Source organism: Aneurinibacillus uraniidurans (genome assembly GCF_028471905.1).
In the GTDB taxonomy this organism is placed as follows: Bacteria; Bacillota; Bacilli; order Aneurinibacillales; family Aneurinibacillaceae; genus Aneurinibacillus; species Aneurinibacillus uraniidurans.
Map to the genome: position 1 here is coordinate 3,467,501 of NZ_CP116902.1, position 50,000 is coordinate 3,517,500.

The 50,000-nt window shown below is 45.5% G+C and carries 44 protein-coding genes, 3 tRNA genes and 1 rRNA gene (2 of these 48 running past the window's edge); 13 read left to right on the plus strand and 35 right to left on the minus strand.

Annotated features, from left to right (window positions below; translation table 11 throughout):
* The 19 genes from PO771_RS17345 to PO771_RS17435 form a co-directional block, all read right to left on the minus strand.
* A protein-coding gene (locus PO771_RS17345) for an NAD(P)H-hydrate dehydratase (protein ID WP_272560884.1) crosses the window boundary here: on the minus strand, positions 1-1,440 show its 5' portion. It extends 129 nt beyond the left edge of the window; 1,440 of the gene's 1,569 nt are visible here — the first part of the coding sequence; its start codon is at positions 1,438-1,440; its stop codon lies beyond the left edge, outside the window.
* A gap of 68 nt (positions 1,441-1,508) precedes the next feature.
* The gene (gene acpS / locus PO771_RS17350) at positions 1,509-1,889 is read right to left on the minus strand and encodes a holo-ACP synthase (RefSeq protein ID WP_272560885.1); all 381 of its coding nucleotides are present in this window, start codon (positions 1,887-1,889) and stop codon (positions 1,509-1,511) included.
* Positions 1,890-1,993: 104 nt separating this feature from the next.
* Positions 1,994-3,454 (minus strand): N-acetylmuramoyl-L-alanine amidase family protein, encoded by a 1,461-nt coding sequence (locus PO771_RS17355; protein ID WP_272560886.1) that lies wholly within the window; start codon positions 3,452-3,454, stop codon positions 1,994-1,996.
* 221 nt (positions 3,455-3,675) lie between these two features.
* Positions 3,676-4,452 carry a flagellar motor protein MotB gene (locus PO771_RS17360; protein WP_272560887.1) on the minus strand — a complete coding sequence of 259 codons (777 nt, stop codon included), beginning with the start codon at positions 4,450-4,452 and terminating at the stop codon, positions 3,676-3,678.
* Positions 4,427-5,227 (minus strand): motility protein A, encoded by an 801-nt coding sequence (locus PO771_RS17365; protein ID WP_272560888.1) that lies wholly within the window; start codon positions 5,225-5,227, stop codon positions 4,427-4,429. Before PO771_RS17365 ends, PO771_RS17360 begins: the two co-directional genes overlap by 26 nt.
* 161 nt (positions 5,228-5,388) lie before the next feature.
* Complete coding sequence (gene tenA / locus PO771_RS17370; RefSeq protein WP_272560889.1) at positions 5,389-6,063, minus strand: thiaminase II; 675 nt, start codon at positions 6,061-6,063, stop codon at positions 5,389-5,391.
* Between the two features lie 13 nt (positions 6,064-6,076).
* Positions 6,077-7,018: an LCP family protein gene (locus PO771_RS17375; protein ID WP_272560890.1), complete on the minus strand. Its 942-nt coding sequence runs from the start codon at positions 7,016-7,018 to the stop codon at positions 6,077-6,079.
* 85 nt (positions 7,019-7,103) lie between these two features.
* Positions 7,104-8,699: a hypothetical protein gene (locus PO771_RS17380; RefSeq protein WP_272560891.1), complete on the minus strand. Its 1,596-nt coding sequence runs from the start codon at positions 8,697-8,699 to the stop codon at positions 7,104-7,106.
* 36 nt (positions 8,700-8,735) lie between these two features.
* Positions 8,736-9,722 (minus strand): lysylphosphatidylglycerol synthase transmembrane domain-containing protein, encoded by a 987-nt coding sequence (locus PO771_RS17385; RefSeq protein ID WP_272560892.1) that lies wholly within the window; start codon positions 9,720-9,722, stop codon positions 8,736-8,738.
* A complete protein-coding gene (locus tag PO771_RS17390; RefSeq protein WP_272560893.1) occupies positions 9,712-10,455 on the minus strand; it encodes a dolichyl-phosphate beta-glucosyltransferase in 744 nt (247 codons plus the stop codon). Before PO771_RS17390 ends, PO771_RS17385 begins: the two co-directional genes overlap by 11 nt.
* A 170-nt stretch (positions 10,456-10,625) precedes the next feature.
* Positions 10,626-11,942, minus strand: a complete 1,317-nt coding sequence (locus tag PO771_RS17395) for an efflux RND transporter periplasmic adaptor subunit (protein WP_272560895.1) — start codon at positions 11,940-11,942, stop codon at positions 10,626-10,628.
* Between the two features lie 19 nt (positions 11,943-11,961).
* Positions 11,962-15,033 (minus strand): efflux RND transporter permease subunit, encoded by a 3,072-nt coding sequence (locus tag PO771_RS17400; protein ID WP_272560897.1) that lies wholly within the window; start codon positions 15,031-15,033, stop codon positions 11,962-11,964.
* A 194-nt stretch (positions 15,034-15,227) separates the two neighbouring features.
* Positions 15,228-15,950 (minus strand): cytochrome c biogenesis CcdA family protein, encoded by a 723-nt coding sequence (locus PO771_RS17405; RefSeq protein ID WP_272560898.1) that lies wholly within the window; start codon positions 15,948-15,950, stop codon positions 15,228-15,230.
* A gap of 16 nt (positions 15,951-15,966) precedes the next feature.
* On the minus strand, positions 15,967-17,100 hold the full coding sequence (locus tag PO771_RS17410) for a PP2C family protein-serine/threonine phosphatase (protein ID WP_272560899.1): 1,134 nt from the start codon (positions 17,098-17,100) through the stop codon (positions 15,967-15,969).
* Positions 17,081-17,428, minus strand: coding sequence for an STAS domain-containing protein (locus PO771_RS17415; RefSeq protein WP_272560900.1), 348 nt, complete (start codon positions 17,426-17,428; stop codon positions 17,081-17,083). The genes PO771_RS17410 and PO771_RS17415 overlap by 20 nt, the downstream gene beginning before the upstream one ends.
* Before the next feature lie 24 nt (positions 17,429-17,452).
* The gene (locus PO771_RS17420) at positions 17,453-17,845 is read right to left on the minus strand and encodes an ATP-binding protein (protein WP_272563203.1); all 393 of its coding nucleotides are present in this window, start codon (positions 17,843-17,845) and stop codon (positions 17,453-17,455) included.
* A gap of 19 nt (positions 17,846-17,864) precedes the next feature.
* A complete protein-coding gene (locus PO771_RS17425; protein WP_272560901.1) occupies positions 17,865-19,451 on the minus strand; it encodes a methyl-accepting chemotaxis protein in 1,587 nt (528 codons plus the stop codon).
* Between the two features lie 12 nt (positions 19,452-19,463).
* On the minus strand, positions 19,464-22,025 hold the full coding sequence (locus tag PO771_RS17430; RefSeq protein WP_272560902.1) for a chemotaxis protein CheW: 2,562 nt from the start codon (positions 22,023-22,025) through the stop codon (positions 19,464-19,466).
* On the minus strand, positions 22,022-22,486 hold the full coding sequence (locus tag PO771_RS17435) for a chemotaxis protein CheW (protein ID WP_272560903.1): 465 nt from the start codon (positions 22,484-22,486) through the stop codon (positions 22,022-22,024). Before PO771_RS17435 ends, PO771_RS17430 begins: the two co-directional genes overlap by 4 nt.
* Positions 22,487-22,710: 224 nt before the next feature.
* Between PO771_RS17435 and PO771_RS17440 the strand changes: the two genes are divergently transcribed.
* Together PO771_RS17440 and PO771_RS17445 are read left to right on the plus strand one after the other, a co-directional pair.
* Entirely contained in the window at positions 22,711-23,121 is a 411-nt protein-coding gene (locus PO771_RS17440; protein WP_272560904.1) for an Rrf2 family transcriptional regulator, read from the plus strand.
* An 89-nt stretch (positions 23,122-23,210) separates the two neighbouring features.
* Positions 23,211-23,843 carry an NAD(P)-dependent oxidoreductase gene (locus tag PO771_RS17445; RefSeq protein WP_272560906.1) on the plus strand — a complete coding sequence of 211 codons (633 nt, stop codon included), beginning with the start codon at positions 23,211-23,213 and terminating at the stop codon, positions 23,841-23,843.
* Between the two features lie 92 nt (positions 23,844-23,935).
* On the opposite strand, the gene PO771_RS17450 is transcribed toward PO771_RS17445, so the two are convergent.
* From PO771_RS17450 to ablB, 3 genes are read right to left on the minus strand one after another with little or no spacing between them, the layout of a single operon-like run.
* A complete protein-coding gene (locus PO771_RS17450; RefSeq protein WP_272560907.1) occupies positions 23,936-25,189 on the minus strand; it encodes a peptidase in 1,254 nt (417 codons plus the stop codon).
* Positions 25,190-25,206: 17 nt separating this feature from the next.
* Positions 25,207-26,547, minus strand: a complete 1,341-nt coding sequence (locus tag PO771_RS17455) for an aspartate aminotransferase family protein (protein ID WP_272560909.1) — start codon at positions 26,545-26,547, stop codon at positions 25,207-25,209.
* On the minus strand, positions 26,540-27,373 hold the full coding sequence (gene ablB / locus PO771_RS17460) for a putative beta-lysine N-acetyltransferase (RefSeq protein ID WP_272563204.1): 834 nt from the start codon (positions 27,371-27,373) through the stop codon (positions 26,540-26,542). The genes PO771_RS17455 and ablB overlap by 8 nt, the downstream gene beginning before the upstream one ends.
* A 135-nt stretch (positions 27,374-27,508) precedes the next feature.
* On the opposite strand from ablB, the gene PO771_RS17465 reads away from it, so the two are divergent.
* From PO771_RS17465 to PO771_RS17495, 7 genes are all read left to right on the plus strand, one after another.
* A complete protein-coding gene (locus PO771_RS17465) occupies positions 27,509-28,939 on the plus strand; it encodes a sigma-54 interaction domain-containing protein (protein WP_272560910.1) in 1,431 nt (476 codons plus the stop codon).
* A 160-nt stretch (positions 28,940-29,099) separates the two neighbouring features.
* A complete protein-coding gene (gene kamA, locus PO771_RS17470) occupies positions 29,100-30,527 on the plus strand; it encodes a lysine 2,3-aminomutase (RefSeq protein ID WP_272560912.1) in 1,428 nt (475 codons plus the stop codon).
* 119 nt (positions 30,528-30,646) lie between these two features.
* Entirely contained in the window at positions 30,647-31,129 is a 483-nt protein-coding gene (gene spoVAC / locus PO771_RS17475) for a stage V sporulation protein AC (protein ID WP_272560914.1), read from the plus strand.
* On the plus strand, positions 31,130-32,137 hold the full coding sequence (gene spoVAD, locus PO771_RS17480; protein ID WP_272560915.1) for a stage V sporulation protein AD: 1,008 nt from the start codon (positions 31,130-31,132) through the stop codon (positions 32,135-32,137).
* A gap of 15 nt (positions 32,138-32,152) precedes the next feature.
* Positions 32,153-32,503 (plus strand): stage V sporulation protein AE, encoded by a 351-nt coding sequence (gene spoVAE, locus PO771_RS17485; protein ID WP_272560916.1) that lies wholly within the window; start codon positions 32,153-32,155, stop codon positions 32,501-32,503.
* A gap of 31 nt (positions 32,504-32,534) precedes the next feature.
* Positions 32,535-32,741: a DUF1657 domain-containing protein gene (locus PO771_RS17490; protein WP_272560917.1), complete on the plus strand. Its 207-nt coding sequence runs from the start codon at positions 32,535-32,537 to the stop codon at positions 32,739-32,741.
* Positions 32,742-32,800: 59 nt separating this feature from the next.
* Complete coding sequence (locus PO771_RS17495; protein ID WP_272560919.1) at positions 32,801-33,658, plus strand: DUF421 domain-containing protein; 858 nt, start codon at positions 32,801-32,803, stop codon at positions 33,656-33,658.
* 79 nt (positions 33,659-33,737) lie between these two features.
* Here PO771_RS17495 and clpB read toward each other — a convergent pair whose 3' ends face one another.
* Positions 33,738-36,350, minus strand: a complete 2,613-nt coding sequence (clpB, locus tag PO771_RS17500; protein ID WP_272560920.1) for an ATP-dependent chaperone ClpB — start codon at positions 36,348-36,350, stop codon at positions 33,738-33,740.
* Between the two features lie 124 nt (positions 36,351-36,474).
* On the opposite strand from clpB, the gene PO771_RS17505 reads away from it, so the two are divergent.
* The 4 genes from PO771_RS17505 to PO771_RS17520 all read left to right on the plus strand — a co-directional run bounded on the left by PO771_RS17505 (position 36,475) and on the right by PO771_RS17520 (position 38,656).
* Positions 36,475-36,633 (plus strand): hypothetical protein, encoded by a 159-nt coding sequence (locus PO771_RS17505; RefSeq protein WP_272560921.1) that lies wholly within the window; start codon positions 36,475-36,477, stop codon positions 36,631-36,633.
* 146 nt (positions 36,634-36,779) lie between these two features.
* Complete coding sequence (locus PO771_RS17510; RefSeq protein WP_272560922.1) at positions 36,780-36,941, plus strand: hypothetical protein; 162 nt, start codon at positions 36,780-36,782, stop codon at positions 36,939-36,941.
* Positions 36,942-37,115: 174 nt separating this feature from the next.
* A complete protein-coding gene (locus PO771_RS17515) occupies positions 37,116-38,309 on the plus strand; it encodes an MFS transporter (RefSeq protein WP_336297945.1) in 1,194 nt (397 codons plus the stop codon).
* A 2-nt stretch (positions 38,310-38,311) separates the two neighbouring features.
* A complete protein-coding gene (locus PO771_RS17520) occupies positions 38,312-38,656 on the plus strand; it encodes a DUF1904 family protein (RefSeq protein WP_272560923.1) in 345 nt (114 codons plus the stop codon).
* 61 nt (positions 38,657-38,717) lie between these two features.
* On the opposite strand, the gene helD is transcribed toward PO771_RS17520, so the two are convergent.
* The 12 genes from helD to PO771_RS17580 form a co-directional block, all read right to left on the minus strand.
* Complete coding sequence (gene helD, locus PO771_RS17525; RefSeq protein ID WP_272560924.1) at positions 38,718-41,072, minus strand: RNA polymerase recycling motor HelD; 2,355 nt, start codon at positions 41,070-41,072, stop codon at positions 38,718-38,720.
* A 228-nt stretch (positions 41,073-41,300) separates the two neighbouring features.
* The gene (locus tag PO771_RS17530) at positions 41,301-41,657 is read right to left on the minus strand and encodes a hypothetical protein (protein ID WP_272560926.1); all 357 of its coding nucleotides are present in this window, start codon (positions 41,655-41,657) and stop codon (positions 41,301-41,303) included.
* Positions 41,658-41,776: 119 nt separating this feature from the next.
* Entirely contained in the window at positions 41,777-42,340 is a 564-nt protein-coding gene (locus PO771_RS17535) for a YhcN/YlaJ family sporulation lipoprotein (RefSeq protein WP_272560928.1), read from the minus strand.
* A 68-nt stretch (positions 42,341-42,408) separates the two neighbouring features.
* A complete protein-coding gene (locus tag PO771_RS17540) occupies positions 42,409-43,137 on the minus strand; it encodes a polysaccharide deacetylase family protein (protein ID WP_422665018.1) in 729 nt (242 codons plus the stop codon).
* Between the two features lie 20 nt (positions 43,138-43,157).
* On the minus strand, positions 43,158-43,847 hold the full coding sequence (locus PO771_RS17545) for an N-acetylmuramoyl-L-alanine amidase family protein (RefSeq protein WP_272560930.1): 690 nt from the start codon (positions 43,845-43,847) through the stop codon (positions 43,158-43,160).
* A 186-nt stretch (positions 43,848-44,033) separates the two neighbouring features.
* Entirely contained in the window at positions 44,034-45,218 is a 1,185-nt protein-coding gene (locus tag PO771_RS17550) for a Ger(x)C family spore germination protein (protein ID WP_272560931.1), read from the minus strand.
* Positions 45,218-46,717 carry a spore germination protein gene (locus tag PO771_RS17555; protein ID WP_272560933.1) on the minus strand — a complete coding sequence of 500 codons (1,500 nt, stop codon included), beginning with the start codon at positions 46,715-46,717 and terminating at the stop codon, positions 45,218-45,220. Before PO771_RS17555 ends, PO771_RS17550 begins: the two co-directional genes overlap by 1 nt.
* 3 nt (positions 46,718-46,720) lie before the next feature.
* Entirely contained in the window at positions 46,721-47,803 is a 1,083-nt protein-coding gene (locus PO771_RS17560; protein WP_272560934.1) for a GerAB/ArcD/ProY family transporter, read from the minus strand.
* Between the two features lie 140 nt (positions 47,804-47,943).
* Positions 47,944-48,026 (minus strand) — tRNA-Leu (locus PO771_RS17565).
* A 22-nt stretch (positions 48,027-48,048) separates the two neighbouring features.
* Positions 48,049-48,125, minus strand: a tRNA-Pro gene (locus PO771_RS17570).
* An 8-nt stretch (positions 48,126-48,133) separates the two neighbouring features.
* Positions 48,134-48,210: transfer RNA gene (locus PO771_RS17575), tRNA-Arg, on the minus strand.
* A 159-nt stretch (positions 48,211-48,369) separates the two neighbouring features.
* Positions 48,370-50,000: ribosomal RNA gene (locus PO771_RS17580) — 23S ribosomal RNA — on the minus strand; it runs 1,306 nt beyond the window's last position.

Consider the following 50,000-nt stretch of genomic DNA (forward strand, 5'->3'; position numbering starts at 1 on the left):
GGCTCGGCCATGCAAGTACACAGCCAATCTTATTCCAGCTTCAGTATTACGCGTCTGTGCAATGAATCCAGCAATCATCCCCGTCAAAACATCCCCACTACCGCCTTTTGAAAGCGCGGCACTACCGGTCGGATTAACCACTAATTGACCAGACGGCGATGCAAGCAGCGTATAAGCCCCTTTGAGGACGACATACACACCGTATCGCTGCGCCAGCATACGGGCATAATACGGACGATTCTTTTCGACCTCCGCTGTCGAACAGCCGCACAACCGCCCCATCTCTCCTGGATGTGGGGTAAGGACAATGTCGCTTCGCTTCTGAGCAAGAATCGACAAATCATCGGCTAACAGATTCAAAGCATCAGCATCCAGAATAAGCGGCACATTGATCGCAGCAATCACATCCGCAAGCCAGCGAACTCCTCCCGACCAAGTCCCAATTCCCGGTCCAACTGCGACCACATCAAAGGACTGCAGTCGTTCGCGTATGCTCTCTACACTGTCAGAGGCAAAGTGACCACTTTCTTCCGGTATCGCCCAAAAAACTGTTTCACTAATCTGGGCCGTTACCGCCGCGAGCGCAGATTCTGGAACCGCTAGCGTCAATAATCCACAACCAGTATGCAAGCCAGCAGATGCGGTCAGCACAGGAGCCCCTGTCATCTCTCGTGACCCGGCAAGAATAAGCGCATGACCGTATGTTCCTTTGTGCGAGAAACGAGGACGTGGCGGAAGTAGCCGTCTTATCTCTGAATCTGCCAACCAGACATCACGCGCCTGCACAGCCGATGCCGCTCGTTCTGGAATGGAGATATCAGCCAGTACACTTTCACCGCAGTAATCAGCACCTGGATAGAGAACATGCCCCCATTTCAGACAAGCAAACGCAACCGTTACATCTGCACGAATAGCTCCATTCGCAGCCTCCCCTGTATCGCTATTAATACCAGTTGGGATATCAACTGCTATCACAGGAGACTTTGACGCATTCACAGCATGCCCAATGCTAACATACGGCTCTCGCAACTCGCTGCCTTTTGTCCCGATCCCAAGCAGCGCATCTACAATAACAGCTGCCTGTCCTAACTCTGCTGCGCACGCTTCTTTATGCTCCCGCCAGTGCCCATACCGATATCCACAGTTGTCCAGTATACGTAGCTGCTGGCCAAACTCCTGACTCCGCTTAGCCTTATCTCCTACCAGCCAGAGACGTACATCACGTCCCGCATTAGCTAAATGCCGGGCAATCACAAGCCCGTCACCGCCATTATTGCCCGGTCCTGCCAGAATGACGACCATTCCTTCTGACCAGCGCCTGCTGATTTCCCGCGCAACGGCTGCCCCTGCATTTTCCATCAACACAAAGCCCGGAATGCCGATATGCTCGATGGTGAAGCGATCCATGTCACGCATTTGCTGCGTGCTCACCACGTACATGCTTTGTTCCCTCCTAACCCGCAATTTATATGTATGTCCTGCTTATACTTGATATGCAGACAAGTCATCTATATCTCCAAAATTGCCTGTGCAGCTGCGTATTCCCGACTATGCGTAAGCGAGATATGACACCGACATTCACTTGTGCCCGTAACCTCTCGCAGCACTCGTTCCGTAATATGCGCAATCGGGCGTCCACTTGCGTCCGGTATGATCTCCATATCATGAAAGGACACAACCCCACCAATTCCTGTGCCAAGCGCTTTAGAAATCGCTTCTTTTACTGCGAATCGTCCGGCAATGTATTCAGTACGGCGTCCTGGTGCTTCTGGCATCGCTTCTTGTTCTCGCACCGTTAGCACCCGCTGCACAAATGCGTGCTCCTGCCGCTCAATGATCTTCTGAATGCGCGGAAGTTCTACAATATCAATTCCTGTCCCGATAATCATGTACATCCCTCTTTTCTATATTCCCATTATACGTCATACACCTGTATAGATGAAAAAACGATAAGAAAGCCAGCTCTGCACTACACAGGGCTGGCTTTCTTAATTTAATGCGTATTCACATATTCCTTAATACCTGTATACAAACTGTCAGCAACCCCTTGCTGGAAATCCTCATCCTTCATTTTCGCCGCTTCTGAAGCATTGGTGATAAATCCGATTTCCACCAGGATGGAAGGCATTTTTGTATACTTAATCACGTAAAAATTGGCGGTGCGTACTTTACGATCAAGAGCCCCGGTGGCTTTAAGCAGATGTTTATGCACGATAGTGGCATAATCTTTGCCACTTCCTCCTGCATAATAATACGTTTCCGTTCCCGTTGCTGTAGCTGGACCGGAGTTAATATGAATCGACATGAATAGATCAGCCTGTTCCTTATTAGCTAGATTCGCCCGGTCTTGCAGGGTTGGATATGTATCTCCTTCACGCGTCATCACAAGCTCAAACTTGCTATCATTCCGAAGAAGATCAGCTAGTTTCTGCGCCATGCCAAGCGTCAAATCTTTTTCTTGCAATCCATTCCCTACTGCTCCCGAATCTTTTCCCCCGTGTCCGGCATCAAGCACAATTTTCACTTTATCTTTCGTTGCTAAAGGTACAATTGGAACCGGAGCAGGAGTAGGTTCAACCGTTCCTTGATCCGGCTCATCCTTCGGCGGTGTAACCACAGGTGGCGGTGTAGGTGTAGGTGACGGCTTAGGATTTCGCGAAATCTCTGTAATCGCAAGCTGCAGATTGTTACCACTCGGCGTCACCTTGTAGCTTGCTTTCCCATCTAGTTCCACCACCACTCGAACCTGTTCGGGTGCGAACTGACTATAGCGAACCGTTTTGACAATGGTATCAAACTGCTGCCCATTCGACACTGATCCACCTTGCAGATTAAGCTTCGCCTTCTCCAAGTCCATCACAATCCGATTCGGTGTACTCATAGTGAATGTTTTAGCCTCTACTTTTGCATCCGTCGCAATCATAAAACCTTGCGTCGTCTGCTTAATTCCCGTAATAGACGCTACTTTTGCAACTGGCTTCGGCGGTGTTACAACCGAAGTCGGCTTGTCCACTTTTTCGGATGTTGCATTTGTTAGATGCACGCTTTTTGTTTTGCTATCCCAGTCCACATTCATGCCGAGAAGTTCCCCAACTGAACGAAACGGCAAAAATGTACGATCTGAAATAATCACAGGAGCTACATCAAGCGTACGTGTTGAACCATTAACCTTTGCTTTCTTAGAATTAATGACCAGTTCAATTTTTTTGTCGTTTCCTGCAATGGTCACACGCTGGCTTTTACTGTCCCACCCTACATTCATTCCCATCGCATCTTTTACCACGTATACAGGTACAAGCGTCCGGTCATTTACCATTTGCGGGGGTACAGCGGAGCTTATTTTTTTTCCATTAATCCAAAGTTGAATATCCGGCGCTGATGCAGCCTGTACAACCGACGCCAATCCAAACAAGAGAAAAAGGAACATCCCCATCCAGCAACTCATTCGTTTCATTGTCCTACCCTCTCTCCCCTTCAAAATACAAGAAATCCGTACAACAGGCACAAAATTCGACATTATTCTTTCTACTACTACGTATATCGGAAATATTTTCTTCTATTGTACAACGGATAGACAAGGAGAATGAACCATTTTTTTCATTTCAAAAAAATAATAAGCTGCCCCCCTTAAAGGAACAGCTTATTACGAATAATTGTTATAGAATGCTGTAATTCTTATTTCAGTTCATCGCTACCCGGCTTCTGAGCATCTGCTTTAGCCGCTGCTGTACTTAAAACCATAATTTCTACCCGACGATTTTTCGCACGATTCTCCGCCGAATCATTAGGAGCAACCGGATGGAATTCACCATATCCAGCTGCAGACAAGCGCTGCGGCGAAACCTTAAACTGCTCAATACTATAACGAACAAGATTACTCGCTCGCATCGTAGATAGCTCCCAGTTAGATGGAAACTGTGGTGTATGAATCGGAACGTTATCTGTATGTCCTTCAACCCGAATCGGATTATCAACCGTACCAAGAATTGTAAATATATCCTTGATAATTCCTACTGCTTCCGGCTGTAGATCGGCTTTTCCGTTCTCAAACAAAACCGTGCCTGTAAACGTCATTTTAATTCCATTCTGGTCAACTTTAACCTTGACGTCTTTATCAATGCCTTTTGCCTTCGCATACTGCTGAACTTTTTCTTTCACGTCCTCAAACTTCTCCTGCTCAGCTGCAACCTCGTTTTTTTGCTTCGTCTTACCCGTGTTTATATTAACTGTCGGAGTCTGGGTAGAACCTGGAGCCGGCATGACTACCGATGCACCCGAACCCGTAATGGTAGAGAAAGATTCCTTTAGCGCCTGAAATTTTGAAGCATCGACTGCGCTCATAGAAAACAAAACCAAAAACACAATGAATAATAGCGTCATAAAGTCAGCATAGGAAACGAGCCAGCGCTCTAGATTAACGTGCCCCTCATGCTTCTGCTTCTTTCTGGACATTGATCTGATCACCGCCTGTAATATTACGTGCACCTTCAGACAGGAATACAAGCAGTTTCTCCCGGAGTGCTACCGGATTCATCCCTTGCTGTACGCCGATGATGCCTTCCAACGCAATCGTAAGATAAAGCACTTCATCTTTAGACTTACCTTTCAGCTTCTCGGCAAAAGGGAAGAAGAGCAAGTTAGCAAATCCTACCCCGTACAATGTGGCAAGAAATGCCGCACTGATCATCGGACCAAGTGCTTCTGGTTGGTTTAGATGCGTCATGATTACTACCATGTGCATAACGGTACCCATGATCCCAATTGTCGGACAATAGCCTCCGGCATTCTCAAAGATTTTTGCCCCACGTGCATGACGAGCTTCCATCGCTGAGATGTCGTATTCAAGCATTTCTCCAATAACAGACTGATCTACCCCATCAATGGCACTGCGGAGTCCTCGTGAAATGAACGGGTTATCAATCTGTTCAATCTCCTGCTCCAATGAAAGCAGCCCTTCACGACGTGCCTTTCCTGCTAGATCTTCCATTTGATTGACCAGACCTACGTAATCCATTTTTTGATCGTTAAAAATTTTTTTTAGTAATTTTGGAATACTTTTTGCTTCTGCCAGTGAAACCGATACTGATACCGCACCAAGAGTTGCACCGATAACGAGCACAAATGAGGACACACTCCATAGAAGGTTTAACGTTCCTCCATCATGAGTAAATCCGAAGACGACCGCAACCAGAGCTATGAGAATCCCTACAATCGAGGCTAAATCCATTTGACATCCCCTATTTCTCTACGTAATTATTGGTTAACTTTTAACCTGTCTCTTATTTATATCGGCATTTAGCACTCAAGTTCAAGAACAAATTCAAATAATTTGGTAGATATTCACCAAAAAAGCGCCAAATCGGCGCTTTTCCCTCTACTTTCTATCACTTAAATCGGCCATGCTTGCCGATGATAAGCCATTTCCCAAAACATGTACTCAAATTTAGTTGTAGTAATAAAATGTTTTTCCAGCACCTGGCGTTCTGTCGCCGATATTCCTGATGCAAGCTCATCCATAAGCGCCGCCATCTGACCCGCCATCTCATCCATTTCTTCAGACGCATACATCCGAATCCAGTCGTGGTACAGTGGCTGTGACTCTGGTAGGCCCGCTTCTGCCAGGCGCTTTCCAATATGAGCATATCCCCATATGCATGGCAGAAGGCAGGCAACAAGCTCTGCCAGCGAGCCTGTCTGCGCTACAGAAAGCATGTATTTCGTATAAGCCAGATTCATCGGAGCAGACTCTGTCTGCTCTAATTCTTCCCGGGTAATGCCGAACCGGGCCGCATATTGGCGGTGCAGTTCCATCTCAGTATGGAGGAGCCCCTCTGTCACCGTAGAGAATAGCTCCATCGTATGCAAATCACGTGCCTTAATAACGCCATAGGCATACAGCTTTGCATAATCAATTAAATACACGTAATCCTGGCACATATAGTAGCGAAATGCTGCTGTATCAAGCGTGCCATCACCAATTCCCTGCACAAACGGATGATGCAAGTAACGTTCCCAATATTCCTGTCCAGAACGCAATAAGTAATCCGTAAATTTCTCCTGCATAAAATCTCCCCTATTACTGATTTTTCGTTTGCTCTTCATTCCCCGTTTCTCCGTTTAGAAGCTCACGTAAGTACTTTTGCGTCCGCTCTTTACGTGGATCAATTACTTGTGCTCCGTTCACGCGCTTTTCACGCAAAATATTAGCTGGCGGAATCTGATCTGACTCGACCGTACTCCAGTCAATTTTATATCCAAGGTTAGCAAGACGCAGCATATCACTTGATGTCATGTTAGTTGTCACATACGGTGAGACTGCCTCTAACACGCTCGGAATACGCAGTAGACTGGTACTACTTTTCGCTTTTTCTGCCATTGCCTTCATAAAATTACGCTGGCGCTCCGTACGTGTGAAGTCTCCCATTTTATCGTGGCGAAAACGCACATACTGCAATGCCTTCCGACCATCAAGATGCTGCTGCCCTTTTTTTAGCACAATATCGTAATATCCATGGTCTTCGTACAAATAATACTCCATGTCTTTTTCTACATACATATCGATGCCACCAAGTGCATCAACGACTTTCTCAAATCCCTGAAAATCTGTCACTACATAATACTGAATAGGCATGCCTGTCAGCTCTTCTACCGTTTCAGCTGTCAGTTCAGGTCCCCCCAGCTCATATGCGCTGTTGATTCGATTTTTACGGTGCCCAGGAATGTCTACCCATGAGTCACGCAGCACAGAGAAAAGATGTGCCTTCTTCGTTGTCGGATCAATGCTAGCAATCATCATCGAGTCAGAACGTGTTGTCTCTTCCTTCTCTCGCTTATCTACGCCAAGCAGCAAGACATTGACACGCTCTGTTCCCGTCCACTCTGGTAGTGAAGTTGCAGCAGCTGGATTATGAATTTTCGAAGTAAAAGAGTAGAAGGAATACGCATAATATGCCCCTCCTCCCACTACGACAAGCACAAGCGTAAGAAATAAGATTTTTATTATTCGTATGATCTTCATTGAAACACCGCAACATCCTTTCTTTAAATAGCGAGCAAGCCATCCTATCTTATTATATCGTATTTACAAACTTTCCTATAATTGATTATTGACGTGTAAATACTTGATGAGATGTATCATACATACCGAAGTATGTACCATCTGGACGAATGAGTTCGTAGTTTCCCGTTATTTTTCTCTTAGAGTGCAAAACCGCAACACTCCCATCCTGCTCTAAGCCAAGCAGAAGTCCTGTTTCCATATTCGCAGTTGATAAAGGTACCGCTCTATTCTCTAGCACTTGCGTTACCGATGGATACTGGCGGTTGGCTCCGATCGCACGGATGGCACCATAGAGTGACCAGTCGTACGCGGTTGAACTACGTACATGATTAAGAAACGATACACTGACCGGAACAAGCTGTTCTTTAGCTCCAAATAAATACACCGAGCTTCCATACCTGAATTCCCCAGTTGGTTCAGCTGCCGCTACTATCTGCTGTACCATATGTCGGTCTGCCTCACTCACCTTCTGATAATCCGTCACTTCTCCTACATGAATCACTAGAAACACAAACACAAGCAGGCCTGTTACCGCTCCATATACAGCTCGCTTTCTCAGCAGAAGCCGGAATGCCATTTCCAATAGAAGTACAATCCCGATAAAAGAAGGAAAAACATTCCGCAGAGCAAGTCCAGTGTCATTTAGGATAAAAAACGGAGCAAGTGGAATCACAGTTAAGATTATCCCAAGTCCTGCCTGCATTGCTCGTCTTCTTCCAGATGGCTCCGTATCCCAAAGCAGGCGATACGCCAGCCAGCCGATTCCTACTGAAACAAACAAAATCGCAAGAATATAAAAATACGAATGATGCTCTCTAAGTACATGCAAACTGTTCACAAATCCCCTGGAATAAAACTCACCATGCACATCAATCATAATCGTATAAAATTGATGAAACACACCACCCACATGATTCAAGAGGCGATCAGCTGCTACCGTCTGCCCCCGCTCTTCAACGTTTCCTCCAGCTTTACATATCACATAGTATCCAGCAATTATACATACATTACTAATCGGCAGCAAAAGCCACATCCATCTCTTTTTCCAGAGTAAAATCAAACAGGATGAAGCCGCTCCTAATGCAATGATTTGCTCGTACATCCCGAACGATAGCAATTGAAACAAAAAGAACCCAATCAAATAACCTGCTTTTCTGTTTTTTTCAAGAGCTTCTATTAGAAAGACTAGCGATATAAGCATCAAAAACATGCCGACAACAAGCCTGGTCGAAGCCGATAACCAGTATGTTGCTTCACTCCCTACCGGCAGAAGACCAAATAACACTGCCGACAAAATCCCGAACGGAAGGCCAACTTTCCTAAAAATCCGATACAGCAAATAACAGCTAGCTGTATGCATAGCTGTCATAACAAACAGCGGAAACGCCAAATTTGGCCAAAATGTCCCCCATACATACAGGTCTGCAAGCGAGGCTAGCGGCCGAGTATGGTACGTTAAGTGTAAAAAAATCTCATGGTATTTATCATCATACATGCGGTATAGCCCATACTGTATCCAATCATCAATCGTAGGGTAATAATTCCAACCTGTATACCCGTACTTTAGCAGCATGGCTGTACTAAATGTAAGCCAGAAGAATGTCCAAACTGGTGATTGCTTACGGTTTCCATCTGCCATACGAAGTTCTCCCTTCATACAAAAAAGACAGGGCAATCATGCACCTGTCTTCTCCTGCTGTCTCATCGCATTTCGATACATCTCCTTGACAGAGAAGCCATCACGTACAAAATAGTACCCGCTTAGTGGAACAATAGCTACATACTGTACGAGATGCAGCAAAACAGCCAGAATTGCCACCTTAAATGTCGGAATCGCAAACAGCGACAGCGAATAGACACACGCATACTGAAATACGCCGATTCCTCCCGGTGCAGATGGGATCAGCATAATTAGATTTGTCATCACAATGACAACCAGACTGGCGGTCCATGCAGTATGTCCTTGTACGCCAACCGCCATTACTCCTGCCACTGCTGACAAATACACACAACCCCAACTGCAACCCAGATAGAATAACGTACGAATGCCGGCCAGTGGTGACTGCAACAACTTCACCTGCTCAAGTATCAAGACAAGCCTACGTAAAACACCTGGCAGGCGCATGGATGTAGTCCACACCTGGCGAAAACGCACAGCGAGTATAAGTACAATGCTCCCCACTATCATACCGACGAGCAATATATTCCGAATGAGCCGAAGCTTCTCTTGCACTTCCGCTTCAAACGGAATAAAAAACGCTGCGCTGACAGCAAGCAGTACAAGAATGCACACATCAAGCAGACGTTCCAAAACAAGATTCACACTGATGATTCCGTATTGTTTGACCGCACGGCCAGTGGTGACAACACGAACAATTTCTCCAATCCGAAAAGGCAGCAACATATTCGCACCTGTTCCCATACAGACAGATGCGAACATATGTCGAAGCGGAATAGTTGTTGCCATACCTCGACTCCACGACAGCGCTCGGAACCACTGACTTACGCCGAAAGCAAACACGGCAAGAAGGACATAGAAATAATGAACGGGATAGTGAATGATACGCGCAAAATGAAGCTGTCCAAGATTTTGATAAGCTAAAAACAAGAATACACACGTGATCCCAATCCCTGCAGCCAACTTCAGTACGTTACCCTTCATGACTGACTTCTTTCAATGCAGTGTACACACCATTCCAGTCATTCATACGCACTTGAAGTGCATCCCGAAACATTTTCCAAGAATCTTTGACGATATGAACCTTAGAATCATCCGAGTGACATAAGTTCACAGGAATCCTTTCAATCTTGTAGTCATATTTGCGAGCCAAAAACAACATCTCAAAATCAAATCCGAAGCCCTGTATGGTAAGCTGCGGGAAAATTTTCTGGACTGCAGCACGCGTAAATCCTTTGAATCCGCACTGCGTATCTGGAATCTGAAGACATAAAACAGTGTTAATAAACAGAGAAAAAACGGCAGATGCAATTTTTCGCGACAGCGGATACGGTACATCGAACTGTTCTGCATACAAATCACGCCCGCCGATCACGAGGTCTGCTTTCTCTCTATCAAACACACGCAACGCTTCCCGAATACTTTCTAATGAATACGGCAGATCAGCATCCATAAAGAATATATATTTCCCCTGAGCAAGTAACATGCCGTGTTTAAGCGCCATACCCTTGCCTCTATTCGTTATCAGTGAAACAACTTGCAAATGCGGATGACCGAATGCCTGAACAACTGTGACCGTTTGATCGGAGCTACCATCATCAACCACAATGACTTCATATTCAGTAAAATGGCGATCCATGAACGGCATGACCATCTCAAGTGTATGCGTAATCCGCTTCTCCTCATTATATGCGGGAATAATAAGTGATACTTCCACTTCGGAACACGCTCTTTTCTATAATAGAATGTCAAGAGAACTGTCTCGTCTCATGAGACATAATTATATCGAAAAAAGAGACGGCTGTACATGCCGCACATCATCATCCCTGTCAAAACAAAAGCGGGGCCAGTAACGTTTTCTGCCCCGCTTATTTCGGCTTCTTCCTGTTATTGAACAACTTTGACCGCAGCCTGATCCCGCAGCTGCGCCTGTCCTTTTATCGCAACTTTTTCCCCGGCTTTTAAGCCGTTTACAACAATAACATGATTAGAATCGCCTTCTGCCGTACTAATATCGCGTTTAACTGCACGGTTTCCTTCGATAACATACACGTACTTCTTCCCATCCTTCTCTATAATCGCTTCGGTTGGGACAAGCAAGCCAGATTTACTATCCATATTTTGAGTCAATACGTTCACTTTCATACCTGGAAGCAATCTGCCGTCCGAATTTGGAATCTGAAGCTCGACCGGAAACATTTTAGACTGCTTATCTGCCTGCTGACCTGTGTATGTAACAGATGCTTTTACGTTTGTTTTCAGAGCCGGAATCTCTACATCAAGCGGCATCCCCAGTTTGAACTTTGGAATCGCTGATTCGGATACATTAATTTTAACGATCACAGGGTTTACACTAATAATGCTTGCCATCTCCTGCTGTATCCCCACCACTTCCCCTTCTTCAAACGCTAGCGTCGCCAGCACTCCGCTAGCCGGGGCGGTAATAACGGTATCACGAAGCGCTGTTCTGGCTTTTTCCAATCCTACCTGCGCCTGCTGAACAGCTGCCTTCGATGTTTTATTCAGGCTAACCTGCGCTTGATTTAGTGCAGCGGATGCCGTTGTAATGGCTCCTTTGCTCTGCACATCTCCCTGAGCAGACTGATTCAGGGTGCTTTTCGCCTGTAGAAGCTGTGCTTCTGCTGTATCAAGCTGCGAAGGAGAGGCTGCCCCTGCCGCCACCAGACTGCGCAGACGATCATAGTTCTGCTGAGCAATCTCTACATTTTGTTTGGCGATCTCAGATGAGGTCTGTCCGGCTTCTTTAATCTTATAAGCTGTTTTCGCTTGGTCCAGCGATGCCTTTGCACTATCTACTGACACCTGTGCCTGGGCAAGACCTGCCTGAGCCGTACGTACCGCCGCCTCTGCTTGCTTTACGCCGAGAAGATAATCCGTTTGATCAAGTTTCGCAATGATCTGTCCCTTCTCTACATACTGCCCTTTTTTTACCGGTACAGATACAACCGTACCTGATAGCTTCGATGTAATGCTTACGGTTGTTTTCGGAGAAATCTCACCAAGTAATTTATCCCCCGGCATAACACTTCCTTGTTTAACGTCAGCGACACTTACTGTTACAACCTTTGCATTTTGCGCAGCACCGCCTGTTGTTACACTTGCTTCTTTAGATTGCCCACACCCAGTTATGGCTGACATCGCCAGCACACAGGCGATTCCTATATAAATCGCTTTTCGTTTCATGCCTGCGCTCCCCTCTTTTCTATACACTCTGCTCCACATCCTGATCCGGTATATGTCCTTCTCCACTCTTATTCTTTCGTAGGAATTTTGCTCGGAGACGATCCAGAGCTTCATAGCCGACAGGCACGACAACCAGTGTAAGTAAGGTCGACGTGGTAAGACCTCCGATTACAACGATTGCCAGTCCAGGAGACATCAATGAGCCTTTGACTTCACCCAAGCCAAGCGGGAGTAGTGCTACAATTGTAGCCAGCGCTGTCATCAAAATCGGACGCAAACGCGTAACCCCTGCTTCCAGCAGTGCCTCGCGAATCGGCATTCCCGCTTCCCGCTGCTGCTGTACACGGTCTACGTATACAATGGCGTTCGTAACCACAACTCCAATCAGCATCAAAAATCCGATCAAGGCGGTTAAGTCAAGAGTTGAGCGTGTTACAAACAACCCCACAAGTCCCCCAATTGCCGCCAGCGGAAGAGATAGTAGAATGGAAAGCGGAGCCATCGCATTGCCAAATGCGATCACCATTACGATATAGACCATGACAACAGCCGCACCAAGCGCATAAAACATCTCGGTGAAGCTCTTCTGCATATCTTCACTTACGCCTCCAGATGAAATCGAAACACCTGCTGGAAGCGAAAGCTTTCTAAGTGCCTCATTCTCTGCGGAACTAACGCCTTCTTTATTCGCCGATGCAATATCAGCTGTAATTGAGATGTATTCTTTTTTGTCACGACGCATAATCTCAGCCGGTGCATCCTCCTTTTTTACATCTGCAATATCCGAGAGGAACACTTGCTGCCCAGCTGGTGTGCGTAACTGAATACCCTTAATTTTTTCTACGGAGTTGCTATCTTCTTCTTTTAGGCCCAGCATAAAGTCGTACTCTTCTTCATCAATTTTAATTTTGCCAATTTTATTGCCGCCGACCAGACTATTGATATCTCCGCTAATCTGAGATGGAGATAACCCCCACTCAGCCGCTTTGTCTCGATCTACCCGGACAATAACTTCTGATTTTTTATCCGAAAGATTGTCATTTATATTGAACAACTCCGGGTTTTGTTTCATATGTTCTTTAACCTGTTCAGCTGCTTCCTGCAACGCTTCTTTGCTCGGTCCATTCAGCACAACTTCATAAGCTTCATTGGCTCCATTGCTAATCTTATTGATCGCAAATTTTGTTTCGGCTGGAATTAGCGGATCTGTTTCTTGACGAAAAGCTTTTACCACAGCATTTGCATCCGCACTGTCTTTAAGCATAATGAACATGGCCGACTTATTGGCTTGATCGTTACTTCCGATTACCGTTTCGATGTAATCGACCCCCGGATGCTTCTGCATCACCGCCTGTAACTTATCTGTCATAGAGGCGGTTGCTTCAAGTGTTGTCCCCTTCGGCATCGTCAACTGTGTCTGAATAATACCAAGCTTAGAGTCGCCAAACATGCTAACATTCAGTAATGAAACCAATCCAAAGCTGCCTACAAATAACACAAGAGCAATCGCCACCGTCAGCAACTTATGGCCAAGTGACCAGGTAAGTAAATTCACGTATAGATTCGTAAGACGTCCCGGTTTATGTTCTTTCACTTTTGTAGAACGAAGCAGCAACAGCTTGGTCATAAGCGGAACGACCGTTACCGCTACAAGCAAGGAAGCAAGTAAAGAACAAACAACCGTGATAGCAAACGGTCGAAAAACCTCGCCTACAATCCCACTTACGAATGCGATCGGGGCAAAAACGGCAATCGTCGTAATCGTAGAAGATGTGATGGCATTCGTCACTTCTTTGGCAGCTAGACGAATAAGCGTTATATTTCGCACCTGGTTCATTTGCAGATGACGGAAAATGTTTTCGATTACAACAATACTGTCATCCACAACCCGTCCGACCGCAATGGCCATACCGAACAGTGTCATCATATTAAGTGTCAAGCCCAGCCAATTCATAAAAATCAAGCTGACTAGAATAGACAACGGTATGGAAACAAGTACAATAACGGTTGATTTTATATTACGAAGGAAAATCAGAATCATGATCGACGCCATTACAGCACCCATGATCCCTTCATTCATCATGCCCGAGATAGAGTTTTTGATGTTAACGGAGGAGTCATATACGGTTTTGATCTGAAGGTCTGGATAGCGCTTTCGCATCTCTTCAAGTTTTTGTGTTACGAGTTTGCCCGTTTCTACGGTATTACCTTCCCGTGATTTATACACACGTAGACTAATCCCCGGCTTGCCATCCAAATAACTGATGTGCTCTTGCTTCACTTCAAATTCAACATCAGCAATGTCCCCGATTTTGACATAGGAAAAACCGCCATTCATACCCGCAGGCAGAAACAACTTGGTATTGCGAATCTGTTCTATGTTGGTAAACTTCGTCAATACGCGGACGGCATTGTCTTCGCCATTAATTTTAACCGTTCCCGCCGGAATCCCGACATGGTTGGATAAGACAAGTTGTTTGAATTGAGAAGCAGAAAAACCATATTGGTTGAGCGCAGCAAGTTTTGGATAGATGCGAACCTTGCGAATTCGATCGCCCACTACTGATACGCTATCTACCCCGGTAATTCCCTCAAGCTCCGGCTTAATTGTATCAGTAATAAGTGAATCGAGTGATTCAGGTGAAGCGCTCTCATTTTTAGGAGCAATTGAGATGTAATAGATCGGTTCTGAGCTAAACCCTTCTGTGCTAATCTGCGGACGCTCTGCATCGACTGGAAGCTTGACTCCAGATACTTTGCGTTCTACCTCATCGCGTGCTTTATCGACATCGACACCGGAATTCAGCATGATGACAAGTACAGAAGCATTGTCGCGTGATATCGTATTGAGGTACTTGATGCCTTCAATTTTATCTACCGCTTTTTCAAGCGGCTTCGTCACATCGTCTAGCACATCTTCTGGAGATGCATTCGGGTAAATAGTCTCCACTACAACAACCGGAAACGAAATATCCGGCATATTCTCAACCTTGAGAGATAAAGCAGATACAATTCCACCCAGCGTAATTAAAGCAACAATGATAATGACGGCTGCTGAGTTCTTTAATGAAAATCGTGTAAGAAATTCCAATCGTTTGCCCCCCTCCTTTTTGGACTATCTAAGTAGACCTTTTTTTCATTTTTATCATATACGAGAATAATTTTCCATTAAATTATTACGAATGAAACTGTTAAATAGTTGCAGTGATTTGTAAAAAAATGCACAAAAAAGAGCGGGTTAACCGCTCTTCTCTCTTTTACTATCACATGATACAGTACATACTCTCAACTGCCTATAAACAATCCTAGAGACGTGAGCCATGCACTAATCTGCTGCAATTGTCCAGTATAGATCAGAATACCCATTCCAATCAAAATCAAGCCACTTACATTTTTAACAACAGGCATCCAGCGATTCAGGCGACGAATCGCATTTACCGAATAAAGCATGCCAAATGAAATCAACAGAAACGGAATACCAAGTCCGAGCGAATATACGGTCAGCAAAAAAATTCCGGTGTTAACGGTAGCTGTATTCCCAGCCAACAGAAGAATCGAGGATAATGCCCAACCAACACATGGCGTCCATCCAGCTGCAAATGCCATGCCGAGGAGCAAAGAAGAAAACCAGTATCCGTTCTGAATACGCGACATGTCAAACCGCTTCTCGCGCACCAGCCAGTTCATCTGCAACCAACCAATCGTCTGAAAGCCAAAAATCACAATCATAATTCCACTCAATTGCATAAACAATGTACGATGTATCTGTAGGAACTGCCCCACATAGCTTGCGGCTGCACCAAGCATAACAAACACGATCGAGAATCCGACAATAAACGCCAGCGAGCGAAATAACAGCACACGCCGTTCAATAACGAGCCGATCATGCTCAATCATCCCGCCTGTTAAATGCGTCACATATGCTGGAATTAGCGGAAACACACACGGAGAAAAAAACGAAATTAATCCAGCCAACCAGGCAAACGAAACCGATACAGGCTGTTCCATTCCCTCACCTCATGCTTTACGCGGAAAATACTTGTATGGAAACCAGCGAAATATCATCTTCTAATTCTATCTGCGCTACCTGCTCATGCAGCAAGCTCTCAACAAACAACTGGTTATCCAAGAAATAATGCCGCTTTATTCGTTCATCCAAATCGGCCAGCGACTCCGACAAAAAGGTACCAGGCTTCTCAACAAGTCCATCCGTGAATAGAACGATTTTCATCGATGACGTGTAAGAGAACACCCCTTCTTCTACTTGCAAGTCCGGCACCATGCCAATCGGTACACATCCTTGATCGAGGATATACACGTCTCCCTCATCATTGATGACACGTCCAGGCGTGTGCCCTGCGTTCGCATACCAGACCATTTGCTGCTTCGTATCAATCAGCAAATAAATCGCCGTGAAATAAAATCCACTATACAAACCCTCTGGCTCTTTTTCCTTAAACAAACGAAACATTTGATCGTTCAGTTCCTGCATTACGAGCGTAGGCGTTTGCAGCCGAACAATCATCCCGCGAAGCAGTGATCGAATAGACGAACTTACGAGCGAAGCGGAAACCCCATGTCCAGCTACATCAATAATAATAACACCATAGCGATGCTGATCAATTCGATACCAGCAGTACATATCTCCACCAAGGTCTTCAGATGGACGATAGATCCCATTTATCCGAATCTGCTCATTCTCGATCGGTTCACTCAACATGACACGCTGTACCTGGCGTGCCAACCAGATTTCTTTTTTTAGTTTTTCTTCCGCCCGACGAGACTCTGTAATATCAAGTAATACTGCTACATAGTTCAACACGTTTCCATCTGCATCTGACATGGCTGTAACCGTAATATACTGTAAATATGTTCTGCCATGTTTATCACGATTCCAGATCTCTCCTCGCCAGCATCCCTTGTGAGTGATCGACTCCCACATATTTCGATAAAACAATGAATCATGACGTCCCGAACTTAGCATGCGTGGATTCTTGCCAATCACTTCATGTGATTCATATCCTGTGATCCGCGTAAAGGCGGGATTCACCATGATAATATTCATATCTCGATCTGTAATAATTAACCCTTCAATTAAGTCATTTACTACACGAACCGCTATTCTCTCTAGTACTGAATCAAGATTGGAGTTGTCCATGTGAAAAATAGGTGAACGCCTCCTCACGCTGTTTAAACAAACGAATAAACTTATGGAACTTTACGATCTTGAAGATCTCTGCCACGGTTTCACCAATTCCTGCGACCACTATTTCTTTTCCCTGACGGCGTGCGCCAACAACCGCCTCCGAAATAATGCCGAGCGATAAACTATTCAAATACTGAACACCGTGTAAATCCAAAATGAGTTGTTTTTGCTCCTGCTCTTTCAACTCCCAAACCGCCTGCTTGAATGCGTCTACTGTATCAACCCGTACATCTTGTTGCCAGTGTAAAATTGCCACGTCACCAGCTTGTATCACCATCATCTAACACTCCTTCCCCCAATTATGTCAGTGTTCTCCTTTGCGTTTCTCCATCACAACGGACAAGCTGCTCTGCGTAAAGTTCAACCGCACTTCATCCATAATACTCAAAATTAACTGTATACCTCGTCCACGTGGCTGGTCGTTCGTTTCTTGGCGTAACGTAATGGAGAAACAATCGCCCGGCTCTGTTACTTCCATCACCAGACGGTCAGGGAAAACCCGCCAATATATATGGAAGTTTCCCTGACCATTCTCGGTCATGTATTCATACGCATTCGTGCATGCCTCTTCTGCTGCAAGGCAAAGCAGAAGACTTTCTTTGTCGGTAAAACCAGTAGAACGCGCTACTTCGCCTGTAATATCAAGCACTTGGCAAATATCTAGCTTATCTCTAATTGTGTACTGCCTAACATCCATCTGGTTCACAAAAACACCCTTATACCTTAAACTTGGCCACTAACTGGCTCAATGTTTCCGACATACGCGCAAGCTCGTTAGCTGTAGCTGCCGTTTGCTGCGTACCAGCCGATGTCTCTTCTGTGACGGCCGCCATGTTTTCAACCGATTTGAGCACCTCAGCTGCCTGAGCTGCCTGTTGTTCACTCGCTGCGGCAATTTCCGTTACACGATTCGCAGACTGACGAATGACGTTTACAATCTCTTCAAATGATTCACCTGCTTGCGCAGCTTTTTCATTCCCACTCTTTACAGAATCTACTGAATCAGCGGTGTTCTTTTGAATCGATTCAATCAGATCAGCAATCTCTTTCGTTGCCTTTCCACTGCGCTCGGCAAGCTTACGTACTTCATCCGCTACAACCGCAAATCCTTTGCCTGCTTCGCCAGCACGTGCCGCTTCAATCGCCGCATTAAGTGCTAATAAGTTTGTTTGTTCTGCAATCTCGTCAATGACTTCAATAATTTCACCAATCGCATCTGATTTACCAGATAAATCTTCAATTTTTTGCGCAATGACACGCATCGCTTCAATTGTACCATGGATAATTTGTCCACCCGTATTTGCGACCGTAACAGCTGACTCCGAATTAAGCGCAGCTTGTTCAGCGTTTTGCGCAACCTGTTGGACAGCCTCTGTAAATTGATTCATCATCTCATGCATCGTTTCCGTCGACTGTACTTGTTGCTGGGTACCACTCGCAATCTCCTGAGTGCTAGCTGAGATTTGTTCCGAACTTGCTGCCAAATTCATCGCGCTCGTATTAATTTCTTTAACGACCTGATTCACACCTTCTACCATTTTGTTGAACGAATCCGATAAAAGTCCCGTTTCATCTTTCGCTTGATTCGTGCTCCGTACGGTCAAATCACCTTGTTCAGCTCGGGACATCAAGCCAAGCATTTCTCTGATCGGTGCCACTACCATGCGAGAAATGAGTAAACCAAACGCAATCGCAGCAATGACTGCAAAAATCGTTATGCCAATAATCATAGCGTTGGCCGCACTTTTATCACTTTTCATTTGTTGAATTGAATCATTTGCCAATTTGTCATTATAGGCAGCTAAGTCCGTAAGTAATGCATTCACTTTATCCAGAGGCGGCAGCGCATACGTTTTAAATGCGTTGTATGCCCCGGCTTTGTCTCCTTTACTCAACGCCGCAAATGTTTTCTCACGTTCCGAACGATACGCAGCAAGTGAATCTTTAAATTCTGCCAAGCGTTCTTTTTCATATGGTGTTAAAACTAATGCTTCATAGTTCTTAACATCATCATTCAGTTTTTGAACCCGGTCCGTAAATTCAGTCTCTAGTTTTTGAGACTGAACTGGATCATTCGTCAGAATACGAGCATACACAATCGCTTCGTTTGCACGAGAATGTGCTCGTATATCATTTACTAAACGAACTGGAATGAGTCGTTCATAATAAAGAGCTTCTCCGCTTTTCTCCAATTGGTTCGTATAGTAGTATCCAACACAGCCCACGCCAGACAAAAAGATTGCTGCTAGCATAACAAGCATCAATACTTTGTTTGCTACTTTCATATTTTGCAACCAAGCCATTATATTCGCTCCTTATGATGTGTAATGTAGTACATCGATGTCATTTAATTCCTCAATATTTAGTACCAGATCAAGATGTAATAAAATCACCAGCCGCTCATCAAAGCGGGAAATTCCCTCAATAAATTTACTTTGGATGTTTCCAGACTCAGGCGCTGGCTCAATACTATCTTCTTCTATTTTCAACACTTCCGTTACCCGATCGACTAGCATCCCAACTAAGCGTTCCTGTAATTCCACTACCACAATACGCGACTTCTTTGTGACCTCACCCTGCGACATACCAAAGCGCTCGCGCATATCAATAACCGGAATCAACTGTCCGCGCAAGTTGATAATACCGAGTACGGAAAACGGCGGCGACATAACTGCTGTAATTTCCGGTACTGTGATAATATCTTTGACACACTGTACATCAAGCCCATATTCTTCACCGGCTAACTCGAATGTAACCAGCTGTCGCTCACAAGATTTTACCTGCTGTTCAGCATCCTCTTGTACCGCAACTCCCTTACTTCCTTCCTCGCGGACAATCGATCCAACATCAAGAATAAGGGCGACGTTTCCATCTCCCATAATCGTTGCACCTGCGATGTAAGATGGGACGTGTATATATTTACCGAGCGACTTGATGACCACTTCCTGATCTCCTAATGTCTGATCGACAATTAAACCTACACGTTTATCCGCAATCCCCACAACAACAACGATTAAACGTTTTTTATTCTCTTCTACAGAGGAATGAATTTGGAGACGATCACGCAAGCGTACAAGCGGTAAAATCCGGCCACGAATCACACCAACTTCCCGATTTTTAATCGTTTTGACTTCATTCAGCGGCAGGCGCACGATTTCCAATACATTGACTAGCGGTAGCGCGAATGTCTGATCAGCCAGCTTTACCAGCAGTGAGCGAATAATGGCCAGCGTCAGTGGCAACTTAATGCTAAAAACAGTCCCGGAACCAACCGTTGTATCAATGTCGATAATGCCGTTTAACTTCTCAATATTAGAGCGTACGATGTCCATTCCCACACCACGCCCGGAAATATCCGACACTTTTTGGGCGGTTGATACCCCTGACCCAAAAATCAGGAATGTTTTTTCTTTATCGGTCATCTTAGCAGCCGCTTCTTCTGTCAGTAGTCCTTTTCGAATCGCCGATGCTGTAACTTTCTCAACATCAATCCCTCGTCCATCATCCTCAATCGTAATCACAATGTGGTTTTCCTCATGAGCGGCTTTTAACACAACCCGGCCTTTTCTAGGCTTGCCCACTTGCTCCCGCTCTTCCGGTGTTTCCACCCCGTGATCGATTGCGTTACGCAGTAAATGAATAATCGGATCTCCGATTTCTTCAATCAATGTACGATCCAGTTCTGTCTCTTTTCCTTCCATGATGAAGTCAAGATCTTTCCCCGCTTTTTGTCCTAGGTCACGCACCATACGCGGAAACCGATTAAACAATTGCTCAATCGGCAGCATCCGTGTCTTCATAATCCCTTCCTGAAGCTCACCGATCACGCGCCCGAGATGATTGCTAACTTCACCAAGCACTACCATATCGTCAATGCCATCAAATCGGTTATTGAGTCGTTGCTGAACATCGACCAGTCTCGTCTGGTCAATGACAAGTTCACCGACTAGGTTCATCAAATATTCCAGACGTTCAACATCGACGCGCACCGTCGGGTTAACCTTGACCTTTTGCTCTGCTTTTGGCTGAGCGGCGGCTTCTTGCTTTAAGGGAACCTGAACAACTTGTATTTTTTTCCCTTCACAAAAATGCTCGAGATTCTCTGAGGTAATCACCGTTAAATCTACTGTTTTAATTTCAGAAATATGATTAATGATCTGGATGATTTCCTGCTTCGTCTGTTTCGTTGCGAGTACATAAATAAACTCTCCGGAAAACGTATCCTCATTTTCCATCTCTTCAGCAGAAGGAAAGGAGGCAATGACTTCTCCTGTCTCTTTTAAGTTATTGAAAATCAGCACGGCACGTACATATTTCATAATGCAGGTGTCAACCAGACGAATATAAATCGCCATTACCTGGTATCCATCCTGAAGCACCTTTGTAATAACCTCTCGCTGATATACATCAAACTGAATGACAGGGGCTTCCGGCTGATCCGACTGCTTTTGGGAACTAGAAGGTGCATTGACTGGTTCACTTGCATCTGCACCGCTGCGGATTTTTTCGAGGCGATCAATCAGTGGCTGTGGGTTTGTTTCTGCTAGTGTTCCATTAATAATGGCTTCTTTCATTACTTTTAAGTAATCAATTGCTTCAAAAATGACGTTAATGATTTCCGTATTAACGGCAAGCTGACGATTGCGGATAAGATCAAACACATTTTCCACTTTATGTGTCAGCTCTTTCATATTGTCGAATCCCATTGCGGCAGAGGAGCCTTTTAACGTATGAGCCGCACGGAAAATTCGCTGAATGGTTTCTACGTTTTCGCCATCTTGTTCCAGATTCAAAATTTCTTCATCCAGAATCTGCAACTGTTCATCCACTTCATCAAGAAACACACCCATATACGCTGCCATATCCATGTCGCTCATTCTTTTCCCTCCTCACCTTCTGAAATGTGTTCAAGTAAGATTCGTTTTAAATTCAAAATCCCAACAAGTCCATTTTCTGTACTGGCAAATCCCTCAAAACACTCTTGTTCTACATAATTAAACATATCTGGTGCTGGATCGATATTTTCATCACGTACAAGTGTTACCATTCGGACCTCGTCTACAATAAGACCAACTTGCTCTCCTTCGAAATGAACAATAACGATACGTGTTTTTTTAGTAAATGGAGCGATCGGCATGGCAAAACGCTTTCGCAAATGAACGACCGGAAGAATTTTGCCACGTAGATTGATGACACCTGCAATATGAAAATTTATTTCTGGAATTTCTGTAATGGTTTGCATCCTGATGATTTCAATAACTTGATCAATATGTAAGGCATACACTTGTTCTGCTATCGAAAACACAACATACTGTCCACTTTCATTCGTTTCCTCCATCCTACTTCCCTCCTCTCTTCCCCCCTATTACTAACCATAAAATATATATATGGAAAATACTATATTTAAGTAGGATAATTCTTCTACAAGTACTAAATTTGTAGGAATTTATTCGTATTCCGTCCATACTTTTTTCCTGAAATCCAAATTCTTTGATGAAAGTCTGCCATTGTTGACAAAAACAAAAAGTGTAACTATTATAGTTACAACAAGAGGTGAAAAACTTGATAAACAGTCGATTCGCTGTTGCCATTCATATTCTTTCTTTGATTGCTGCTAGTCCAGGGAAGCCCGTTACTTCTGATTACATTGCAGGTAGCGTAAACACAAACCCGGTGGTTATTCGACGCATTAGCGGTATGCTTAAAAAAGCCGGCTTATTACAAACACATGCCGGGGTGGCCGGTGCGATTTTAACCAAAGAAATCACAGATATTTCTTTACTTGATGTGTATCGAGCTGTTCAGGTTCAGGATGACTTATTTGCTATTCATGAGAACCCGAATCCGAATTGTCCAGTGGGAAGAAACATTCAAGCCGCCTTGGAGGATGCCTTCGGTAATGCTCAAAAAGCGATGGAAAATGAATTGGCAAGTAAATCAGTGGCAGATATCGTGCATCATCTCTCTCCCTAAAGGAGAGACTCTCTCTAATAAAGAGAGATTTTTTTCACTCTCAATTGTAACAAAGTCGATTACAATTAAATTCTAGGAGGTTTTTATTTATGAAGATTGGTATTGTCGGAGCAACTGGAAAAGCAGGAAGTTTGATTATGAAAGAAGCAATCGACCGCAATCATGACGTCACAGCTATTGTACGTAATGCCGCCAAGCTTACTGAAAAGAACATATCCGTATTAGAGAAGGACGTTTTCGATCTTACTGCGGAAGATCTGCAAAAATTCGATGTGGTTGTAAATGCATTCGGTGCTCCTGCCGGACAGGAACATCTTCATGTAGAAGCAGGCAACGCCTTGATTGCAGCTCTTAAAGGAAATCTTCATACACGATTGCTTGTAGTAGGTGGAGCTGGAAGCCTGTTTGTTGACGCTGAAAAAACGGTACGAGTATTCGATACACCTGAGTTCCCGACTGAATATCTTGCCACTGCGAAAAGCCAGGGCGAAAATCTGGCCATCTTACAACAAACCCCTTCTATTACCTGGACATTTGTTAGCCCATCAGCATTTTTTGATCCACAGGGAAAACGGACTGGATCATATCAAACAGGCAAAGATAATTTGCTGGTGAACGCAGAAGGAAAAAGCTATATTAGCTATGCGGATTTTGCGATTGCGATTGTAGATGAGATCGAAAAACCGCAACACGTAAATGAACGCTTCACTGTAGTTGGCTAACTCAAAGTAAACTGTTCAATCAAAGGCTCTCTCGTTCGAGGTACATCTCCATCGAACGAAAGAGCCTTTTTACATAAATAGACGAAAATTGGTTACTTTTCCTCCCTGCACCATTGTAATACCGCTAAGGCAATTACTTCTGCACATGTCATCATGCGGGCAATCTCAATATGTTCATCTGGATAATGGGCAAGTGCAGTCGTGCCAGGACCGAATACGACCGCAGGAGTCCCCCCGACTTTTGCCAGTAGTCCCCCATCCGTTCCCCATGGTGCAGCTTCCACAACCGGCTCTTCCTTCGTAACATTGCGGTACGCATCAACCAGACAGTTCATCAGCTCATGCTCGGTTTCCAGACTACTTGGCACCCACTGTGCACCGAACCATTCAAGTTCCGGGGGGCTGTCGCGTAGCCAATCATCCTCTATCCGCATCAACGCGTCAGCCAAACATCTCCGAGCCGCATCCAATTCTTCTTCCGGTGCTACCCCCATTCGTCCTTCCAGTACAACGAGATCAGGCACAGAGGACGGCCAATCCCCGCCGCTAATTTTCCCGATGTTAATCGGAATGGGAATCGGAGTCGCCGCGTATAGTGGGTCGTTAATGGTTTCGTTGCGCTTTTGTTCCAGAGAACGCACCGCCTCTATTACAAGTAGGCTTTTCTCAATGGCGCTTACTCCTTCATACCGGGTTCCACCATGTGCTGCCCAGCCACGAACACGGATGCGAAACCACATCGAGCCTTGTTGTTTCGGAAAAATCTTCATGCCCGTTGGCTCCGGAATGATTGCCGCATCTGCCGTGTAACCACGCAACACCGTCGCCAACGTACCAGCCCCACCGCTCTCTTCCTCAATAACACTTTGAAAAATCACATCGCCTTTCAGCTGCACACCAAGCTCTTTCAAGCATTGAATCGCTAGCAGAAGCGATACATTCCCTCCCTTCATATCCGTTGTCCCACGCCCGTACACCCGTCCATCTGCCACCTTGCCGCTATATGGATCATCCGTCCAGCGTGACGTATCCCCTGGCGGAACCACATCGACATGACCATTCAAAATTAATGAACGCCCTCCACCCGTTCCCTTCCATACCCCGACTACATTTGGGCTGCCGCTAAATAACTGACGCGGCGAGCAAAAGTACGGATGCCTGATCAACTCTTCCCCACCCGGCTCCCACGTATCTACGGTAAGCCCAAGTGTAGCTAGCTTATCGGCTACCTGCCGTTGTGCCTCGGCTTCCTGACCCGATAGACTCGCTTCTTGTACCAATGCCGATAAGAACTGCACGGCTTCCTCTGTATGCTCGTGCATCCATGCCCGAATTCGTTCCTGCACCGCACTTCACCTCTTCTCTATTTACTGATTTCAGCGACAGCATCCACAAGTGCTTGATTCAGCCGTTCTAGCAACAACTCAATTTCATCTGAAGTACTGGTGAATGGGGGAGCCACAATGACACTATCTCCAGCCTGCCCATTGATTGCTCCTGCCGCACTGTACACAAGTAAGCCTTGTCTCATCGCTGCCTCGATCACTCTCTCTGTAACACAAGCCTGAAGCGGATACGGTGTTTTCGTTATCCGATCCCGCACAAACTCCAAGCCACACAGAAGCCCCTTCCCCCGAACATCGCCAATCAGCTCGTGTGCTTGTGCGAGCTTCTCCAATCCGGCCCGCAACTGCTTCCCGTGCTCTGCCGCCTGTGCGATCAGATCATTCGCTTCGATATAATCCATGACGGCAAGTGCGATGGCTGCGGACTGTGGATTCGCACTAAAGGTATGTCCGGCCATAATCGAACGCGAACCGTTCTGAATCACCTCAATCAGACGAGCACTCACAAGCGTAGCTGCGATTGGTGTGTACCCAGCACTCATCCCCTTGCCAAGTGCCATTAGGTCTGGTACGACACCCCAATGATCAATCCCAAAAGCTTTACCAGTCCGCCCATTCCCGGTCATGACCTCATCAGCAATAAACAAAATCTCATAGCGATCACAAATCTCCCGAATGCGCTCATAATAGCCAGGCGGTGGCGTCACTGCTCCACCGGATGCTCCAATGATTGGCTCTGCGATAAAGGCTGCCACATAATCCGGTCCAATCCGCTGCAATGCCGCCTCCAACCCATCCGCGCAAGCCAATTTACAGGATGGATACATCTTCCCCAGTGGGCAGCGATAACAATACGGTGGCTCCACCACTGGCCAATCTTCTAAAAGTGGTACGAATCGCTTGCGCCGGAGCACATGCCCGGACATCGACAATGCCCCGAGTGTAATGCCGTGGTAGCTCATCCAACGTGATAACACTATGCGTTTCTCCGATCTCCCCTGCTCCTGCCAGTATTGGAGTGCGATTTTTAGCGCTGTCTCTGTCGCTTCCGATCCACTGTTGACGAAAAACACGTACTCCAAATCCCCCGGCGCCCACTGCGCCAGCTTCGCACCGAGTGCTTCTGCCGCTTCACTCGTAAACTGAGAGCGATACGTAAAAGAAATGCGGGCCGCCTGCGTCTGCATCGCCTGAATAATCTCCTGCACCCCATGCCCGATATTGGCCGTTACCGCTCCTGAACAGCCATCCAAATACGCCCGCCCATTCGTATCATAAATATACACACCACGCCCGTATGCTGCTGTCGGATAAGATTTACCAAGCAGTGGTTTAATGACATGGCTGTTGTCACTCATTCCGCCCACCCCTTACCGGATCTGATACTGATATGTCTTTGACCCATACACTCATATCTTCAAGCTTGTCATAAATGTTGCAGTTGTTTGCCATTCGACCGCTGTACGTATAGCCAAGCTGGTGAAACACCGCATTCATACCAAACGATAGGGAACGAGCCAGGGAATACACACAGTATAGATGGCGCTGGCGCAGCTCTGCTTCGAGCGCCCGAACCAGGTGCCTCATCAGCCCATATTTACGATTTTCCACATATGTCGCACAGTCCGTAATCTCTGCATTGTGATACGTACCATTCACTTCAGCCGAAGCCGCACTGACAATCCGACCTACGTTCTCTGCCACATAAAAAATCGTTCCACCTTCCATTACCTTACAAATATACGCTGCTTCATTCATCGGAGTCGGATATGTTTGAAATACCGTACCATATAGTTGCGCCAGCGCTTCCGCATCCGCCGCACTAGCTGCACGCACCGTATATCCAGATGACAGCTCTTCCTTCTCCATCCGATACGGCAATTGAAGTACCCGCCTGAGGTCTTCATCTTCGGCCAGCCAATACAAACTCGTCCGGCGGGTACCTGATGTATACAGCGTCATGCCATACGCATCACTCCCATTAAAATACCGATAAAATACTGCCTCGATCATATAACCCTGTGTAAGAAATTGCGGAATATGTTCAGCACGAGCCTTGACAATATTTTTTGTGAACGCATACGAAGCAGCAAGCTCCCGAATGCGCCTGCACACACTTCCCACTGCCCCCCGGTAATCATCAACACGCAGGCGAGCATTAAACGGGTCCAAACACACATCCATCCAGAAGTCAGTCCCTGCTTCAATCCGGTTGTACGCATAGATTGGTTCATTCGCCGTCATAAAAAGCCGCCTCCCTACTATGATGTGTATAGAGAAACCATACGCAAAAAATATGCCAGCCCAGAGGTGAGGACGATGTCAGAAACAACGGCAATCTGGTCGGACTATATGGAGTGGCTGCTCAGCATGGTAAACGTCGGTGTCCATCTGGTCGACAAAAGCGGAACGACCGTTTTTTTTAACGAAAAAATGGCGGAAATCGATGGTCTACGCCGGAAAGATGTACTTGGTCGAAACATTTTTCAGCTTTTTCCCTCGCTTACGAATGAGAACAGTACGTTAATCCGCGCCCTGCATACCGGACACTCAACCATCGATCAAGTACAGACCTATATGAACATACGGGGCAAACAAATTACATCCATTAATAGCACCTACCCGCTGCTTAAACAGAATGTCATCATTGGTGCTGTAGAACTGGCCGAGGATATCACTCGTATCGTACAACTCAATGACCAGATACTAGAGCTACGTGAGCAACTGTACCGAAAGGCCAGCAGGACGAAGCACGCAAACAACGATACCGTGTATCACTTCGGTGACTTGATTGGAGAAAGCAAGCTTTTCACACAAGCTCTCATGCGGGCAAAGCGAGCGGCGCGCACACATTCCCCCGTTCTTGTCTGTGGTCCGACTGGAACCGGAAAAGAGCTGATCGCGCAAAGCATCCATAATGCTAGCATCCAACGCAACGAGCCATTCATCGCTCAAAATTGTGCGGCTGTGCCGCGCGAGCTAATGGAAGGTCTTCTGTTCGGTACAACAAAAGGAGCATTTACCGGTGCCATTGACCGACCTGGAATTTTTGAACAGGCACATGGTGGCACGTTGTTTCTCGACGAAATTAACAGCCTCGATCCCGCCCTACAAGCCAAACTTCTGCGTGTGCTACAAGACGGGCGGGTGCGCCGCATTGGTGGTACATCCGAGCAACAGATTAATGTCCGCATCATTTCCGCAATGAACGCTGACCCATACGAGGTGGTTCGTAACCGAACGATGCGATCAGACCTATTTTTCCGCCTGAATGTCGTTAGCATTGATCTGCCGCCACTTAGCCAGCGAATGGATGATCTCCCCCTTCTCATACGCCACTTTATCGATAAATTCAATGCTTCTTTTGCGCTTCGCGTACAGGATGCTGCATCTGACGTATATACTGCCTTCGAACGTCATACGTGGCCCGGTAACATCCGGGAACTGCGACATGCAATCGAATCGGCTTTCAATATGCTAGAAGAAAATGAATCAGTTATCGAACTTCACCACCTGCCAACACTTTTCCAGCAATCCACTCCTGACATAAGCCGGAACCATAATGATCTCGAAGAGTTGATTCTGCCCGATGAATCATGCAATCTACCAGACCTCCTCAATCAAATTGAGCGTGATACGATTGCCCGCATGCTAGCCCGCTACAACGGGAATATCAGTCGTACCGCCGACGCACTCGGGCTTACACGACAAGCACTTCAGTATAAACTGAAGAAATTTCATCTATTCTAACTGCAAAAAATCCGGCGCTGAAATTTTTGCGAGTGCCGGATTTTTTGCAGGTCTATTCACAGGAATTTTGGAACGAATCCTACTCTCGAACCCTTCCGTATTGGCATGTAGCTTGCAACATGTAACAACTATTAGGACTTTTTTAAGGAGGGCATCCACAATGAGCATACGAGAAGAAGAGGTGCCGCAGGGACCCTGGCGCGCGGGACATGTACGAGATTTTCGCCATGTTCCATTATGGAAAGACGTAACGGATGAACAATGGAACGATTGGCTCTGGCAGTTGACCCATACCATTAAGACTGTCGATGAACTCAAACAGGTTGTAAACTTGACACCGGATGAAGAGGAAGGTGTGCGCATCTCAGCACGAACCATCCCTTTAAATATTACGCCCTACTATGCTACTTTGATGAACCCGGATGATCCACGTTGCCCAATCCGTATGCAATCGGTGCCAGTATCTGCCGAAATTCTAAAAACCAAATACGATCTCGAAGACCCTCTGCATGAAGATGAAGACGCACCCGTTCCCGGTCTTACACACCGCTATCCAGATCGTGTTCTGTTCCTCGTTACGAATCAATGCTCCATGTATTGTCGCTATTGTACGCGCCGACGCTTCTCCGGTCAGATTGGCATGGGCGTACCCAGAAAGCAGATCGATGATGCCATAGCCTACATCGCTCGTACTCCAGACGTGCGTGACGTCTTGTTATCCGGCGGCGACGGACTGCTAATTAATGACACGATTTTGGAATACATCCTCAAAAACTTACGCGCCATTCCACATGTCGAGATCATCCGTATCGGCACACGTGCTCCGGTCGTATTCCCGCAGCGCATTACCGAAAATTTATGCACGATCTTAAAAAAATATCACCCAATCTGGCTAAATACACATTTCAACACACCGCTTGAGATTACACCGGAAGCAAAACGTGCCTGTGAGATGCTCGCTAACGCCGGGGTTCCGATCGGCAACCAGTCGGTTATTCTCGCAGGCGTCAATGACAGCGTACCAATCATGAAAAAGCTTATGCATGAACTTGTCAAAATTCGCGTTCGACCGTATTACATCTACCAATGCGATCTGTCTGAAGGTATCGGCCACTTCCGTGCACCTGTATCCAAAGGGCTGGAAATCATCGAAGGGCTACGCGGGCACACCTCCGGCTATGCCGTACCAACCTTCGTCGTTGATGCACCGGGTGGAGGCGGTAAAATTGCCCTTCAGCCAAACTACCTGATCTCGCAGAGTCCAGAAAAAGTGATCCTCCGTAACTTTGAAGGAGTCATCTCGTCGTACCCGGAACCGAAGCAGTATGTGCCGGGCCGCGCTGATGATTACTTTAATGAAGTGTATGGCTTCACACAGCCGGAGCCATCAATCGGCATTGCCTCCATCATGCGTGATGAAACCTTCTCCATCATACCGGAAGGACTGCGCCGCCTGTCCCGACGCAAGCAATACGAAGCAACCGCAGACCACACCTCTCTTAAAGACCGCCGTGCCAAACGTGATGAGCTAAAGTCTAAACGTATCCAATCCCTTGAAACAAAAAATAAACCAGACGACCCCGAATAATCCCATCTACAGGCAGAACATGCCGCCTTTGCGGTGAAGTTCTGCCCATTTTTTTGTATGAAAAGGAGAATTCATCCCACACTACTAGAAGCAGATTGATTTTTTAGGAGGATGCTCACATGTCGACAAAAACGAAAAACCAGAAGCTGACCCCGACACAGCTTGAATATCAAGAGTTCGCAAAAGCGCATGAACCCGCACGACCAGTATGGAAAAATACCTTGCGTGCTTTCTGGGTCGGCGGCACGATCTGTCTACTCGGGCAATTCGTCCAGCAATTTTTCATTAAGTATTTCGGATTCACCGAGAAAACAGCAGGAAATCCGACCGTAGCTGTCCTCATTTTTCTGTCGGTACTGCTAACCGGATTTGGCGTATACGACAAAATCGCGCAATACGCCGGAGCCGGAACGGCCGTGCCGGTCACGGGATTTGCTAACTCCATCGCATCTGCTGCTCTTGAACATAAAAGCGAAGGCTACGTGCTCGGTGTCGGAGGCAATATGTTCAAGCTTGCAGGCTCGGTCATCGTGTTTGGCGTATTTGCTGCCTTTATTATCGGCCTGCTCAAATGGGCCTGGCAGACACTGGGGGCGATGTAGATGCTTACCGGACACCAATCATGGACATTCCCTAGTAAGCCTGTCATTCTCTCCTCGGCCGCAGTCGGTGGACCATTCGAAGCCCAAGGTAAGCTCGCCACTGATTTTGACAAATTGTATGGCGACATTTGGCTTGAACAGGACAGCTTCGAGAAAGCCGAGAAAAAAATGCTGGAGGAAGCATGCGATATTGCGCTGCAAAAAGCAGGGATCGACAAAGGACAAGTTAACTTTCTACTCGCAGGCGACTTAATGAATCAAATCATCTCCAGCAGCTTCTCGGCCCGGACAGTTGGCATTCCATATCTTGGTATTTTCGGTGCCTGTTCCACTTCTATGGAGGGACTCGCACTTGCCGCTCAACTCGTGGACAGTGGATCAGCACAGTATGCACTCGCTGGAACATGCAGCCATAATGCAACAGCCGAGAAACAGTTTCGCTATCCGACAGAATACGGCTCCCAGAAGCCACCTACTGCCCAGTGGACCGTAACCGGGGCCGGTGCAGCACTCGTTGGTACCAACGGAGTCGGTCCACGTGTCGTCGCTGCCACGATTGGGCGCGTAGTCGATATGGGTATTACTGATCCATTCAATATGGGAGCAGCGATGGCCCCAGCCGCTGTTGATACGATTCAAGCACATTTCCGCGACTTTCAGATCGGACCCGATCATTACGATCTCATTGTGACCGGTGACCTCGGTAAAGTCGGGCATCCCATTGCGGCTGATCTACTTGCCAAACACGGTTTTACAATGCCTGATCAAGGACGATTTACTGACTGTGGATTATTGATCTATAACGAGGACCAAAAAGTTATTGCCGGAGGAAGTGGCTGCGCCTGCTGCGCCACCGTTACATACGGACATTTACTGAATCGATTGAAGCGAGGAGAATGGCGGCGCATCCTGGTCATTGCAACCGGGGCTCTTCTCTCGCCGCTCAGCTTCCAGCAAAACGAAACCATCCCATGCGTCGCCCATGCCGTCGCAATCGAACACAGCTAAGGAGGGAACGGGAACATGATCTTTTTTTGGGCATTTGTCATCGGAGGATTAATTTGTGTCGTCGGACAGCTCTTAATGGATGTCGGCAAGCTAACACCTGCCCATACGATGTCGACGCTTGTTGTCGTTGGAGCCATTCTCGATGGCCTTGGTCTGTATGAGCCTCTAATAAAATTCGCGGGAGCCGGAGCGACCGTTCCGATCACAAGTTTTGGTAATGCGCTTGTGCACGGTGCCATGCAAGAGATGCAAGCAGATGGTGTAGTCGGGATTATTACGGGGATTTTCGAAGTAACAAGTGCCGGAATCTCCGCCGCCATCGTATTTGGATTTCTTGGTTCTCTCGTGTTTAAACCACACGGATAAGCACATACTACAGTCATGGAGGTGAGAAACGATGACAGTAGCGGCAAAAGTTAAACAGACACTTGCTGGTCTGAAAAGTGCCCAGGCAAGCCTGGAAACATTCGCGCTTGAAACACAGAACAAGCAAGCCAAACAAGCGTTTACACAAAATGCTCAACAGACTCAAATGATCATTGACTCTCTTGAGCAGCGTGTGCAACAGATTGAACAAGAAGAACCACAGTTCAAAGGGTTCTAAGAAAGCAAAAAGCCAGGGTGAGCACAGTGCTCACCCTGCTTATCATAGGAGGAAATCTTATGAACAGTACATTCGAAGTGGCGCTACGTGCGTTTTTTGCCCTCATTGCCCTGTTCATCATCACTCGACTACAGGGGAAGAAACAGCTTGCACAACTAACCTTCTTTGAATATATCGTAGGCATCACCATCGGAGATATTACAGCCTTCATCGCGACCGACGTGGAAGGAAATCTACTTCACGGCTATGCCAGCCTGCTTGTTTTTGCCGTTATCCCGTTTCTTATTGATTTTCTTTCTCTTAAGAGTAAAACCGTTCGCGATCTATTTGAAGGTAAAGGCACCGTGCTCATCCGCAAAGGAAAAATACTAGAAGATAATATGAAGAAAGAACACTTTAGCACAGATGAACTACTGGAACAATTACGTCTAAAAGATGCGTTCCGGGTAGCGGATGTGGAATTTGCTGTTCTTGAAGCGAACGGTGAATTGAGTGTGATGAAGAAAAAAGAAAGTCAGCCTCCATCCGTCAGCGATCTTGGACTCACTGTAAAGCCCGAGCACGATTCGCAGACTGTCATTATGGATGGAAACATTCTGCTTGAACCCCTCGCCGAAGCCGGGCTCAACATGCATTGGCTGCGCGAAGAGTTAGAAAAAGCAGGTGTTGCACTGGATAATGTTTTTTTAGGACAGGTCGATTCTGCTGGTGAACTATACCTGGATGTATATGATGATAAGCTTGAAATGCCTGCTGCCACTGAACAAAAACTTACACTCGCCTCACTACGAAAGTGCCAGGCTGATCTGGAATTGTTCGCTCTGGAAACAACTGATATTCAAACCCAAAAGCTATACGGAAAAGCCTCGCAAAAATTAGAACAGTCCATCAAACAGCTCTCCCCCTATCTAAAATAAGCGAGCAGCCCTCACTCATTTTTATAAAAAGCAGTTCCCCTGAGGAGAACTGCTTTTTATCTTTACTATCAACTACTCGTCAATAAGCCGAGGATTCTACTTTTAAAGCACCCTCCGTAAGTTCAACCTGTATAGTGGCTCCATCTACAATCCGTCCACTAATTAACTCACGTGCAAGCATCGTTTCGAGTTGACGTTGCAAGAAGCGACGTAGCGGGCGGGCGCCATATACCGGATCGTATCCTTCCCTGGCAATATACGCTTTTGCCTGCTCAGAGAGCGTAAGTGTAATCTTCCGGTCAGCCAGACGGCGGCGTAAGTCAGTAATGAGCAATTCAACGATGCCACCAATCTCACGAGCCGTAAGCGGCTTGAACAGCACGATTTCATCGACCCGATTCAGAAATTCTGGTCGAAAACTCATTTGAAGCTCCTGCATGACTTGCTGGCGTGCTTCCTCGCGAATTTCGCCCGCCTCTGTAATCCCCTCAAGCAGAAACGCTGATCCAATGTTAGAGGTCATAATGATCACTGTATTTTTAAAATCAACGGTACGACCTTGCGAGTCCGTCACCCGTCCATCATCAAGCACTTGAAGCAGTACATTGAATACATCTGGGTGTGCCTTCTCAATCTCATCAAATAGGATAACCGAATACGGTTTGCGGCGCACCGCTTCCGTCAGCTGTCCACCTTCCTCAAATCCGATATACCCTGGTGGTGCACCGATCAAGCGGGATACGGTATGCTTCTCCATATATTCACTCATATCGATACGAATAATATTCTCTTCTGTATCAAACAATGTTTCAGCTAATGTTTTGGCTAGCTCTGTTTTCCCCACACCGGTTGGTCCAAGGAAAATAAAGGAGCCAATTGGACGGCGTGGATCACTGATGCCAGCTCGCGCACGCAAGATTGCATCCGTCACCCGCTGTACGGCTTCATCCTGTCCCACGACACGCTCGTGTAAAATGGTATCGAGCTTGAGTAGCTTATCTCGCTCCCCTTCTGCTAATTTAGCAAGCGGAATACCTGTCCAACGCGAGATGATGCGGGTAATCTCGTCATCCGTCACTTCTTCCCGCAGAAGCGATTGTTCACTTTGCTTAGCTGCATGGGTAACTTCTGCTTCGTGCAACTGCTTCTCTAACTCCGGCAGGCGACCGTACTTAAGTTCTGCTGCTTTATTTAGATCGTAGTCACGCTCTGCCTGTGCCACTGCTCGATGTACACTCTCGATTTCTTCACGCAGCTTTTGAATCGACTGCAGTGCATTTTTCTCATTCTCCCACTGTGCTTTCATCGCTGCCAAATTCTCACGCCGTTCTGCCAGCTCCTTTTGAAGGTGAGCAAGGCGGTCTCGACTTGCCACATCTGTTTCTTTTTTGAGAGCTGCTTCTTCAATCTCAAGCTGCATCACCCGGCGTGCGACTTCATCGAGTTCGGCTGGCATAGAATCAATCTCAGTCCGAATCATCGCACACGCTTCATCGACTAGATCAATCGCTTTATCAGGCAAGAAGCGGTCGGTAATATACCGATGTGACAGCACTGCGGCACTGACAAGCGCATTGTCATGAATTTTGACACCATGAAATACTTCAAATCGCTCCCGCAGCCCGCGTAAAATCGAAATGGTATCTTCTACAGTCGGTTCATCCGCTAACACCGTCTGGAAGCGGCGTTCAAGTGCAGCGTCTTTCTCGATGTATTTCCGGTATTCATCAAGTGTGGTCGCCCCAATGCAGTGCAGCTCTCCACGCGCAAGCATCGGCTTCAGAAGATTCCCGGCATCCATCGCCCCTTCCGTCTTGCCCGCCCCAACAATTGTATGAATTTCATCAATAAATAGCAGAATCCGTCCTTCGCTCTGCTTAATCTCTTGCAGCACTGCCTTTAAGCGCTCTTCGAATTCACCCCTGTATTTCGCTCCAGCAATAAGAGCTCCCATATCCAAAGCAAAAATCCGCTTATCCCGCAATCCTTCCGGTACATCGCCCCGTACAATTCGGTGTGCTAGCCCTTCGACAATGGCGGTTTTTCCGACACCTGGTTCACCGATTAGTACTGGATTATTTTTAGTTTTCCGTGATAAAATACGGATAACATGACGAATCTCTCCATCACGCCCGATAACCGGGTCCAGCTTATTCTGCTCAGCAGCACTGACCAGATCATGCCCATATTTCTCCAACGCTTCATATGTTGTCTCCGGTGTTGTGCTTGTAACTCGTTGACTGCCTCGCACACTACGAAGTGCCTCAAGGAATTTGGTACGAGTAATCCCAGCCTCTGCAAGTTGTTTTCCAAGCGTTGTTTTCCCTACTTCTGCAAGAATGCCAAGAAATAGATGCTCAACCGAGATATATTCATCCCCCATCGCTTTCACTTCATCTTCTGCCTTCAGAAACACCTGATTGGTAGCCGAACTAACGTATATTTTCCCTGCTTCTTTCCCTGGTCCAGACACACGTGGCTTCTGTTCAAGTCGATGCTCTACTTTTTGTTTTACTTCATCTGGAGAGACATTCATCTTTATCAGCAGGCGTGCAAGCAATCCTTCATGCTGCTCAAGTAGGACCAATAGCAAATGCTCTGGCTCTATCTCTGGATTTCCATAGCGCAATGCCTTTGTTTCTGCTTGCTGCACAGCCTCAATGGATTTTTGTGTAAATCTATTTAGGTCCATTGCCATACATCCTTCCCTATTTTGCTATACTTCTATTATACCCGCAGTATTGAGAAATCTAATGCATGATTCCATCCTTCTTCCATCATACTATACGTACGAATTAGAAAGTGAGGGATTCATTATGGAGCGAAAAACTACACCTATTACACTTGCCGAGTTAGAACGTCGACATGCCACACTAAAAGAACCGCCAGATCTTCCAATCTCGACACACCTACATTCTGAACCCCAAAACATGGATCTCTCCGAAGCTGAAGAAAAAGTGATTGATGAACCATAAGTATGATACATCCTGTATAAAGATGACGTTTCACCTTTTTACACTATCTTTATATTATTAATGGAATCTATATCTTTTTTTTAAAAAGTTTTCCGGACTTTGTAGTATAATGGGAATCGATATCAGTTTTCAGGAGTGAAAGAGATATGAAACGTCAATTTTCTATGGAATTTAAGGTAAAAGTGGTAAAACAAGCCCTTAAAAGCGATCGTAATACAACGGCACGTAACTACCATTTAAACAGCATTATGATCTCCCGTTGGATTCGCGAATACAGTGAAGGCAAATATGACCGCGTATTGATCTAAATTTACATACCGCGCTCCCCGTTATTACTCATCGATCGTTCTATACAATTACTACATCCACCGTGAAAACGGTGGATTTTTATTTTGACAAGAAAACATTGTGTACATATACTTATCATAACAAGTACTTTGCACGAGGAGCTATGTTATGTCGAAAACAACGGAGAGGTATTTATGCAACCACAATCTTTATGGACAAAAAACTTTATTGTAATTTGCGCAAGTAATTTTTTTATTTTCATGACCTTCTATACCCTTTTAGCAACTCTGCCCGTTTTCGTGATCGATATTTTACACGGTAACAATCAACAAATTGGCCCGGTTATGACTTCGTTTATTATCGCTGCCGTACTTTTACGACCTGTAGCCGGAAGATTGCTTGATCGAATGGGCAGAAAAAAGATCCTGGTAGCTTCCATCATACTATTTATGGTTTCTACATTTACGTATGCAGGTATTCAAAGCTTTTTACTTCTCCTCACCTTACGTTTTATTCATGGTGTAAGCTTCGGAGTCGTTACCACTACCACGGGTACAATCGCCAATAGCCTGGTACCGTCTACACGAAAAGGCGAAGGAATTGGTTATTTTGCTACAACTATGAACATTGCGATGGTTATCGGCCCATTTTTAGGGCTGACCGTTATTTATACGTACAATTTTAATGTTCTGTTTGCGATTCTGTCTGTATTTTCCCTGCTGGCCTTTTTATGTGCTAGCATTATACGTGTTCCCGTTGCAAATCAATCAACACAAAACAATAACCAGTCTTTTCACTGGAAAAACTTTATTGAACCACATGCCATTCCAATCTCGTTGACAGGCATGCTGCTTGCGTTTGCTTACAGCGGTATTCTTACATTCATACCCGTATACGCCAAAGATTTAGGGCTTGTTCAGACGGCCAGTTACTTTTATGTGGTATACGCCGCAATGATTATTCTGTCCCGCCCACTTACCGGCAGACTATTTGACCGTTTGGGCGGACATGTGATTGTATATCCAAGTATCCTTCTTTATATCATCGGACTTGTAACACTTAGCCAGGCACATACGTCGCTCTCGTTTCTTGCAGCCGGTGCGGTAATCGGATTAGGCTATGGAACATTATTCCCTGTTTTCCAGACGATCGCCATTCAATCGTCACCCGCTCACCACAGTGGTATCGCAACGGGCACCTATCTGTTACTGTATGACGGAGGCATTGCGCTTGGATCGATTATTCTCGGAGCAGTAGCTTCTGCTTCTACTTACCGGGATATGTATCTCGTATCTGCTGTTGTGATTGCTTTTTCTGCTTTACTGTATTATGGGCTGTGTCACAAAAAGAACGCTCATGCTTCTAAGGAACACCTGAAAGGAATATAGCCATGCCATTTTTACGTTTTGCCGGGGTCAAAAGAGAACACCTGCAAGAACTAGCACCCTTCATCATCAAGGAAGTTGCCCGTACGATCCAGATTTCCGAAGAAAAAGTAAAGATCGAACTTCTTATGGTAGAACAAATTACAAACACACCGCCCAGTCTTGAGATTTCAATGTTTCAACGTGAACAAAGCAAGCATGATATGCTTGCAGCACGGCTATACGAATTATTAAAACAAAACGGGTATGCAGCGATTCACATCTTTTTTGTGATTCTTGCACCCTCGCTGTATTATAAAGAAGGGAACCCACTGAAAAAAATAGCCGCTCCAATCTCTGCGAAGCTTTAGTAAGCTTCCGTTTAACGAATAAAAACCTTCCTGACCTCATGATCAGGAAGGTTTTTATTTATTATCTGCTGCTTATATAGTTATATGTGTCAGCGGATGCTTCCCTGATAAATGGACTCATTTCCCCATTACAGAAAATGTGCAGCTCATGCATCGCCCTTGTACAAGCCGTATAAAATAGCTTCCGCTCACTTTCGCGACCATATTGCGATTTGGCCCCATTATAAATAATCACAGCATCAAACTCTACACCTTTTGCAAGATACGAAGGAATGATGAGTGTGCCTGTTTCAAAGACGCCTGTTTCTTTTCCAATTAATCGAAGCGGAAGGTTCACTCGTAATGCTGCATACGCTTGCCGGCTCTCCTCGGCGGTTTTGCAGATTACAGCGATCGTTCGATGCCCTTCTGTTTGCAGTATCTGAATCCGTTCTGTTACCTGTGCAGCAAGATCCTCCATATTTGCGACCTGTATTACAGTCGGCTTACTACCTTCCCGGTTAAATGGTTCAATCTCTTCGCCTCCATCTACAAACTCACGTGTGAATTCAACGATCTGGCGAGTCGAACGGTAGCTGCGTGTCAGGGTAATCTTTTCAGTCTGCTCGCCTTCATATAATGAAGATAGTGACGAAACTCCGATACCGAAGCGAGCATGTGCATAGATTGCCTGATTAAGATCACCTAGTACCGTCATTTTGCTGCGCGGAAACAAACGTTTGATGAAAGCAAACTGAAATGCTGAATAGTCCTGAGCCTCATCAATAAATACATGCTTAATAGATGTATTGCTTTGAAATCCTTCCACCAATTCTTGCAAATACAAATACGGGGTCGCATCCTCATACGCTAGCTCGGCACGGGCAATTCGCTCCTTCGTTTGGGCGCATATATCTGCCCATTGCTCCGGCAAACTCGCATTAGGGGCAAAATAAGACACGTACGCTGAATCGGCAAATAGTCGCTCATACATCGCCTTCATATCGATGAATCGCATCCGTTTTACTCTTCTACGCAAAGGCCTAAAGCGTTCCTGAACCACCATTTTGGCAAGCTGCTTTTTTTCCTGTTCAAAATCATCGAACGTCTCCCCGGTGTATCGTCTTTTCTTTCGTAGTTTCTTATAAGCCTGTAAGTATGCTTCCTTATCAAGCAGCTCAATTTCATCTTCCACCCATTGTTCTGTCAACTCTTTACGCATAGCCTGCTTGATTTCCTGAAGCAACCATTCAACGAGTAAATTCATACGGTCCGGAATTTGTAGTGCAGCATCCAGCCTATAAAACTGTTCGGTCATATGTGCTGTGGACACAAGCGTCTTGCCTCGGAATCTAATATCTTTAAACAGCATACCTTCTCGACCAAGAAACGCGGCATATTGCTCAATCATCGTAACAAAGGCATGATCTGCTTTGTAACGTATGCCAGCCATCCGAATGTCATATGCCGGATCATCCTCCGCCGTCAGTACATACTCCATTTGCATAAATGGATCTTCAAGCACAAACCTTTTTCCGAGACGACGCTGCAAGTATTCCTGGAACGTTACCTGCTGCATATTTTTTTCGCCAAGCTCAGGTAGGACCGTTGAAATATAGCTATTGAACAGCTGGTTCGGAGAAAACAGCACAATTTGTTCAGCCTGCAATGTGTTCCGGTAACGGTATAGCAAATAGGCCACCCGCTGCAGAGCTGCAGATGTTTTACCACTTCCGGCCGCTCCCTGCACAAGCAGCAGCCGGCTGCGCTCGTTGCGAATAATCTGGTTCTGCTCTTTCTGGATGGTAGCCACAATACTTTTCATCTGTGTGTTCGCCTGTCTGCCCAGCACCTCTTGCAGCAGTTCATCCCCGATGGTGATCCCTGTATCAAATAGACTTAGAATGCGGCCATCACGAATCACGTACTGCCGCTTCAACTCCATCACACCCGAAATGGTGCCATCGGGCGCCTGATACTGAGCTGGGCCAGGTGAATAATCATAATATAAACTTGAGATCGGCGCACGCCAATCATATACGAGAAATTCCGGTCCGTTCTCTTCCTGAAAAGAAGCCAGCCCAAGATAAATACGTTCCGTCTGCTCTCCTTCTTCTGTAAAATCAATACGTCCAAAATAAGGGGACTGCTCTAGCCTATGCAGCGTTCTTAAACGCTCTCTGGCATGTCGATAGCTGCGCTCCCGCTCGGAGAGAACTTCAGCCTGTTGCTTCATACTGGCATACGTTTCTGCAGCTTCATGCGCATCGTCAAAATTAACGGTTACATCATCCCAGAAATTTTTCCGAATATCCACGACTTCGGTTTGAATATCGCCCACTTCCTGTTGCAGAATCGTAATTTGCCTACTGATTTTATCCGTAACCTGATCAACCCGCTGCTGCTCTTCCTGCCACTCCTGCTTCGACGTATCCATAATCCCACCCCTTATCAAAAGACTCTTCAAATAACATTTGACAAAGCTAGCTCATTTGTGATAAAATTAAATTGATTAATACTTAAAATAAAGGTGATATAATGAGCAACTTTTATTGTATCATAAAATTCCTTTAGTATTCAACACTGTATGCGCTAAAGAGTAGATGCAGATAAAAAGGCCTCACCGTCTATAATATGGACAGTGAGGCCTTTATTATTGTGGAATTTACTCTTCTCCGACATGGCTAGGTCTTCTATTTTTGCGATGTTGAATGCGGCGAACTCGTACACACCTGAACTTCTGGTACAGAGTTCTCCCTACGCAGCATTCCCCTGTAACGGCTTCTATTCGATATCTGGCAGTGGTTTTTAATGGAGAGGATAAAAAGAGTCCGGCTAGTATATGATGAAAATGTTCATTCGGCTCAACAATCGTGATGTTCTGAAAAGGAATCCTGCCAGGGAAATTACACTTTCTAACACTTTTGTTTCCCTTCCACTCCCCAACTGTAAACGTATCTCCAACAGCTAGATTGGATGATTTAGGTACAATAAACTCAAAACCATGTGATAATCCTACCATACGTTCACCCCCCTTTCTTATACGGCTTATACAACATATGCCGTTTCCATAAAAAAGGTGTGGACGAGTACCTCGACCTTACAAGAAAAAACCCGGCATAATCGCCGGGACTTTGGTTTCTAGCGGAAAGGAGCCGTAACAGCGCGTCCGATATCTTTAATAATGACACCTACATCATTTGCCAGTGTACGAACTGGGTGTCCGGTCTGTACTTGCGTATTTAATGTGCGAATTCGCTGATGGAGTTGTGCATCTGTCGTGACATGAACATTGTACCCAGGTTCAGCTTTCTTCACAGCATTGGCTACCTTGTGCTCAATAGCCCTTTTGTCTTGAGCAGCGGCACTTGTAGTATCGAGCCCAATCACGGCATCTTTTCCATTTACAACAGCCGTCGCATGTGCAACACCCGGCACTTTCATCGCTGTACGAGCCATCCGATCTGCTGCCGCACGCTCTGTCGTATTTAGCTGCGCTGTATTAGATGGTGGTTGCGGCGTTCGATTTACATACGCACCATCATTATAACGGGGAACAGTAGGATTGGCCTGGTATTGATTTACGCGATAGTTCTGCGTACGGCTTGTATTATTCGGAGCTGCTGTGTTAGTACATGCAGCAAGAGATCCTGCCAGTACAACAACAAGCGATACAGCCGTAACTTTTGTTAGTACTTTATTCATTTTTTCACCTCCATGCTTAGTTTGACACGCATCATATTTTTTAATTCTGGAAATTAACAGGTACGCTTCTACTCGTTTGTTACGTGTATTTGATTCTCGGCAAGCAGCTCAGAAACCGTAACAAACTGGTAGCCTTCCTTCGATAATCGTTTCAGGATGATGTCTAGCGCCTGGATTGTCTGCGTGCGATCTCGTCCAAAGTCATGAAACAATACAATATTTCCGGGCCGAGCATTGCGACAGACTTTATTTACAATTTTTTTCGTCCCTGGATTGGCCCAATCTTTCGTATCCTGTGTCCATGACCACATCACCACAAGATGCTGGTTTGCCTTCGCTGTCTCTACTACTCTGGTGTTAAAATTCCCCCCCGGAGGTCGGAACAGTGCCGGCCTGATTTTAACTGCTGTATAAATGACTTCATCTGTTTTCTTCATTTCTTCTTGCAGTCGATTCGTATTGATCTGGTTCATGTTTGGATGTGTATATGTATGATTGGCAATTTCATGACCTTTTCGGTGCATCGTTTTAAGCAGCTCAGGATAACTCCTTGCTCGCTGCCCCACTACAAAAAAGGTGGCTTTCGCATGATACTTATCTAGAAGAAGCAAAATTTCATTTGTGTATTTTGGGTGAGGACCATCATCAAACGTAAGAGCGATCAGCTTTTTATTCGTCTGTACTTCCCATACAACATTGCCTGTCTCCTCCCACTCTGTACGATTTTTCGGATTGGCATAGACCACAGACTGGATTACAAAACAAAAAAACAGCATACAAACGATAAGCTTCTTTATCATCTGCAGGTCCCTCCTTCCTACTTTTTGCTGTGCTTCTGATTAAATAGTAAAAAATAATGATCAACCGCCGAGCTAATGGCGCTCACAATTTGTTTTTGTTGCCGGGGATCTGTCATCCGTTCACGATCTACGGAATTGCTGATAAATCCAATCTCAACAAGTACCGTTGGACAAATCGAATGGTTAAGTAAGTACAACCGGGAGCCTGGCTGCGGCAATTCCGCTGTCTTATACAACTTGTTCAACGTATGCTGCATAACATCAGCGAGCATAAAGCTCTGATTGTTTTTCTGATAAAGTACAAGCGGACCATAATCATTTGGGTTAGATGATGTATTGGCATGTAGACTGATTGTAATCTTCGGTGATAACGACTGCATAAGATGCTTACGCTGTGCCAGATCCTTTTGGTGACGTGAACGTGTATTCAACCAGCCGTTCTCCTCACTAAGTGCATAATCTCCCGTACGGTTTAGTACTACGGCATATCCTTTCGTTGATAACTGTTGATACAGAAGGCGTGCTATCGTTAGGGTAACATCCTTTTCCAGCATAGTTTTGTAGGATGCTCCTCCATCAATTCCGCCATGTCCTACATCAATGAGAACGTCGACAGGTGTATTTACACGGTCCAAGCAATATGCTGAGACAGGAAAAAGAAAAACACTTAGACAAATAACTAAAAGAATAACTCTTCGAATCCTCATTTTACTTTCACCAGCTTTTTATAAATAATTCACAGCATCCCTTACACACACTAACCGCGTTAGAACATGATCGGTACTGTTACTGTTTCCTAAAAAAATTTTTATATTTATTCTAACTTAGCTATCCTTACCCCAATAATCGAAGAAACCCCTCTTAGGTCGGTGACCCAAGAGGGGTTTTGGATTTTATCTACCAGCTGGTGATTTCATTTTCGTATTTCTCTCTCTATCCTTCGCTTTTCCAGAAGAATAAATCCCAACTTTTACCTCAATGGAGTTCAGGGAGTCATTAGAAATTTCAAGTTTATTATTTTTCGCCACCTCATGCCAGGCACGAGGATTTTCTCGATATAATGTATTCGATAATTGAAACACATCAGCATTCATTTTAACCCCTTCTTGAAAGGTCCTTCTAATTTCACCTTGAATCCTGTCTTCAGCCCGTTTCTGTAGCTGTTCCTGTGTAAGTGTTTTTCCCATTTCAATAATCGCGCCTTTTACAGAAACTTTTACATTGAACATAGCCTTTCCATTTTTCATTTGTGGTTTTATCTTTATTTTTGGCTTTCCCAAAGTAAGCGAGGCCACCGGTTTCTTACCATCAAAAATATAAAGCGGTGTACGAACGGTTTGCTTTTGCATCCAGCGAATCCCTTGCATCTTTGTTCGTGGTATGTGTCCCTGGAACTTCCCTTGCTGTAGGATCCCTACCCCATCTAACGTTAAAACCTCTTTTTTCTTTTTGTCCTCCTTCCAGTTACTCTTTGAAATTTTCAAATAAGGAATGATGGTCGTAGCTCCACTCTCTTTTGTGCTTATCATAAATTCACGTAAAGTTATAGGCTTAACAATTGAATATTGTAAGTACATATCATCCGGATCACTTAGCCTGGAATATGCTATGGAAAAACTCATAGAAGGTTTAGCAATTAACAGATCATTCAATGACTCCGTTGTGCCCGATACCCAGATCGTTTTTCTAATTTCATTATATCTTTCTAACACATCCAGAACATTTTCTATTACTTTTTTATTCTTTAGAGCTCTCTCCGTAAATACAAGCGCTGCAACATGTCCCCATGAATAGCGTTGCTGGGCTGTTTTATATAAATTATCTGTCGCGATATCAAATGTTTTTCCTACTGATTTTCCTATCCAAATGGGTACAGGCTTCAATCCTCCTCCTCCTTCTTGTTTAGCAATGTTCGTAAAAGGGATAAGCTGCGTATATATGACTTGGTTATTATTTACATAATCAACACCTATAGAATAAACATATCGAGTATGCTCCACTTCCTTCATATCCCAGCATCCTGTCAAAAATAACACCGTAAAAAAACTTATACCAATACAACCTACTTTCCTTCTCATTACGTATCTTCTCCCTGTCTGGTGGAGTCATGAGGCTGTAGCATAGTCGAGCGTTTCTTTTCCCGTTTCCAAGGCATACGGAATATCACATACTTCATGTCGCGAAATACAGGGGGAGATAGTGGGGCTAAATACGGAACTCCGAACGAACGTAAGTTAGCCAGATACGTGAGGATAGCAAAAGCCGAAATGAGAAATCCAAACATCCCCATAAATGAAGACGCTATCAATATAAACATTCGGAAAATAGCCACGCTTCCCGTTAAGGCCACACTCCCCAATGTAAATTTAGCAACAAGTGAAGTCGCCGCTACCACAATCAGACCTGGGGAAGTAAGTCCTGCACTAATTGCAGCCTGTCCAATAATGAGTCCACCTACTACCGATAACGTTTGCCCAATAGCTGCTGGGAAACGGGCGCCAGCTTCTCTAAACAACTCAAACAAAAATAACATAAGAAAACACTCAAGAGGCGTGGAAAAAGGGACCCCCTGCCTGGACACTACAGTCGTTGCGAGCAAAGTAAAAGGCAATTGGTCAGGATGATAAGTCGTTAATGCAACCCAGAACCCCGGGAGAAACATGGAAATGATCATACCAAATAGTCTTAGAACACGTTCAAACGAAGCAAAATAAAAGGAATCATGCATATCCTCACTCGTTTTCAAAATAAACATCAAGTTTACAGGTGCAATCGTAGCCGTAGGTATTCCATCCACCAATAAAGCAAATCGTCCGCGAAGGAGGCTTTCAGCTACAAAATCTGGACGCCCTGTATAGACGAATAACGGAAAAAGGGGAAAGGATGTATCTCCGATCATCTCTTCTACCTGTACTGAACTGGTTATTCCATCAATGTTAATCTGCTGTAACCGTTGCCGTACTTCTTCAATCACTTTATTTGGAGCTATGTCTTTAATAAAGAATAGTCCTACCTCTGTTTTCGTTCTGGTTCCAATTATGAATGTTTCATAATGTAACGACGTCGTTGGTAATCGTTTTCGGATAAGACCAGCGTTAACAGAGAGATCCTCAATAAATCCATCTCGGGGACCTCGTATCGATATTTCTGTCTTTGGTTCCTCAGGGTTTCGTTTCGGTTGAGCAGAAATATCAATCGTATATGCAACATCTGTTCCTTCAAATAGCAAAAGCAGTTGACCCAGAAATACACTTTCAATAATGGTTTCTTTTATCCCCTGATTTGAGAGTTTCTTCATCGTCGCTGTTCTCTGATCCTCTAATTTGTACAGGCTCATCGATGATGAAACAATCTGGTTAATCTGCTTCGTATCACACAAACCCGGGCAGTAAATCAGCATAACAACCGCGTTATCATTACCTTCTGTACGTATGATTTCAATGTTTACATCTCCACAGGAAGCAAACCATTCTCGAACTTGTTCTTCCTTAAATTCAGAGATATGTTCCCCAACAGCAGGTACAGAGATACTTGTACGCCTTTTTGATTTTCTTTTGAAAATATCCCTAAACAACATCGTTTACCTCCTGTTTTTTTCTCCGGTAAATACTGCGAATCCGACAAGTACGAACGAGATTATAAACATGACTCCTAGTGAAACAGGAAGAAAAATGTCGCGCAAAAACATGTAAAATTTCATATCACTTATTGGAAGTACGGTAAATCCAACTACAGCGATATAAATCAGAATAAGAACCCATATTTTCTTTTTTTTATTGCTTATTTTCAAAATATCAATGATCAAAAAGCTGGCTAGAGAGATACGTATGAATGCACCCGACAGCCATTGATAAATCGATAAAAAATCCAGGTGCTCAATATAACGCCCAATTGACACAAGTCTCCACTCTTCAAATGCAGGATAGCGCTGAAATCCAGACTGGTACGGTCCAAATTCAGCAATCCCAGCCATAGTCGGACCTAGAATAAGTCCAGCCAGAACAAAGGTGATAATCACTAGAGAAGAAAAAGTAACTGTAGAACTAATATGATGTTGTAAAAAAGTTAGCAAAATGAGCTCAACCATCCCTGAACCGACGTACATCATTCCTTTAATTACCGGATGAAATCCATATTCGAGCCAGGGCTTCAGCAAAGCATAATCCTTATTCGGAATATTTGCCGTAGCTACAAAAAAACCTAAAATTACAATAATCGGCAACAAAATCCCTGTCGTAATTGCAATAGAATTTATGCCGCAATATGAGTTATAAAAACAAAGCAGGCCAAAAGTAAGCGCTAGTACAAATACCGGAGTAGCAGGCAAATACGATACTTTTGTCCACATAACAGTTTCCTTTAATGTAGTACTGCTAATAAGAAACAAATATAGGCTGCTAATAGATAAAAGGATGATGGAAAAAAAACGCCCATGCTTTTGTTTCAACCATTCGAAAATATGCTGCTGGTTTGTCTTCTTCATAACAAAATAAATTACAGGAATCCATAGTAAGCAGGCCACACATGTAAGGCAGACACTTATCCAGGAATCTCGACCGGAAACTTCTATTAACATGGGAATCACGATGACATGGTTCATAAGTCCAGAGGCCGTCATAATAATCATCATGGTTTGAAAAAGAGTAATCCCAGCCTTCTCCATCACATAGCTCCTCTATATGTTTTTCCATAATTATGTTTTTCTTTTTCATCTATCTTTATTCAGAAAATGACGAAATACAAAAATAGCCCTGTGCTCTCCATTTAATGAAAAGCACAGGGCTATTTTACTCACTTATATAATGCGGTCGGCGAGACTCGAACTCGCACGATCATGGATCACTACCCCCTCAAGATAGCGTGTCTGCCAATTCCACCACGACCGCAAAATTTATATAAATCTAAAAATGGTCGGGAAGACAGGATTCGAACCTGCGACACCCTGGTCCCAAACCAGGTACTCTACCAAGCTGAGCTACTTCCCGACATACTATGGCGTGCCCGGAGAGACTCGAACTCCCAACCTTCTGATTCGTAGTCAGACACTCTATCCGATTGAGCTACGGGCACATATGAAATAGATAGAAGGAACTGAATTCGGAAATAAAGGTTTGCCAACCCTTCGGTCCAGACATAAAAAAACGCCCCGAACTTCTCCTTTGGAGAGAAAATCCTCGGAACATTTCTTGTACCCTCAAAACTGAATGTAGAAGAAAAACCGCATTGTATTAGGTTAAGCCCTCGACCGATTAGTATTCGTCAGCTCCGTACATTGCTGCACTTCCACCTCGAACCTATCTACCTCATCATCTATAAGGGGTCTTACCAGCTTATGCTGTGGGAAATCTCATCTTGAGGGGGGCTTCACGCTTAGATGCTTTCAGCGCTTATCCCGTCCGCACATAGCTACCCAGCTGTGCTCCTGGCGGAACAACTGGTGCACCAGCGGTGCGTCCATCCCGGTCCTCTCGTACTAAGGACAGCTCCTCTCAAATTTCCTGCGCCCACGACAGATAGGGACCGAACTGTCTCACGACGTTCTGAACCCAGCTCGCGTACCGCTTTAATGGGCGAACAGCCCAACCCTTGGAACCTACTTCAGCTCCAGGATGCGATGAGCCGACATCGAGGTGCCAAACCTCCCCGTCGATGTGGACTCTTGGGGGAGATAAGCCTGTTATCCCCAGGGTAGCTTTTATCCGTTGAGCGATGGCCCTTCCATGCGGAACCACCGGATCACTAAGCCCGACTTTCGTCCCTGCTCGACTTGTAGGTCTCGCAGTCAAGCTCCCTTGTGCCTTTACACTCTGCGAATGATTTCCAACCATTCTGAGGGAACCTTTGGGCGCCTCCGTTACCTTTTAGGAGGCGACCGCCCCAGTCAAACTGCCCGCCTGACACGGTCCTTCATCCCGGTAAGGGATGCAAGTGAGAAGGCCAGCATTGTCAGGGTGGTATCCCAAGGACGCCTCCCCCGAACCTGACGGTCCGGATTCAACGGCTCCCACCTATCCTGTACAAACAATACCAGCATTCAATATCAGGCTGCAGTAAAGCTCCATGGGGTCTTTCCGTCTTGTCGCGGGTAACCTGCATCTTCACAGGTAGTATGATTTCACCGAGTCTCTTGCCGAGACAGTGCCCAAGTCGTTACGCCTTTCGTGCGGGTCGGAACTTACCCGACAAGGAATTTCGCTACCTTAGGACCGTTATAGTTACGGCCGCCGTTTACTGGGGCTTCGGTTCAAAGCTTCGCCTTGCGGCTAACCTTTCCCCTTAACCTTCCAGCACCGGGCAGGCGTCAGCCCCTATACTTCGCCTTGCGGCTTCGCAGAGACCTGTGTTTTTGCTAAACAGTCGCTTGGGCCTTTTCACTGCGGCCCCCTCGCGCTTTGACACGCTACCGGGGCACCCCTTCTCCCGAAGTTACGGGGTCATTTTGCCGAGTTCCTTAGCAAGAGTTTTCTCGCGCGCCTTAGGATTCTCTCCTCGCCTACCTGTGTCGGTTTGCGGTACGGGTACCTCACTCCTCGCTAGAGGCTTTTCTTGGCAGTGTGAGATCAGGGACTTCGCTACTTTAATTCGCTCGCCATCACAGCCTGGCGTTACAGTGTACGGATTTGCCTATACACACGCCTCACTGCTTGGACAGACATAACCAGCAGTCTGCTCACCCTACCCTCCTGCGTCCCCCCGTTGCTCAAACGGAGTGGAGGTAGTACAGGAATTTCAACCTGTTGTCCATCGCCTACGCTTTTCAGCCTCGGCTTAGGTCCCGACTAACCCTGAGAGGACGAGCCTTCCTCAGGAACCCTTAGGCTTTCGGCGGAAAGGATTCTCACCTTTCTTTTCGCTACTTA

Coding starts and splice junctions, on each gene's coding strand:
- acpS (WP_272560885.1), bottom strand. CDS start 1,889: ATGATTATCGGGACAGGAATTGATATTGTAGAACTTCCGCGCATTCAG.
- PO771_RS17355 (WP_272560886.1), bottom strand. CDS start 3,454: ATGAAACGAATGAGTTGCTGGATGGGGATGTTCCTTTTTCTCTTGTTT.
- PO771_RS17360 (WP_272560887.1), bottom strand. CDS start 4,452: ATGTCCAGAAAGAAGCAGAAGCATGAGGGGCACGTTAATCTAGAGCGC.
- PO771_RS17365 (WP_272560888.1), bottom strand. CDS start 5,227: ATGGATTTAGCCTCGATTGTAGGGATTCTCATAGCTCTGGTTGCGGTC.
- tenA (WP_272560889.1), bottom strand. CDS start 6,063: ATGCAGGAGAAATTTACGGATTACTTATTGCGTTCTGGACAGGAATAT.
- PO771_RS17375 (WP_272560890.1), bottom strand. CDS start 7,018: ATGAAGATCATACGAATAATAAAAATCTTATTTCTTACGCTTGTGCTT.
- PO771_RS17380 (WP_272560891.1), bottom strand. CDS start 8,699: ATGGCAGATGGAAACCGTAAGCAATCACCAGTTTGGACATTCTTCTGG.
- PO771_RS17385 (WP_272560892.1), bottom strand. CDS start 9,722: ATGAAGGGTAACGTACTGAAGTTGGCTGCAGGGATTGGGATCACGTGT.
- PO771_RS17395 (WP_272560895.1), bottom strand. CDS start 11,942: ATGAAACGAAAAGCGATTTATATAGGAATCGCCTGTGTGCTGGCGATG.
- PO771_RS17405 (WP_272560898.1), bottom strand. CDS start 15,950: ATGGAACAGCCTGTATCGGTTTCGTTTGCCTGGTTGGCTGGATTAATT.
- PO771_RS17410 (WP_272560899.1), bottom strand. CDS start 17,100: ATGGACAACTCCAATCTTGATTCAGTACTAGAGAGAATAGCGGTTCGT.
- PO771_RS17415 (WP_272560900.1), bottom strand. CDS start 17,428: ATGATGGTGATACAAGCTGGTGACGTGGCAATTTTACACTGGCAACAA.
- PO771_RS17420 (WP_272563203.1), bottom strand. CDS start 17,845: ATGGATGTTAGGCAGTACACAATTAGAGATAAGCTAGATATTTGCCAA.
- PO771_RS17425 (WP_272560901.1), bottom strand. CDS start 19,451: ATGGCTTGGTTGCAAAATATGAAAGTAGCAAACAAAGTATTGATGCTT.
- PO771_RS17430 (WP_272560902.1), bottom strand. CDS start 22,025: ATGAGCGACATGGATATGGCAGCGTATATGGGTGTGTTTCTTGATGAA.
- PO771_RS17435 (WP_272560903.1), bottom strand. CDS start 22,486: ATGGAGGAAACGAATGAAAGTGGACAGTATGTTGTGTTTTCGATAGCA.
- PO771_RS17445 (WP_272560906.1), top strand. CDS start 23,211: ATGAAGATTGGTATTGTCGGAGCAACTGGAAAAGCAGGAAGTTTGATT.
- PO771_RS17455 (WP_272560909.1), bottom strand. CDS start 26,547: ATGAGTGACAACAGCCATGTCATTAAACCACTGCTTGGTAAATCTTAT.
- ablB (WP_272563204.1), bottom strand. CDS start 27,373: ATGGATGTGTGTTTGGACCCGTTTAATGCTCGCCTGCGTGTTGATGAT.
- PO771_RS17465 (WP_272560910.1), top strand. CDS start 27,509: ATGTCAGAAACAACGGCAATCTGGTCGGACTATATGGAGTGGCTGCTC.
- kamA (WP_272560912.1), top strand. CDS start 29,100: ATGAGCATACGAGAAGAAGAGGTGCCGCAGGGACCCTGGCGCGCGGGA.
- spoVAC (WP_272560914.1), top strand. CDS start 30,647: ATGTCGACAAAAACGAAAAACCAGAAGCTGACCCCGACACAGCTTGAA.
- spoVAD (WP_272560915.1), top strand. CDS start 31,130: ATGCTTACCGGACACCAATCATGGACATTCCCTAGTAAGCCTGTCATT.
- spoVAE (WP_272560916.1), top strand. CDS start 32,153: ATGATCTTTTTTTGGGCATTTGTCATCGGAGGATTAATTTGTGTCGTC.
- PO771_RS17490 (WP_272560917.1), top strand. CDS start 32,535: ATGACAGTAGCGGCAAAAGTTAAACAGACACTTGCTGGTCTGAAAAGT.
- PO771_RS17495 (WP_272560919.1), top strand. CDS start 32,801: ATGAACAGTACATTCGAAGTGGCGCTACGTGCGTTTTTTGCCCTCATT.
- clpB (WP_272560920.1), bottom strand. CDS start 36,350: ATGGACCTAAATAGATTTACACAAAAATCCATTGAGGCTGTGCAGCAA.
- PO771_RS17505 (WP_272560921.1), top strand. CDS start 36,475: ATGGAGCGAAAAACTACACCTATTACACTTGCCGAGTTAGAACGTCGA.
- PO771_RS17510 (WP_272560922.1), top strand. CDS start 36,780: ATGAAACGTCAATTTTCTATGGAATTTAAGGTAAAAGTGGTAAAACAA.
- PO771_RS17515 (WP_336297945.1), top strand. CDS start 37,116: ATGCAACCACAATCTTTATGGACAAAAAACTTTATTGTAATTTGCGCA.
- PO771_RS17520 (WP_272560923.1), top strand. CDS start 38,312: ATGCCATTTTTACGTTTTGCCGGGGTCAAAAGAGAACACCTGCAAGAA.
- helD (WP_272560924.1), bottom strand. CDS start 41,072: ATGGATACGTCGAAGCAGGAGTGGCAGGAAGAGCAGCAGCGGGTTGAT.
- PO771_RS17530 (WP_272560926.1), bottom strand. CDS start 41,657: ATGGTAGGATTATCACATGGTTTTGAGTTTATTGTACCTAAATCATCC.
- PO771_RS17535 (WP_272560928.1), bottom strand. CDS start 42,340: ATGAATAAAGTACTAACAAAAGTTACGGCTGTATCGCTTGTTGTTGTA.
- PO771_RS17545 (WP_272560930.1), bottom strand. CDS start 43,847: ATGAGGATTCGAAGAGTTATTCTTTTAGTTATTTGTCTAAGTGTTTTT.
- PO771_RS17550 (WP_272560931.1), bottom strand. CDS start 45,218: ATGAGAAGGAAAGTAGGTTGTATTGGTATAAGTTTTTTTACGGTGTTA.
- PO771_RS17555 (WP_272560933.1), bottom strand. CDS start 46,717: ATGTTGTTTAGGGATATTTTCAAAAGAAAATCAAAAAGGCGTACAAGT.
- PO771_RS17560 (WP_272560934.1), bottom strand. CDS start 47,803: ATGGAGAAGGCTGGGATTACTCTTTTTCAAACCATGATGATTATTATG.